The organism is Glaesserella australis, assembly GCF_003260095.1.
In the GTDB taxonomy this organism is placed as follows: Bacteria; Pseudomonadota; Gammaproteobacteria; order Enterobacterales; family Pasteurellaceae; genus Glaesserella; species Glaesserella australis.
This window is the reverse complement of record NZ_PTPX01000011.1, coordinates 1-56100: the sequence shown is the minus strand read 5'-3', so window position 1 is coordinate 56100 and position 56100 is coordinate 1. Positions and strand designations below refer to the sequence as shown.

Annotated in this window: 62 protein-coding genes and 3 tRNA genes (1 of these 65 only partly in view); 38 read left to right on the top strand and 27 right to left on the bottom strand. The window is 41.3% G+C overall.

The features are described from left to right. The 3 genes from ilvC to C5N92_RS05555 all read left to right on the top strand — a co-directional run. A protein-coding gene (gene ilvC, locus C5N92_RS05565) for a ketol-acid reductoisomerase (protein WP_111749862.1) crosses the window boundary here: on the top strand, positions 1-197 show its final stretch. It extends 1285 nt beyond the left edge of the window; the window shows 197 of its 1482 coding nt (coding positions 1286-1482); the start codon falls outside the window, past its left edge; it ends in the stop codon at positions 195-197. Between the two features lie 66 nt (positions 198-263). Then, positions 264-845: a hypothetical protein gene (locus C5N92_RS05560; RefSeq protein ID WP_111749861.1), complete on the top strand. Its 582-nt coding sequence runs from the start codon at positions 264-266 to the stop codon at positions 843-845. Then, a complete protein-coding gene (locus tag C5N92_RS05555; protein WP_238138464.1) occupies positions 793-2937 on the top strand; it encodes an autotransporter outer membrane beta-barrel domain-containing protein in 2145 nt (714 codons plus the stop codon). The genes C5N92_RS05560 and C5N92_RS05555 overlap by 53 nt, the downstream gene beginning before the upstream one ends. Before the next feature lie 128 nt (positions 2938-3065). Here the strand turns inward: C5N92_RS05555 and dsbA are convergent, their stop codons facing one another. Both dsbA and C5N92_RS05545 read right to left on the bottom strand, forming a co-directional pair. After that, positions 3066-3704 (bottom strand): thiol:disulfide interchange protein DsbA, encoded by a 639-nt coding sequence (dsbA, locus tag C5N92_RS05550; protein ID WP_111749860.1) that lies wholly within the window; start codon positions 3702-3704, stop codon positions 3066-3068. Between the two features lie 48 nt (positions 3705-3752). After that, the gene (locus C5N92_RS05545; protein WP_111749859.1) at positions 3753-4022 is read right to left on the bottom strand and encodes a YihD family protein; all 270 of its coding nucleotides are present in this window, start codon (positions 4020-4022) and stop codon (positions 3753-3755) included. Between the two features lie 84 nt (positions 4023-4106). Between C5N92_RS05545 and mobA the strand changes: the two genes are divergently transcribed. Next, positions 4107-5210, top strand: coding sequence for a molybdenum cofactor guanylyltransferase MobA (gene mobA, locus C5N92_RS05540; RefSeq protein ID WP_111749858.1), 1104 nt, complete (start codon positions 4107-4109; stop codon positions 5208-5210). A 27-nt stretch (positions 5211-5237) separates the two neighbouring features. Here mobA and C5N92_RS05535 read toward each other — a convergent pair whose 3' ends face one another. The 4 genes from C5N92_RS05535 to C5N92_RS05520 form a co-directional block, all read right to left on the bottom strand. Beyond that, on the bottom strand, positions 5238-7316 hold the full coding sequence (locus C5N92_RS05535; RefSeq protein ID WP_111749857.1) for a TonB-dependent siderophore receptor: 2079 nt from the start codon (positions 7314-7316) through the stop codon (positions 5238-5240). 201 nt (positions 7317-7517) lie between these two features. Continuing rightward, positions 7518-9482, bottom strand: a complete 1965-nt coding sequence (gene fhuB / locus C5N92_RS05530) for a Fe(3+)-hydroxamate ABC transporter permease FhuB (RefSeq protein ID WP_111749856.1) — start codon at positions 9480-9482, stop codon at positions 7518-7520. Then, a complete protein-coding gene (locus C5N92_RS05525) occupies positions 9476-10357 on the bottom strand; it encodes an iron-siderophore ABC transporter substrate-binding protein (protein WP_181015874.1) in 882 nt (293 codons plus the stop codon). The genes fhuB and C5N92_RS05525 overlap by 7 nt, the downstream gene beginning before the upstream one ends. Before the next feature lies 1 nt (position 10358). Next, positions 10359-11123: an ABC transporter ATP-binding protein gene (locus C5N92_RS05520; RefSeq protein WP_111749855.1), complete on the bottom strand. Its 765-nt coding sequence runs from the start codon at positions 11121-11123 to the stop codon at positions 10359-10361. 99 nt (positions 11124-11222) lie between these two features. Here C5N92_RS05520 and fhuF point away from each other — a divergent pair, with 99 nt between their 5' ends. Beyond that, a complete protein-coding gene (gene fhuF / locus C5N92_RS05515) occupies positions 11223-12011 on the top strand; it encodes a siderophore-iron reductase FhuF (RefSeq protein WP_111749854.1) in 789 nt (262 codons plus the stop codon). Here fhuF and C5N92_RS05510 read toward each other — a convergent pair. Further along, positions 12008-12496: a SprT family zinc-dependent metalloprotease gene (locus C5N92_RS05510; protein WP_111749853.1), complete on the bottom strand. Its 489-nt coding sequence runs from the start codon at positions 12494-12496 to the stop codon at positions 12008-12010. The genes fhuF and C5N92_RS05510 overlap by 4 nt on opposite strands. After that, positions 12496-13266, bottom strand: a complete 771-nt coding sequence (locus C5N92_RS05505; protein ID WP_111749852.1) for a ribonuclease T2 family protein — start codon at positions 13264-13266, stop codon at positions 12496-12498. Before C5N92_RS05505 ends, C5N92_RS05510 begins: the two co-directional genes overlap by 1 nt. 191 nt (positions 13267-13457) lie before the next feature. Here C5N92_RS05505 and cysK point away from each other — a divergent pair, with 191 nt between their 5' ends. Further along, positions 13458-14408 (top strand): cysteine synthase A, encoded by a 951-nt coding sequence (cysK, locus tag C5N92_RS05500; protein ID WP_111749851.1) that lies wholly within the window; start codon positions 13458-13460, stop codon positions 14406-14408. A gap of 82 nt (positions 14409-14490) precedes the next feature. On the opposite strand, the gene mscL is transcribed toward cysK, so the two are convergent. Further along, positions 14491-14892, bottom strand: a complete 402-nt coding sequence (gene mscL, locus C5N92_RS05495; protein WP_111749850.1) for a large-conductance mechanosensitive channel protein MscL — start codon at positions 14890-14892, stop codon at positions 14491-14493. Positions 14893-14996: 104 nt separating this feature from the next. After that, the gene (hemG, locus tag C5N92_RS05490; RefSeq protein ID WP_111749849.1) at positions 14997-15524 is read right to left on the bottom strand and encodes a menaquinone-dependent protoporphyrinogen IX dehydrogenase; all 528 of its coding nucleotides are present in this window, start codon (positions 15522-15524) and stop codon (positions 14997-14999) included. Positions 15525-15722: 198 nt separating this feature from the next. On the opposite strand from hemG, the gene aphA reads away from it, so the two are divergent. From aphA to ubiB, 4 genes are all read left to right on the top strand, one after another. Then, on the top strand, positions 15723-16454 hold the full coding sequence (aphA, locus tag C5N92_RS05485; RefSeq protein ID WP_111749848.1) for an acid phosphatase AphA: 732 nt from the start codon (positions 15723-15725) through the stop codon (positions 16452-16454). 113 nt (positions 16455-16567) lie between these two features. Beyond that, positions 16568-17350, top strand: coding sequence for a bifunctional demethylmenaquinone methyltransferase/2-methoxy-6-polyprenyl-1,4-benzoquinol methylase UbiE (gene ubiE / locus C5N92_RS05480; protein WP_111749847.1), 783 nt, complete (start codon positions 16568-16570; stop codon positions 17348-17350). After that, entirely contained in the window at positions 17350-17973 is a 624-nt protein-coding gene (locus C5N92_RS05475) for a ubiquinone biosynthesis accessory factor UbiJ (RefSeq protein ID WP_111749846.1), read from the top strand. The genes ubiE and C5N92_RS05475 overlap by 1 nt, the downstream gene beginning before the upstream one ends. Then, complete coding sequence (gene ubiB, locus C5N92_RS05470) at positions 17973-19604, top strand: ubiquinone biosynthesis regulatory protein kinase UbiB (RefSeq protein WP_111749845.1); 1632 nt, start codon at positions 17973-17975, stop codon at positions 19602-19604. Before C5N92_RS05475 ends, ubiB begins: the two co-directional genes overlap by 1 nt. An 18-nt stretch (positions 19605-19622) precedes the next feature. Here the strand turns inward: ubiB and C5N92_RS05465 are convergent, their stop codons facing one another. From C5N92_RS05465 to oxyR, 3 genes are read right to left on the bottom strand one after another with little or no spacing between them, the layout of a single operon-like run. Further along, positions 19623-20138: a protein disulfide oxidoreductase gene (locus C5N92_RS05465; RefSeq protein WP_181015873.1), complete on the bottom strand. Its 516-nt coding sequence runs from the start codon at positions 20136-20138 to the stop codon at positions 19623-19625. Continuing rightward, complete coding sequence (gene fabR, locus C5N92_RS05460) at positions 20135-20764, bottom strand: HTH-type transcriptional repressor FabR (RefSeq protein WP_111749843.1); 630 nt, start codon at positions 20762-20764, stop codon at positions 20135-20137. The genes C5N92_RS05465 and fabR overlap by 4 nt, the downstream gene beginning before the upstream one ends. Then, positions 20761-21651, bottom strand: a complete 891-nt coding sequence (gene oxyR / locus C5N92_RS05455) for a DNA-binding transcriptional regulator OxyR (RefSeq protein ID WP_111749842.1) — start codon at positions 21649-21651, stop codon at positions 20761-20763. Before oxyR ends, fabR begins: the two co-directional genes overlap by 4 nt. An 87-nt stretch (positions 21652-21738) precedes the next feature. On the opposite strand from oxyR, the gene C5N92_RS05450 reads away from it, so the two are divergent. Next, the gene (locus tag C5N92_RS05450) at positions 21739-22473 is read left to right on the top strand and encodes a glutathione peroxidase (RefSeq protein WP_111749841.1); all 735 of its coding nucleotides are present in this window, start codon (positions 21739-21741) and stop codon (positions 22471-22473) included. A gap of 60 nt (positions 22474-22533) precedes the next feature. Here C5N92_RS05450 and C5N92_RS05445 read toward each other — a convergent pair whose 3' ends face one another. The 3 genes from C5N92_RS05445 to C5N92_RS05435 are packed head-to-tail and all read right to left on the bottom strand — an operon-like array spanning position 22534 to position 24772. Continuing rightward, positions 22534-23283: an amino acid ABC transporter ATP-binding protein gene (locus C5N92_RS05445; protein ID WP_111749840.1), complete on the bottom strand. Its 750-nt coding sequence runs from the start codon at positions 23281-23283 to the stop codon at positions 22534-22536. Next, positions 23284-24000 (bottom strand): amino acid ABC transporter permease, encoded by a 717-nt coding sequence (locus C5N92_RS05440; protein WP_111749839.1) that lies wholly within the window; start codon positions 23998-24000, stop codon positions 23284-23286. Then, positions 23990-24772 (bottom strand): amino acid ABC transporter substrate-binding protein, encoded by a 783-nt coding sequence (locus tag C5N92_RS05435; RefSeq protein WP_111749838.1) that lies wholly within the window; start codon positions 24770-24772, stop codon positions 23990-23992. The genes C5N92_RS05440 and C5N92_RS05435 overlap by 11 nt, the downstream gene beginning before the upstream one ends. A gap of 182 nt (positions 24773-24954) precedes the next feature. On the opposite strand from C5N92_RS05435, the gene C5N92_RS05430 reads away from it, so the two are divergent. Further along, on the top strand, positions 24955-25659 hold the full coding sequence (locus tag C5N92_RS05430; protein ID WP_111749837.1) for an AzlC family ABC transporter permease: 705 nt from the start codon (positions 24955-24957) through the stop codon (positions 25657-25659). Beyond that, positions 25646-25972, top strand: a complete 327-nt coding sequence (locus tag C5N92_RS05425) for an AzlD domain-containing protein (protein WP_111749836.1) — start codon at positions 25646-25648, stop codon at positions 25970-25972. The genes C5N92_RS05430 and C5N92_RS05425 overlap by 14 nt, the downstream gene beginning before the upstream one ends. 27 nt (positions 25973-25999) lie before the next feature. Here the strand turns inward: C5N92_RS05425 and C5N92_RS05420 are convergent, their stop codons facing one another. The 4 genes from C5N92_RS05420 to rppH form a co-directional block, all read right to left on the bottom strand. Further along, positions 26000-26677 (bottom strand): phosphoglycolate phosphatase, encoded by a 678-nt coding sequence (locus C5N92_RS05420; RefSeq protein ID WP_111749835.1) that lies wholly within the window; start codon positions 26675-26677, stop codon positions 26000-26002. 66 nt (positions 26678-26743) lie between these two features. Further along, positions 26744-27541, bottom strand: a complete 798-nt coding sequence (gene lgt / locus C5N92_RS05415) for a prolipoprotein diacylglyceryl transferase (RefSeq protein WP_111749834.1) — start codon at positions 27539-27541, stop codon at positions 26744-26746. A gap of 55 nt (positions 27542-27596) precedes the next feature. Next, positions 27597-28391 (bottom strand): sulfite exporter TauE/SafE family protein, encoded by a 795-nt coding sequence (locus C5N92_RS05410; protein WP_111749833.1) that lies wholly within the window; start codon positions 28389-28391, stop codon positions 27597-27599. Next, positions 28388-29038 carry an RNA pyrophosphohydrolase gene (rppH, locus tag C5N92_RS05405; protein ID WP_111749832.1) on the bottom strand — a complete coding sequence of 217 codons (651 nt, stop codon included), beginning with the start codon at positions 29036-29038 and terminating at the stop codon, positions 28388-28390. The genes C5N92_RS05410 and rppH overlap by 4 nt, the downstream gene beginning before the upstream one ends. Positions 29039-29618: 580 nt before the next feature. Between rppH and C5N92_RS05400 the strand changes: the two genes are divergently transcribed. Genes C5N92_RS05400 through qseC form a run of 3 tightly spaced genes read left to right on the top strand, consistent with a single transcriptional unit; the run spans position 29619 to position 32125 of the window. Then, positions 29619-30044, top strand: a complete 426-nt coding sequence (locus C5N92_RS05400) for a YgiW/YdeI family stress tolerance OB fold protein (RefSeq protein ID WP_111749831.1) — start codon at positions 29619-29621, stop codon at positions 30042-30044. 52 nt (positions 30045-30096) lie between these two features. Beyond that, entirely contained in the window at positions 30097-30768 is a 672-nt protein-coding gene (locus tag C5N92_RS05395; RefSeq protein ID WP_111749830.1) for a response regulator, read from the top strand. Beyond that, entirely contained in the window at positions 30755-32125 is a 1371-nt protein-coding gene (gene qseC, locus C5N92_RS05390) for a quorum sensing histidine kinase QseC (protein ID WP_111749829.1), read from the top strand. The genes C5N92_RS05395 and qseC overlap by 14 nt, the downstream gene beginning before the upstream one ends. 78 nt (positions 32126-32203) lie before the next feature. Here the strand turns inward: qseC and rph are convergent, their stop codons facing one another. After that, positions 32204-32920, bottom strand: coding sequence for a ribonuclease PH (gene rph / locus C5N92_RS05385; RefSeq protein ID WP_111749828.1), 717 nt, complete (start codon positions 32918-32920; stop codon positions 32204-32206). Between the two features lie 89 nt (positions 32921-33009). On the opposite strand from rph, the gene C5N92_RS05380 reads away from it, so the two are divergent. The 3 genes from C5N92_RS05380 to C5N92_RS05370 are packed head-to-tail and all read left to right on the top strand — an operon-like array spanning position 33010 to position 35676. Continuing rightward, the gene (locus C5N92_RS05380) at positions 33010-33873 is read left to right on the top strand and encodes a YicC/YloC family endoribonuclease (protein WP_111749827.1); all 864 of its coding nucleotides are present in this window, start codon (positions 33010-33012) and stop codon (positions 33871-33873) included. A 3-nt stretch (positions 33874-33876) separates the two neighbouring features. Continuing rightward, entirely contained in the window at positions 33877-34905 is a 1029-nt protein-coding gene (gene murB, locus C5N92_RS05375; RefSeq protein WP_111749826.1) for a UDP-N-acetylmuramate dehydrogenase, read from the top strand. 6 nt (positions 34906-34911) lie between these two features. Continuing rightward, on the top strand, positions 34912-35676 hold the full coding sequence (locus C5N92_RS05370; protein ID WP_111749825.1) for a biotin--[acetyl-CoA-carboxylase] ligase: 765 nt from the start codon (positions 34912-34914) through the stop codon (positions 35674-35676). A 34-nt stretch (positions 35677-35710) separates the two neighbouring features. Here C5N92_RS05370 and plsY read toward each other — a convergent pair whose 3' ends face one another. Then, positions 35711-36304 carry a glycerol-3-phosphate 1-O-acyltransferase PlsY gene (gene plsY / locus C5N92_RS05365; RefSeq protein WP_111749824.1) on the bottom strand — a complete coding sequence of 198 codons (594 nt, stop codon included), beginning with the start codon at positions 36302-36304 and terminating at the stop codon, positions 35711-35713. A gap of 76 nt (positions 36305-36380) precedes the next feature. Here plsY and folB point away from each other — a divergent pair, with 76 nt between their 5' ends. The 3 genes from folB to arcA all read left to right on the top strand — a co-directional run bounded on the left by folB (position 36381) and on the right by arcA (position 38588). Then, the gene (folB, locus tag C5N92_RS05360; protein WP_111749823.1) at positions 36381-36740 is read left to right on the top strand and encodes a dihydroneopterin aldolase; all 360 of its coding nucleotides are present in this window, start codon (positions 36381-36383) and stop codon (positions 36738-36740) included. Positions 36741-36806: 66 nt separating this feature from the next. After that, positions 36807-37700: a cytidine deaminase gene (gene cdd, locus C5N92_RS05355; protein ID WP_111749822.1), complete on the top strand. Its 894-nt coding sequence runs from the start codon at positions 36807-36809 to the stop codon at positions 37698-37700. Between the two features lie 168 nt (positions 37701-37868). After that, positions 37869-38588 carry a two-component system response regulator ArcA gene (arcA, locus tag C5N92_RS05350; RefSeq protein ID WP_111749821.1) on the top strand — a complete coding sequence of 240 codons (720 nt, stop codon included), beginning with the start codon at positions 37869-37871 and terminating at the stop codon, positions 38586-38588. A 101-nt stretch (positions 38589-38689) separates the two neighbouring features. On the opposite strand, the gene proS is transcribed toward arcA, so the two are convergent. Further along, positions 38690-40405 carry a proline--tRNA ligase gene (gene proS, locus C5N92_RS05345; RefSeq protein WP_111749820.1) on the bottom strand — a complete coding sequence of 572 codons (1716 nt, stop codon included), beginning with the start codon at positions 40403-40405 and terminating at the stop codon, positions 38690-38692. 345 nt (positions 40406-40750) lie between these two features. On the opposite strand from proS, the gene acpP reads away from it, so the two are divergent. From acpP to C5N92_RS05320, 5 genes are all read left to right on the top strand, one after another. Further along, a complete protein-coding gene (gene acpP, locus C5N92_RS05340) occupies positions 40751-40981 on the top strand; it encodes an acyl carrier protein (RefSeq protein WP_006249478.1) in 231 nt (76 codons plus the stop codon). Positions 40982-41115: 134 nt separating this feature from the next. Then, on the top strand, positions 41116-41433 hold the full coding sequence (gene metJ / locus C5N92_RS05335) for a met regulon transcriptional regulator MetJ (protein WP_111749819.1): 318 nt from the start codon (positions 41116-41118) through the stop codon (positions 41431-41433). A gap of 47 nt (positions 41434-41480) precedes the next feature. Beyond that, positions 41481-41720 carry a YhdT family protein gene (locus C5N92_RS05330; RefSeq protein WP_111749818.1) on the top strand — a complete coding sequence of 80 codons (240 nt, stop codon included), beginning with the start codon at positions 41481-41483 and terminating at the stop codon, positions 41718-41720. Then, positions 41710-43152 carry a sodium/pantothenate symporter gene (gene panF / locus C5N92_RS05325; RefSeq protein ID WP_111749817.1) on the top strand — a complete coding sequence of 481 codons (1443 nt, stop codon included), beginning with the start codon at positions 41710-41712 and terminating at the stop codon, positions 43150-43152. The genes C5N92_RS05330 and panF overlap by 11 nt, the downstream gene beginning before the upstream one ends. A 90-nt stretch (positions 43153-43242) precedes the next feature. Then, the gene (locus C5N92_RS05320) at positions 43243-43854 is read left to right on the top strand and encodes a ComEA family DNA-binding protein (RefSeq protein ID WP_111749816.1); all 612 of its coding nucleotides are present in this window, start codon (positions 43243-43245) and stop codon (positions 43852-43854) included. A gap of 35 nt (positions 43855-43889) precedes the next feature. On the opposite strand, the gene C5N92_RS05315 is transcribed toward C5N92_RS05320, so the two are convergent. From C5N92_RS05315 to hemL, 4 genes are all read right to left on the bottom strand, one after another. After that, positions 43890-44120 carry a zinc ribbon domain-containing protein gene (locus C5N92_RS05315; RefSeq protein ID WP_111749815.1) on the bottom strand — a complete coding sequence of 77 codons (231 nt, stop codon included), beginning with the start codon at positions 44118-44120 and terminating at the stop codon, positions 43890-43892. An 8-nt stretch (positions 44121-44128) separates the two neighbouring features. Then, positions 44129-44893 (bottom strand): 2-succinyl-6-hydroxy-2,4-cyclohexadiene-1-carboxylate synthase, encoded by a 765-nt coding sequence (gene menH, locus C5N92_RS05310; protein WP_111749814.1) that lies wholly within the window; start codon positions 44891-44893, stop codon positions 44129-44131. Next, positions 44893-46599 carry a 2-succinyl-5-enolpyruvyl-6-hydroxy-3-cyclohexene-1-carboxylic-acid synthase gene (gene menD / locus C5N92_RS05305; protein WP_111749876.1) on the bottom strand — a complete coding sequence of 569 codons (1707 nt, stop codon included), beginning with the start codon at positions 46597-46599 and terminating at the stop codon, positions 44893-44895. The genes menH and menD overlap by 1 nt, the downstream gene beginning before the upstream one ends. Positions 46600-46731: 132 nt before the next feature. Next, positions 46732-48015: a glutamate-1-semialdehyde 2,1-aminomutase gene (gene hemL / locus C5N92_RS05300; protein WP_111749813.1), complete on the bottom strand. Its 1284-nt coding sequence runs from the start codon at positions 48013-48015 to the stop codon at positions 46732-46734. A 147-nt stretch (positions 48016-48162) separates the two neighbouring features. Here hemL and wecA point away from each other — a divergent pair, with 147 nt between their 5' ends. The 11 genes from wecA (at position 48163) to C5N92_RS05245 (ending at position 56100) form a co-directional block, all read left to right on the top strand. Then, positions 48163-49236, top strand: coding sequence for a UDP-N-acetylglucosamine--undecaprenyl-phosphate N-acetylglucosaminephosphotransferase (gene wecA, locus C5N92_RS05295; protein WP_111749812.1), 1074 nt, complete (start codon positions 48163-48165; stop codon positions 49234-49236). Between the two features lie 5 nt (positions 49237-49241). After that, a complete protein-coding gene (locus C5N92_RS05290; protein WP_238138417.1) occupies positions 49242-50072 on the top strand; it encodes a transporter in 831 nt (276 codons plus the stop codon). Between the two features lie 88 nt (positions 50073-50160). Continuing rightward, entirely contained in the window at positions 50161-50838 is a 678-nt protein-coding gene (rffC, locus tag C5N92_RS05285) for a dTDP-4-amino-4,6-dideoxy-D-galactose acyltransferase (protein ID WP_238138418.1), read from the top strand. A gap of 5 nt (positions 50839-50843) precedes the next feature. Next, positions 50844-51986, top strand: a complete 1143-nt coding sequence (gene rffA / locus C5N92_RS05280; RefSeq protein ID WP_111749874.1) for a dTDP-4-amino-4,6-dideoxygalactose transaminase — start codon at positions 50844-50846, stop codon at positions 51984-51986. A 35-nt stretch (positions 51987-52021) separates the two neighbouring features. Beyond that, positions 52022-53080: a TDP-N-acetylfucosamine:lipid II N-acetylfucosaminyltransferase family protein gene (locus C5N92_RS05275; protein WP_111749810.1), complete on the top strand. Its 1059-nt coding sequence runs from the start codon at positions 52022-52024 to the stop codon at positions 53078-53080. A 55-nt stretch (positions 53081-53135) separates the two neighbouring features. Continuing rightward, entirely contained in the window at positions 53136-53606 is a 471-nt protein-coding gene (locus C5N92_RS05270) for a hypothetical protein (protein ID WP_111749809.1), read from the top strand. A 76-nt stretch (positions 53607-53682) separates the two neighbouring features. Continuing rightward, positions 53683-54963, top strand: coding sequence for a WzyE family oligosaccharide polymerase (locus C5N92_RS05265; RefSeq protein ID WP_111749808.1), 1281 nt, complete (start codon positions 53683-53685; stop codon positions 54961-54963). After that, positions 54956-55678 carry a lipopolysaccharide N-acetylmannosaminouronosyltransferase gene (gene wecG / locus C5N92_RS05260; RefSeq protein WP_111749807.1) on the top strand — a complete coding sequence of 241 codons (723 nt, stop codon included), beginning with the start codon at positions 54956-54958 and terminating at the stop codon, positions 55676-55678. The genes C5N92_RS05265 and wecG overlap by 8 nt, the downstream gene beginning before the upstream one ends. Before the next feature lie 137 nt (positions 55679-55815). Further along, a tRNA-Arg gene (locus tag C5N92_RS05255) sits at positions 55816-55892 on the top strand. A gap of 28 nt (positions 55893-55920) precedes the next feature. Then, positions 55921-55996: transfer RNA gene (locus C5N92_RS05250), tRNA-His, on the top strand. 27 nt (positions 55997-56023) lie between these two features. Next, positions 56024-56100: transfer RNA gene (locus tag C5N92_RS05245), tRNA-Pro, on the top strand.

Sequence of the window (56100 nt, the reverse complement as noted above, 5' to 3'; positions counted from 1 at the left end):
CAACACCAATTCTTGCGGAAAAATTAATCCCAATGTTGCAAAAAGGTGACTTAGGCGAACCAACCCCAACAGTGGAAATCGACAATGTTTACTTACGTGACATCAACGATGCGATTCGCAACCACCCAGTTGAGTTAATCGGTCAAGAATTACGTGGTTATATGACAGATATGAAACGTATTTCTGTTGGTGATTAATCATTTGATATAGAATAAAGCCTGCTACGAAAGTAGTGGGCTTTTGTGCATTTAAGGAGATGAAAAATGAAAAAATTCCCAATTAGCTTGATGACATCAAGTTTAATGCTTGCATTTTCAAATAGTTATGCTGCAGATATTGAACATACTTGTAATATTCAAACGGAATGTCATTATGGCTTGTACTATAAAGGATTCGTAAATCAATCAACAAATGAATCTCGTACGGAACGATACTGGATCTTAAATGGTGATACAAATAACCCGCTTGGTGCTTATGAAAATAATTTAAAAGTGATCCTTACGCCAAAGCATTATCAAAATATAGCAGCAACAGAATCTGCTGATAGCTTTAATGGGTCTTATACAAATGTTATTTCCATCTCAAATGATGCTCGTTTCAATCCTATTACTGATCAATTCTCAGAAGAAACACTGAATAATGCTCATATCATAATCCCAACGGGTACAACAGCAACTTTATCAAAGGTGTCAGGTAATGGCAGTATTTTAAGCCTTTCAAATGCGAGTGCAATTATCGAAAAAGGAGTTAAATTTACTTTAGAACCGAGCTTTGAAGAAGATAACCAAATTGATGACGTCTCTTTTTTTCTCAGAGGCAATTCGAGCCTATGGAAAATACTCTAATATAACAACGTCTGCAGATATTATTGTCAATGCAAGGGAAGGTACAGGTATTGAAATAGATGACAAAGCACAATTAACGGCTAATGATCATTCCATTACACTCAATGGTATGGAGTCAGAAGGTATTAGTGTTGATGATGGATCACAAGCTATTCTCAATAACGTGAGTATTTCTGGTAATAATTATACTCAGGTAGGCATTGATATAAGTGACTCAAGTTCTTATGCTCAACTAAATAATAGTTCTATTTCTTTAACTAATAATAATTTAACTTCAGGTATCAATTTATATAGCGGTAAAGCTGAAGTGAATGATAGTAAAATTGAAGCCCAATATGCTATTACAGCGGATGTATTCGGTTATACAGATCGTTCTATAACAGGTAATCACAATGTTATTAATATTACAAATAGCACATTTTTAGGTCGCGATGCTCTACTTTCAGTCAATCCAGATACGGATGAAAACCATGATGTAAATCAGCTAATGGCACATAGCACAACATTAAATGTAGAAGATAGTAATCTTTATGGAGCAGTCAGAACAAACACTTATTCCGACGATATTCAAACACCAGAATGGTTTAAAAATAATGTATCAATGACATTAAAAAATAGCCAATGGACAATCAACAATAACAGCGAAGTTGACCTTCTTGCGTTATCTAAATCGAATGTTACTTTTGAATCATCAAGCTCAAGTTTCAAAACACTAGTAATCAACGATCTTGTCGGAAATGCGAACTTCACTTTAAACACTGATCTCGCCAACCAACAATCAGACAAAATCGTAGTAAAAGGCTCTGATAGCGGTTCATTTGGTTTAAATATTAACGATTCAGGCAATGAACCCAATGCGGAAAACGGCAAAGTCACCTTAGTTGAAACCGCAACAGGTACGGCACAATTTGCCCTTTTAGGCAAAGAGTATGTGGACGCAGGGGCTTACCGTTATCGCTTAAACCAAGAAGGCAATAACTGGGTGCTTTCTAATAAAGCAGGTGAACCATCTAAAACAACCACCCAACCCGAAACACCAACGGAACAACCAAAACCTGTTGAACCAACAACGCCTACTACACCTATTCAACCTACTGCACCAATAACACCAGCCCCAGTTCAACCAACTGAACCTACACCAGTAACGCCAGTACAGCCTGTTACACCAGTAGTTCCTGTTGCACCGACTACCCCAACATCTCCAGATAATCCTACAACAGAAGTTGTGTTGAGTGAAAAATCTAACGCCCTTGTTTCTCTCCGTCAGGCACAATTAGCTTTAGTAGAAAGCCATCTTGAAGGCTTACATCAACGTTTAGGCGAACTGAAAAATGGCGAAAAAGGCAATGTTTGGGTACGTAACGTTAATTCACGCAATGAGTTTGATGCCACTCGTACTGCAAGTAACTCACACTCATCAGGCTTTGAGCAAGATGTTCATACCGTTCAGCTCGGTGCGGATGTGGCGGTAACAGACAGCGTGCGTGTCGGTGGATTCGTGGGTAATGCTCGCTCTGATGTGAACTTTAACGGCGAATATGGCTCAGGCAAAGTGAAAACACAATCAGTCGGTCTTTACGGCACTTACCTTGCAGATAACGGTTTCTATTGGGATAACGTAGCGAAATATGAATACGTGAAATCCGAATCAGCAAGCACAGGCAAACGTAAATACAACGCTTATACCCTTTCGACTGAAATTGGGCGGATTCATCAACTCGGTCAAGGCTGGACAGTAACACCACAAATTCAAGCGGCTTGGACAAGACTATCAAGCCTAAGCGATGAAGAACGCTTATCGGCATTAACTGCACGAGCTGGCGTGCGTGTAGCGAAAGCGATTGAATTTGATGGTTGGAAACTTCAACCTTACGCAGAAGTGAACGGCATCACCACACAAACAAATGACAACAAGGTTCGAGTTAATCAATATGCTTTTGATGTCGCAGAGAGCAAAGGTCGCATCCAAACTGCCCTTGGTATCAATGCAAGTGTAGGTAATCACCGCTTTGGTGTGGAAGGATCTGTGACAAATGGCAAATACTTAGATCAGCCATATAAAGTGCAAGCGGTTTATCGTTATAGTTGGTAACAATACAAGCGGTACGTTTGGTAAATTTTTTTACAAATGTGACCGCTTGTAATAGCGTTTCAAACATATAGAAAAAGTGCAGTAAACTGACTGCACTTTTTGTTTAAAGAAAATATAGGCAAAAGAGATTATTTCTTCACTAAGAACAATACGGCATCAATATAACGTTGCACAAATTCATTGGTTGAAGATGAATCTGAAAAACCTTCTGAGTTAATTTGGTATTGCTCATTTACAAAGAATGCAGGCACGCCACGCACCTTAAATTCTTCTGCAGCCTGAGTTTGTTTTGCCACTAAACCATTCACAGCAAAGCTGTTGATACCGTTATCAAATTGCTCGGCGGTAATGCCATTAGCTAAGAAGATAGCACGAATATCATCCATTGATTTGATCGCGTCTTTTTGAGCAGCTTCAAATAATGGCGTTTTAACTTTGTCTTCTATACCTAATGCCATGGCAAGAGCCCAACCACGCGTTAACTCTGCAGATTGACGACCTAAGAAATCCACATGGTACTGTTTTAAAACGGCACCTTCAGGTAAACCCGCTTTAATTTTGCTTGGGATCTTGTAAGTTAATTCAAAATCGTAGCAGTGTGGGCAATAGAATGAGAAAAATTCTAAGACTTCTTTTTGCGCAGATGGTACCTGGCGAACTTCAGTATATTCCTTATTTGCTACTGGATCTTGTGCCATGGCGCTTGAGTTGAATGCACAAAGTGCAGAAAGGGCGATAAACACAGTTTTTAATGCAAATTTTTTCATAAATTCCTCAAATATAAAAAGTCGATAAAATCTCATGTTGAGACAACATTAATCGTTTAAAATTCCACGCGCACGTAATAAAGCGGTTTTAAAATCTTCTTCGTAATCTTTTTTAATACCAGGGATGACTTCGGTTTTATCTTTTCCACGCATTTTTAATTGATAAATTAACACTTCATCACGCAGAGCATCTAAGTCATTCGGTTTACCCACTTCTTCAGCTAATTTGTGTAATAAATCTAATAGGTGAAGATCAGGCTCTTTACGCCAATGTTCACCTAATAGCTCTAACACTTCATCTAGACGTTTGCATTTCATAGAAAATCCTTAAAAAAAGTTGGAAAAAACTAGGCGGAATCATATACTTTTAGAGTTCATTTTGCAAAAACAAGGGGAAAATAAATGCAGTTTGATGAGATCCAAGGGGTAATTTTAGCAGGCGGACTTGCTCGTCGTTTAAATGGTGTACAAAAGGGGCTACAGCCCTTATGGAATAAGCCGTTAATCAGCCACATTTTAGAGCGACTCTCCCCACAAATTTGCAAAATTTGGCTTAATGTGAACCGCTTGCATGATGTTTATCAGCAACAATACCCTGATCTTCCACAATACTCAGATCGTCTTGAAGGTTTTCAAGGTGCATTAAGTGGCATCTTGTCTGGCTTTGAGCAGATTGAGAGCGACTATCTGCTGTTCGTGCCGTGCGATACCCCTTTTCTGCCCGATAACCTTGTCGCAAAGCTCCATACCGCATTACGCATTAACGACGCTCAAATTGCCTATGCCCACGACGGCGAACGCCCCCACCCGACCGTCGCTTTAATTCACCGCTCCGTTGTGCCTGCATTACAAGATTATCTTCATTCAGGGGAGCGTCGCCTGTTTCACTTTTTCCAATCGCAAAAAAGTGTCGCGGTCGATTTTTCAGAACAAAAACAGGCATTTAAAAATTTTAATACCCCAGCAGACTTTGCTCTCCCCCCGCTTGCGGGGGGAGATGTCCGCAGGACAGAGTGGGGGATCCCGTTACTGGCAATCACAGGCTACAGCGGCACGGGCAAAACGACTTTGCTCGAAAAACTTATTCCCGCCTTAAATCAACGGCAAATCAAAGTAGGCTTGATCAAACATTCTCATCACAATGTGGATGTAGATAAACAGGGAAAAGATAGCCACCGCCTACGTTTAGCAGGGGCAAATCCGACAATGGTTGTTTGTGATCAGCGCTGGGCGATGATGGTTGAAACCAGCTCACTTGCGGCTTTTGAAAGGTTGGTAAAACAGATGGAAACAGAGCAAGTCGATCTGATTTTGGTCGAAGGCTTTAAACACGAACAGCTTCCGAAAATCCAGCTACACCGTCAAGGGATCGAAAAACCGCTCCCCGAGTTAGATGAATTTACCATTGCTACGGCAACAGATTATCCGTTAGCCAGAGAAAATCGTTTGGATATTAATGATGTTGAGCAGATTGCGGAGTTTGTGGTGGGGTATTTGAAAAAATAGAGAAGGGCGGAATTTCCGCCCTTGGTTTTAGAATTTATAGCTCACTTGTGCGTTAATATTACGTCCTGCACCGTAGTAGCAGTAGTAATCACACGCAGCCACATAGCGACGATCACCTACATTTTCTACATTCACTTGAGCACTCCAGTTTTGGTTGAAATCGTAGCGTGCCATTAAGTCCACGACAGTAGTTGATGGAACTTGAGCATGAGAGTAAGGATTATACGTATCATCTTTTGTTGCTACGCTATGTCCAACATAACGAATTCCTGCTCCAAGCGTTAAACCGTTGAGCATTCCTTGGTCAAAACGATAAGCTGTTTTGGCTGCAAAGGTTGCTGTTGGGATATATTGACGACGAACTTTACCCGATGCGGTATCGGTTTCTGCTTTTAGATAAGTATAAGCTAATGTCGTACTCCAGTTAGGTGTAATATTAACATCTGCTTGAACTTCAATTCCTTTACGGCGAACGAGATCATCTTGGGTTGATACGCCACTTTGGTTTATCTTTAATGCACCTTTATCTTTTGCTCTAAAGCCTGCGATAGTAATAACACCATCTAACCAAGTTGGTAAATATTTAACACCCACTTCATATTGACGAGTTGTGTTTGGTTCATAGAGTGTTTCATTACCACTAATTCCAACTGGGATGCTAAATGATTCGCTATATGCGACATATGGATTAAGACCAAAAGGTGCTTCATACATCAATGAACCAGAATATGATGTATGATTTTGTTTTACACTTTGAGTACTGGTATATTCATCTTGTTTTGCACGATCGTGACGGACACCTAAACCTAACACCACTTTATCTGCAAAACGGCTTTGGTTTTGTAAATAGAAGCCTAATTGACGTGCTTTAATTGTTCTATGAGTTGCACCTGATAAATCTTGTACCTGACCGTAGCCTACACTTGGATTGAAAATATTAGAACCTGTTGTTCTACCAAAACCCATTCCATCATACATTGTATCAACTTTATTATGACGGTAGTTTGTACCTACCACTAAAGTATTTTTTAACCAATCATTTTGGTAATTCCAAGTAAGGTGGTTATCTAAAGCGTGAGAAATAGCCTTACCATCATTGAAGATTAAACCACGAGCAACAGAATAATCTGATGCTACTGAAGAAAAGGCGTAGCTTCCACGATGGTAATTATCTGCGTGGCTATAACGGTAACTTGAAGAAAGTTGTAACCCATTTGCAAAATCGTGATTAAGTTCATAACCAATACTGTATTGACGATTGCGTTCTTTATCATTTACAGGGTCGCCTAAGTTAGTTGAACGATCAATATAGCCATTTGGTGTAGGTACTAAAGTGCCGTATGCAGGTAAGAAATTATTACTCGGCACACCTTTATCCTGCTGATAATTCGTTAAAACTGTTAAACGAGTACGGTCTGAAATATCCCACTCAAATGATGGCGCAATATAAAGGGTTTCGTTTTTGGTGTTATCCCATTGACCATCTTTACCGCCATAAGAAGTGACTAAGCGATAGCGTAGGGTTTCTGCATTATTCATTGCTCCGGTGTAATCTGCCGCAAAGCCATATTGGGTATTGTTGCCGATATTGAGCTTAAATTCGCCTTTGCCAATTTGATCTTTATGTGGGCGTTTGCTGACATAGTTAATTAAACCACCTGACTGTGCCGCACCAAAGGTCATCGCGTCCGCACCTTTGGTAATTTCAACGGCTTCTAAACCAAACGTGTTTACATAAGGTGTAAAGAACCCGTAACTAAATGTTGGCAGGCCATCTACCGCTTGGGTTACTTCTGCGCCACGCACACGGAACCAGTTAGTATTGCTATCTTCGCCGAAAACTTGGTTAGTAAAACCAGCTTGATAACGTCCGATTTCATCGGCTTTAGTGATATTTTGTTTATCAAGCTCTTCACGACTTACCGCCACTGCCGATTTGGCTTGATGCACAGGCACTTCGCCCATACGGTACATAGAACCGCCAACGACACTAATCTCATCTAATGTCGCTGTTTCTGTGTTAGCAGGCTGATTTGCCATTGCATTACTTGCAATGGCAAGTAGTACTACTTGGGAAATGGTTGAATACACGAAAGTTTTTTTCATTTTTAAGTCCTTAAGTTAATAGAATTATTCAGTTCCCCCCTTTGAAAAAGGGGGGCTAGGGGGGATTTTTAATCGCCTTGTGTCAACATTTGCATTTTAAAATCCCCCTTAATCCCCCTTTTTCAAAGGGGGAAATATCTTTTCTTGGCTTCATTTGTAGAGTGGGTCTTGACCCACCCTACATAGAACCTGACAAGACGTTTAAACCCTTCTCACCATCAGCAAGAAGTAAGTTCCCCCAATCAGCGTTGCTACTAAACCCGCTGGCACTTCATAAGGGAACAACATTTGCCTGCCGAGCCAGTCGGCAAACACCATAATCAAACCGCCCAACAGGGCAGAGATTAAAATCTGTGATTTAGCACGATGCACACCTAAAAAACGGGAGATATGTGGCACTAACAAGCCGATAAAGCTCAGCGGTCCAATAATCAAGGTTGCTAACGCTGTGAGCAATGCGGTAAATAAAATCAAAATCCAACGGGTGCGTTTGAGATTTAGCCCTAACGCTTGGGCAACTGGGGCTTGTAACGCCAACAGTTCAAGCCAACGGCTAAACAGCAAGCTCAACGCAAGTAATACAAGGCTGCCACAGAAAAACGGCACAGCAAGATCGACGGTGATTTGTTGGGTTGAGCCTGATGTCCATGCAATCAGTTGATTGGCTCTTGGGTCGCCACTGGCAATCGCCATTCGTTGTAAGGTGTCGAATAGTGCCGATAGGCTAATCCCCGTGAGCAACACTTTTTCAGGCAACATTCCGTTGCGTTGGTTTATGGCGGTAAGAACCAACAAGGCGATTAACGCCCCTGCAATGCCTGCTAACCAAAACAGGCTGGTTTGAGCCGTTGATGAAAGAAACAGCACCGCCAAAATCCCCATTGATGTGCCTGACGACACGCCGAGCAGTTCAGGGCTTGCCATTGGGTTTAGGGCCAAACGTTGCAACAACACGCCAGCTACCGCCAACAAAATCCCGACCGCAAGGGCGGTTAAAATGCGTGGGTAACGCAGTTCTACAAGCGGTGCGTAAAAGTCGTTAAATTCCAACAAGATCCAACCGCTTGCACTTCTGCCTAAACTCAACGCCAGCCATAACACCAACAACAGAGCCACGATCAACAGCCATAAAGTCGGCAAGCGGAAACGGCGAGTCACGGCTGGGGATTGTTCGGTCAAACGTCCTGTATTCGCTAGCGATCTAAACATCAACCAAAGCAACAATGGCGTACCGAGTAGAGCGGTAACGGCTCCCGTTGGCAAATTGATCCCTTTAAAATGGGCAAGCAGTTGCAACAGCAGATCTGTTAGAGCAAGCAACAACGCCCCACAAGCAAAGGACGCAAGCAGTTGCCATTTCAACATTCGCACGCCAAGCTGACGGACAGTAGTCGCCGATGCCAAGCCGATAAAGCCCAACATTCCCACACAACTCACCACCGCTGAAATCAAATAAGCACTGATTAACACACCAAGAAAGCGTAAGCGGTTTACAGGCACACCAAGACTTTGGGCATTGCTGTCGTTGAGCGATAAGATCGTCAGCGGACGGAGCAACATTGCAATAATTCCACCACAAATCACCGCTTGTATCGCCAAAAAATGCGTATCTCGCCAACTCTCTTGAGTGAGCGATCCTGCCCCCCATTGTGCCAAGCCCCGAGCTTCTTCAGGGTAAAACAACATCATCAAGGCGGAAAACGAGCCAAAATAGAGATTGACCACCAAACCTGCCAAAATCAGCAACAACGGCGACATTGTTTTTCGCATTGCCAGCGTCAGCACGAGTAACAAACTCAAACCTGCCCCCAGCAACGCAATGGCACTTGCGCTAATCTCTAACCAGTTCGGCACAAAAATCGCCGTGATAAACAACGCAAACTGCGAGCCTGCACTGATCCCAAGCGTGTTATCGGACGCAAGGGGATTTGCCATCACTTGTTGCAACAGCAAACTTGCCAAGCCCAACATTCCGCCAGCCAGTAACGCAACGGCAATGCGTGGCAAGGTGTAACTTTGAATAAGCAAAATATCGAGCTGTTCACTTGGTTGGAACAGGCTGAATAGGGCTTGATTTTCAGGCAGTTGCAAGCCGAGCAACCACGCCGTTAGCCCAACCACACTACCTGCCAGTAACATAAACAACATCAACGGACGAGCTACCATTTTTCGCCCCCGTTGAGTAAGCCGTTCGCCAATACTTCCGCAAAGCGTTGAGCAGACGGAATTGCCCCGAATGTCCACACTTCAGGCAAAATCAGCGGATCTTTCGCCATTGTCAATTTTTGCCATAAGGTGTTGTGTTGTAAGGCGGAAGCGATATTAGACGGATAAGGTTTCACCACAATAAAACGGCTGTTTTGTGGCAGTTTCGCCAGTTGGGTAACTTCAATCACTTGAAAACCCCAATAGTTGTGATCCCCTTGCCAGCCGTTGCGAAAACCGAGTTGCGACAACACCGCACCAAAAGGGCTGTTTTCCGCATAAATGCGTAAATGGCGAGTGTCGATAAACTGCACCAACAGCACAGGACGGTCGGTAAATGGGGCAACAAGCGGTCGGATTTCAGCGATTTTTTGCAAATAATGGTTTACTAATTGTGTGGCTTTTTCAGGCTTGCCAACGATTTTTGCAATTTGCTGAGTGGCATCCATAACGTTCTGCCAAGCGTTGCCTTCCTTATAAAAATCCACTAAATGCACTTTGCCAAACTTTTCTAATACGGGTGAAGTTTGTGCATAAAAAGATGAATTGATAAATACCAAAGGCTGTGCATCAAGTTGCTTGGAAAGCGACCAAAGTTGTTCAGGGTTCGGCTGTAGACGAATACCAAGATCGAGCGTATTTTCAGGTAATTTAGGCTCAGAGACCCAAATTTGATAATTGACCGCATCACCAACAGCTCGTGGTTGTTCACCAAGGGCAATCAGCGTTTCTGCGACTGTCCAGTCGAGTGTGGCAAAGCCTTTTTGTTGCTCCCCAGCTAAAAGTGGATTTGCAAAAAAGAGAGAGAAAATGACCGCTTGTAATTTTTTCATCATACTAATAAAAACTCACCGGCCTATTGGTTTCAGGGTGGTTAATCACATTCAGCTCAATCCCATAAATCGCTTTAAGAGACGGCGTGTTGATGATTTGTTGTGAATTGCCTTCGGCGAGCAGTTTGCCGCTGTGCAGGGCAACGAGATGATCGCAATAACGAGACGCAAGATTGATGTCGTGGATCACGATAATTACGCCTAAATTCAGCTCTCGACTGAGCTTGTGGATAAGCTCCATTACTTCTACTTGATGTGCAATATCTAACGCCGCAAGGGGTTCGTCTAGCAGTAAAAATTGACTTTGTTGAGCCAACAACATCGCCAGCCAAATACGAGAGCGTTCGCCGCCCGAAAGCACATCGACCAACTGATCGGCGAATTTTTCCGTGTGGGTGAGATGCAAAGCACGCTCTATCGCCTGTTTGTCTTGTTCCGTTTGACGACCAAACAGCCCATTCCACGCATAGCGCCCCATTGCAATCAGCTCTTTGGCGGTGAGATTGGTGGCTTGTGGCAGATGCTGCGGAAGATAAGCGACACGTTTAGCAAACTCACGGTTTGACCACGTGGCAAGCGGTTGATTATCGAAAAGAATTTCACCCGATGAAATCGGCTGTTGTTTGGCAAGCAGTTTAATCAGCGTTGATTTGCCCGAGCCGTTATGCCCAATCAAGCCGTAAACCTTTCCTTGTTCAAATTGCACCGAAATCGGCTGTAGTAAAGTCCGATTTGGAATAGCAAAACTTGCCTGTTTAACCAAAAACATAAAAATCCGAGTGAAGTGTAAAGTTCTAAAATAATGTCGCCATTCTAATTAGCAATTATTATCATTAAAATAGTTTTTACATTTCTTTATCATTACACAATGAACTTACTCTTCAATTGTTTGGAATTAAATCAATTACGCCAAAATTTGTTTTCAGATAGGTTAAAACATTGTCGAAATTTGCTCACTTTTGTGGAAAAGCCAGACAAAATTTCTAATGCGATGTTTTTCCAACAACTCTATCATTCTGCATTGCCAGCGAGTTTTTCAGCGGTGTTAGCCGAACCGCAAAAAGCTACGTTGTCGATGTGGCAACGCTATTGGCTCAACGGTTTTATTATGCACTGGGTTTGGCTACTGCATAAATATCACCTACACCTTGTGCTAAGTGAGCAAGGTACGGCGTTAGACTTAACCACAAGCGGTAAGATCCGTGGCTTTTTAGTCAATTTGAGCTACACCCCCGTTCGCCAAGCCAAAACAAACGCAGAAAAACTGAAAGCCTATCAACAACTTAAACAGTTTCTGTCGCCGATTTTTAATCGTCTCACCGCCGTGAGCCGTTTAAACGAAGCGGTTTTTTGGCATAACTGTGCTAATTTGATTGAATTTAGCCTAAAAGAGCTTGAAGCGGACGGCGTAGAGATCAACGAAACCTACCGCCAACTGTTGTTAGAAAAGAAATGGAACGACTATGAATGGTCGCCCTTTTACAATACAGTGGAATATATCCCCTTCCCCGATCTGCCTTTCCCCCAGCCCGTGCGACTGCGAAAAGTCTGTTGCCACGCCCATTTGGACAGCAAAAATGATTACTGTGGCAACTGCCCAAAATTGAAAAAGATCTCGAAAGAAGAATTGGCAGAGTTAGTTAGAAAATGGGGTTAATCGCAAGGCTGTAATACCTGCTTACACTTTCTACAAATATAACTACGCCCATTTTTAACAATCGCATTGTGGCGACGTAAAGAGAGTTGGTGGGTTTGGCAGCCACAGCGGTAGGCAAATTGTTGCCCGACCACATTTGTTGTATCAAAGCAGTGATAAGTTTCGGCAGGGACGCCAAGCACCTGCTCCATCATCATTTTCCACTCTTTGCCGTGGGCTTGGACTCGCCCGAATTGGTGATAGACCAAAAGATGTGCGAGTTCGTGCGGAACGACTTGCGAAACAAATTCTGCGCCATTTTCTTGTAATAAGATTGGGTTAAGCCTAATTTCATTTTGTTGCAAATAGGCAACGCCTGCTTTTTGCCCCCGAACCGTATAAACCACCGTAGGTTCAGGAAAACGGGTTTGGAAATAGTCATTTGCCTTTTCCAAATCCCGTTTTAATTGGCGTTGAACTTGCATTTTTAGCTCACGAAGGGACATTAACGTGGGCAATCCATCACATTCCAGCTTTTATCGTAGCAGATATAAAGCTCATTTTTACTTGCGCCCAAATAGGCATCTTTAAGCTGTGGGTTAAATTTTTTCATCCACGCAAACAGCTCTTTACGAGAAAGCTCTTGCCCCGGTAAGTTTAAACTGCGAAAGAGCTGTTTCTGTTTAGCGAAATAATCTTCGGCACTGTTGAAAGCACAAGCCCCGTGTTTTTCCCATTGCCCTTGTAACAAACTTGCCCCGGGGGATTCAGGCATATATTGTTTAATCAAGCTTTCAGGCAATTTAGGCAAGTCACCTTGGCAGAAGCGTGGGTGATCAGAGGCATCTCTTGCCGTTGCCGATTGTGGCCATAAACCGTGAATCACCCAACCAAGCTGTGCGGCTTGATTACATTGAAAAGCAAGGTGTTGTGGAATTTCACCGTTATTTTTATTGCGTTGGTTTTCACAAAAACTTGGTGACCACGAGAGCGCAAGCATATAGTAATCCACAGACGCATTTTTATTCTGTCCGAGATTATCTCTTGCCATATTGGTATCGTAGTTGCCTAATTGACTAGGTACATCCACCTTTGTTGTTGGCTGTGCCGTTGTGTTATTCGGCTCTGACGATTTTGTGATAGCAGGCTTACTTTCGCTTTCTTTGCTTGCTTTTTGTTCGTTGTTAAACCAAGTCACCACGGCAAAAATACCAATGACAACTAGTGCAATAAGCTGTTGAATTGTTCTGTTTTTTGGGTTCTTTGAAGGTTTCATATTGTTTTAGTTGAGAAAAAAGTAGCGATATTTTAAATGAACTCAAATACAAGCGGTATGATTTTGGCAAAAATTTGCAAATATATTCTTTTTAGTTATATCAAATGCATTTCTTGTCGTTAACTTTCTATAAAAAATTGCTATGCTTGGCTCACTTTTAACGACTAACCAAACGAAGAAGGACAAACACGATGACTATCTATGCAGACAATTCAGAAACGATTGGCAATACTCCCCTTGTACGTTTAAAAAATTTCGGACAAAACGGCAATTTGCTAGTGAAAGTCGAATCTCGTAACCCAAGTTTTAGTGTCAAATGCCGTATCGGTGCGAATATGGTATGGCAAGCAGAAAAAGATGGCATCTTAACCAAAGACAAAGAGATCGTCGATGCCACCAGTGGTAATACAGGGATTGCTTTGGCGTATGTTGCTGCAGCGCGTGGTTATAAATTAACGCTCACTATGCCTGAAACAATGAGCATTGAACGCCGTCGTCTACTCCGTGGTTTAGGCGCAACTTTAGTATTAACGGAAGGCGCAAAAGGAATGAAAGGCGCGATTGCGAAGGCAGAAGAAATTATTGCCAGCGATCCAAATCGCTACATTATGCTTAAACAGTTTGAGAACCCAGCAAACCCAGCGATTCACCAACAAACCACAGGTCCAGAAATTTGGAATGCAACAGAAGGCAATATTGATGTGTTCGTGGCAGGTGTTGGCACAGGTGGAACCATTACAGGGGTAAGCCGTTATATCAAACAAGATAAAGGCAAACAAATTATCAGCGTTGCTGTTGAGCCAGCGGAATCGCCAGTGATCACCCAAACATTAAAGGGTGAAGAAGTAAAACCAGGCCCACACAAAATCCAAGGGATCGGCGCAGGCTTTATTCCAAAAAATTTAGATCTTAGCTTGATTGATCGTGTTGAACAGGTCGATAGCGAAACTGCAATTGCTACGGCTCGTCGTTTACTTTCAGAAGAAGGTATTTTAGTTGGGATTTCTTCGGGGGCTGCGGTGGCTGCTGCAGACCGTCTTGCAAAATTACCTGAGTTTGCGGATAAAACGATTGTCGCTATTTTACCATCTGCATCAGAGCGTTATTTAAGTACGCTATTATTTGAAGGGATTGAAGCGTAATAGATGTCCCCTTTGTCCCGTGGTGATATGGGGCTTTTTATCATTAAAAAACGGCATCATTGATGCCGTTTTTTCTTAGAGATTATTTATTTTTCAATAAATCACGGATTTCCGTTAATAATTTTTCTTCCGCTGTAGGCTCTGGTGCTTTTTCTGGCTCTGGCGCAGGGGCTTTTTTAAGGTTATTGATAATTTTCACCATTGCAAATACTGCCATTGCAATAATTAAGAAATCAAAGACGTTTTGGATAAATGCACCGTATTTTAATGTAACTGCTTCTGCACCATCTTGTGCTTCTTTTAATACGATAGCTAAATCTTTAAAATCAACGCCGCCGATTAATAAGCCGATTGGTGGCATTACAACATCGCTTACTAAAGATGACACGATTTTACCAAATGCACCACCGATGATCACACCGACAGCCAAATCAACTACATTGCCTTTTACCGCAAATTCACGGAACTCTTTTAAGATACTCATTTGTTTTCCTTAAAATAAAAAGATGGAATATAAAAATAACAAGCCACCCAAATGAGTGGCTTGTTGAGATTATAAACGGATTATCATAAAAGTTTGTAACATTTTTAACTTAATTTACGAATATTCTCGGCAAATCGGCTCACTTTCTGCCAATCGGTATATTCATACTCTTTGCTGGTATCCGTGTCGCCTTTGGTAATAAACATAATAAAGCGGATCATAACACGGTCGAAAAAAGTATAACGTGGATAGAATAACGCCCCTGCAATCACTTCGACTAAATTAGGTTGCCACTGAATGCGAGAGAGCAGTTTACGGGTATAAACATTGCTTTCTGGCGTATTGCGGTTGGCCTTACGAGCGGTCAGATTGACACTGAAAAATGCTGATTTTTTCTGATTTAACAACCCATAATGTTGCCTAATAAACTGTTCTAAAATCGGATCAAAATGCCCATAGCGAATAGACGCACCGATCACAATGCGATCATATTGAGCCAACTGTTCTGCGGACGGCTGTGGCTGTTCTCGTAATGAAATCAAGACCGTTTCACCGTCTAATTCGGTAGCGATCTTTTCCGCAATTTTTTTGGTTTGACCATCACGGGTTAAATAGAGAATGGCGGTTTTCATTTTAGGGTTTCCTTAATTAGGGGATAAACGGCTGTAACGTAACCTATTTTACCGTTTAATACATTAAAAAACTCAAGAAATTTGTGATTTATCAATAATGAGAACGTTCTATTTTGATTCAAATAAGAATGAAAATTAAAATCTTAGATGAGCCTTGCTCAAATTTATTTCATTACTAACTAAATGAGGAATAACCATATGAAATCAAAATTTTTACATAATGTCGTGACATTATTAGTCACATCAGTTGTAGCATTCTCTGTACAAGCTGCACCTAAAGAGAAAGTTCCTTATACTCAAGCAGGTTTTAATACCCGTTTAGCAGAACAACAGCAAGCTCCTATTCACTGGGTTTCTATTGAACAAATTAAGGAGAGTTTGAAAGACAAAGCACCGATGAATGTCAGTTTTGATATTGATGATACTGTGCTAGCAAGTAGTGGCTGTTTCTATTATGGGAAACAGAAATATTCACCAAATGATTATAGCTATCTTAAAAACCAAGACTTTTGGGATGAAATCAATGCGGGTTGTGATAAATATTCTATTCCAAAACAGGTCGCTCAAGATCTAATTAATATGCATCAAGAACGTGGCGATCAAATTTTCTTTATTACAGGACGTACTGCAGGTAAAGATGACCAAGTCACACCATTGTTAGAGAAAACCTTTGGTGTAAAAAATATGCAGCCAGTGAATTTTATGGGTGGACACGGTCAAGATAAACTAAAAACAAAATATAATAAAGCAGCAGGTATCTTAAAACATAATATTCAGCTCCATTATGGTGATAGTGATGATGATATTCTTGCTGCTAAAGAAGCTGGAATTCGTGGTATTCGTGTACTTCGTACCACAAGCTCTACTTATACTCCATTTCCACAAGCGGGTGGATATGGAGAAGAAGTCATCATTAATTCTAGCTATTAGGTAATTAAGGGAAGACCGATTCATAGGAATCGGTCTTTTTTGCAAAATTTTAAGGAAATCTCACCGCTTTTTTGATATGTTACGCCTAATTTTTTCTAATGAGATTGCAGACAATGAACGATATTCAATCTTCCCTATCTTCTCAATCAGCACAGCCTGAAACTACCCATTTTGGCTTTAAAACCGTTGCCAAAGAAGAGAAACAGCAACTGGTCGCCAACGTCTTTCACAGTGTGGCAGGCAAATACGATTTGATGAACGACTTACTCTCTTTTGGTATTCACCGTGTTTGGAAGCGTTTTACTATTGATTGCAGCGGCGTGCGAAAAGGGCAGAAAGTGCTGGATTTAGCAGGGGGAACGGGCGATTTTACCGCTAAATTCTCTCGCATTGTCGGTGAAATGGGCGAAGTGGTGCTTGCGGATATTAACAGCTCAATGTTGGAAGTCGGGCGTGAGAAATTGCGGAATCTCGGCGTGGTTGGCAATGTTAATTATGTGCAAGCGAATGCCGAATGTCTGCCTTTTGCCGATAATACTTTTGACTGCATTGTGATTAGTTTTGGCTTGCGAAATGTGACCGATAAAGACAAGGCGTTACGTTCGATGTTCCGTGTGTTGAAGCCAGGCGGTCGCCTGTTGGTGTTGGAATTTTCCAAACCGATTATCGACCCGATTAGCCAACTTTATAATTTCTATTCGTTCAACATTTTGCCAAAAGTGGGCGAAGTGGTGGTCAATGATGCGGACAGCTATCGCTATCTTGCCGAGTCAATCCGTATGCACCCAAAACAAGACGAATTAAAGGCAATGATGCAAAATGCAGGCTTTGAGAATGTCGGCTATTACAATTTGAGTGCAGGGATTGTGGCGTTACATCGTGGGTATAAATTCTAATGAACAGCGTATTGCAACAGTTGATGTTACCGCAGTTTGCTCTCGGGGCGGTTGAAACAGCGTTTAACGGCTTGATTGAACGCTCAAGCCAAACATTGCCGATCTTACGCAAACTGGCAGGGAAAATCCTTAAAATTCAGCTAAATCAGCCGAATTTGACGTTTTTTGTGATCTTCAGCGACAAGCGTACCGACTGGCTAGGCAGTTACGAGGGCGAAGCCGATTGTGCTGTCAGCCTTGATGCCACCGCCTTGCCAACCCTTGCCGATAAAAGCCGATTAAGTGAACTGATTAACAATAAAACCCTTGTGCTGACAGGGGATATTCAGGTGTTACAACACTTTTCGCAACTGCTTGATGAGCTTGAAAAAGATCCTGCAGAATTGCTTTCTCGTTTTGTCGGCGATGTGCCAGCTCAAGCCACCACCGATTTTGCCAAAGGCATTTTTACCAAACTGAAAAATCAATTTGTGCAAAACAGCCAACACCTTGTCGATAATCTCACCACCGAACGCCCTGTGCTTGTTCACCGCTTGCAACTGGTGGATTTTTACGATCAAGTGCAAGAGTTGGAGCAACAAGCGGTCAAATTAGAGCAGAAATTTGCGAAGTTGGGGATTTAATGAACATCAAAAACCTACGCCGTCTTTATCATATTATTCACACCTTTTTACGCTATGGCATTGATGAGGTGATCCCCGAGATTCCGCTAACACGTGGCGTGCGTTTGGGGCGGAAATCTCTGTTTTGGGTGAAAAATCAGTACCCGAATGAGCCATTTGGCGTGCGGTTACGCTTGGCGTTACAAGAGCTAGGTCCTGTTTGGATTAAGTTGGGGCAGATGCTCTCGACCCGTCGTGATCTGTTTGAGCCTGAACTTGCCGATCAGTTGGCTCTCTTGCAGGACTCGGTGGAGGCATTTGACGGTAAAATCGCTCGTCAGTTGATTGAACAAGCCTTAGGCGACAAGCTTGAAATGTGGTTTGATGAGTTTGATGAAACGGCATTGGCATCAGCGTCTATCGCTCAAGTGCATACGGCAAAATTCAACCAAAACCAACCGCTTGCAGGTAAGGAAGTAGTGTTGAAAGTGATCCGCCCTGATATTGAACAGGTGATCAACGATGATCTTGAGCTGATGTACCGTTTGGCGAGTTGGATCCCTCGCTTGAACAAAGAGGGCAGACGGCTACGTCCTGTGGAAGTGGTGCGAGAGTACGAAAAAACGCTGTTGGACGAACTTGATCTTCGCAAAGAAATGGCAAATGCAATCCGCTTGCGACATAATTTTGAGAACAGCGAAATGCTCTATGTGCCTGAAATGTATCAGGATTTTTGCCACAAAAACGTGATTGTAATGGAGCGGATTTACGGTATTCCTGTGGCAAATGTTGATGAACTTAAAGCCAACGGCACAGATATGAAACTGCTTGCCGAGCGTGGTGTGCAGGTGTTTTTCACGCAGGTATTTCGTGATAGCTTTTTCCACGCCGATATGCACCCCGGCAACATTTTCGTGAACCCGAATCACCCTGAAAATCCGCAGTATATCGGCATTGATTGTGGCATTGTCGGCACGCTAAATAAGAACGACAAACGCTATCTTGCCGAAAGTTTTGTGGCGTTTTTCAATCGGGATTACCGCCGAGTTGCCTTGATGCACGTGGAATCGGGCTGGACACCAGCGGATACCGATATTGATGCTTTTGAAGAAGCCTTTCGTGAAGTCTGTGAGCCGATTTTTGCGAAGCCTTTATCGGAAATTTCTTTCGGGCAGGTTTTGCTTAACCTGTTTAGTGTCGCCCGTGAATTTAATATGGAAGTGCAACCGCAGTTGGTCTTGTTGCAGAAAACCTTGCTCTACATTGAGGGATTAGGCAGACAGGTTTATCCACAGTTGGATTTGTGGCAAACGGCAAAACCGTTTTTGCAAGATTGGCTGAATGAACAAGTGGGTTTTAAAGCGATGTGGCGAGATCTCAAACAGAAAGCCCCGCAATTTAGAGAGCATTTTGCCGAATTTCCCGAAGCGATGTTTCAAGCCTTGCAACAGCAGAAACAGATTAACTTCCGCTTAAACGAAATTAATCAAAGCCTAAAAGCACAAAGCAACAATAAAGGCGTTGCCCATTTAGCGATTTTAGGTATCGCAATCGCAGGCACTTTTTGGAAATTTGAAGCCTTACCGTTGTGGGTGAGTGTGCCGTTGTTGGTGGTGGAGTTTGGATTATTAGTCAAAATGTGGTGGAGATAACAAAAAAATGGGCGAGAATTATCTCGCCCATTCTGTTAACCATAACCGGATTTTTATGCCCCAATAGGTTGAAAATCCCGTGGTATGACTTATCATTTTTCCATCTTTCACAATAATAAAAGTCGGGGTAGCTTGAATATCCCAACTCTTTGAGAATTCCCCCGCTGGGTCATTTATTGTTGGAAATTGATATCTATTTTCCTGCAGATATTTTTTTACTTCTTCATCTGTGCCTGATTTTAATGCGACGCCTAGAATCCCATGTCCTTCTTGAGCTAATTTATCCACTGCAGGTGAACTAAACTCACAGAATTTGCACCAACTTCCCCAAAAATAAAGTAATAAAGGCTTTTGATGACTTAATTGAGCAATCACTTTTGGTTGCTGATTAATATCATAAAGGACCTGCTCGGCAAACTGTTCAGGGGCAGTCGGTTTACGATACCAATCCATCACAACACTTAAAATGATAAAAAGGCTGCCGAAAAGTAAAATGTTTTTAATAAAGCGAGTTAGTAGACTTTGCTTTTTCATAATATGTCTCTGTGCGAATTCACATAAGAGCTTGCACCACGAGCGAGCATTCTAAGTTGCATGACGACACGTTGTTTTAATTTTTCTCTCTCTTGCGTATTCATATCTAAAGCATGAGAACCTGCGGTAAAAACCAACGTCACTAAACCTTCTGATTGAATGTAAGCTAACTCTCGACTTATTTGTTGATCTTTTAATTGAATATATTCTGCAAGTTCTGCCACAAAATGTTGAATTTCCCTTGATGCAGCAGTACGAAATGCTTGGGAAGTGCCTGAGCTTTCACGTAATAATAAGCGGAACATATTTGGGCGTTCTTCAATAAATTCAAAGAACGTATCAACAGAAATGACAACCACGCTCCCACCTTTTTCGAGACGTTTACGTGCTTGTCGCATTAGTTGACGTAAGATTAGCCCTGATTCATCAACCATCGCTAATCCAAGCTCATCCATATCTTTAAAATGACGATAAAAAGAGGTTGGGGCAATTCCAGCTTCTCTTGCGACTTCTCGTAAACTCAAATTAGAAAAGCTTTTTTCTGCGGTTAATTGATTAAAAGCCGCATCAACTAACGCTCGGCGAGTTTTCTCTTTTTGAACTGCTCTGACGCCAACAACACTCATCTTTTTTGTTCCATTAGTTGCTTAATTTCTTTCGCTAAACGTTCATAGCGCAAACGCAGTGGAGAACCTGGGCGATAAATCAATCCAATAGCACGATAAGGTTCAGGCTCACTAAAATGTAAATAAGTTAGCTTATCGTTACTCGCAGCGTTAGCTGCGAGTTCAGGTATAAATGCAATCCCAACATTAGCACTAACCATATTGCGTAACGTTTCTAGGCTGCTTGCTTTAAAATGCGTATTTTCGATAGCTCCACTTGAAAAACAGTAATCCATCACCTGAGTTCTTAAACAATGACCTGCATCAAGCATTAACATTTCTTTATCACGTAATTGGGAGAGAGAAATCGTCTCTTCTTTTGCCCATTCATGTTCATTAGAAACTGCTAATAACATTTTTTCATGGAAAATAGGTACTTCAATAAAAGGTTGGCTATTTTTATCAAAGGCTAAAATACCACAGTCTAATTGACCTGATTCGAGCTGTTCAACTAATGCAGCGGTTTGTAGTTCATAGATATACAACTCAAGATCTGGAAATAGCGATTTAAAATAAGGCAAAATAATCGGGGACAAATAAGGACCTAAGGTTGGAATAATCCCAATATGCAATGGTCCAGACATGTCACGTCCTTGATTGCTTGCCATTTCTTTAAGGATCTTTACTTCTCGTAGAATAATTTTAGCTTGCTCAACAAGTGTTAAGCCAGCTTGAGTAAATAAGACTTTACGGCTAGTTCTTTCTAATAAAATGGTACCTAATTCATCTTCTAATTTACGAATTTGACCACTCAGAGTAGGTTGGCTGACATTGCAGGCATCTGCTGCTTTCCTAAAATGTTTAAAGTCCGCAAGGGCAATTAAATATTCTAAATCCCGAATGTTCATATTTTTCCCCTATCAATATAATAGGCTAGATTATGTCACATTTATATGTAAAATAGCGAGTCTTTAAAACAGATATAGGAGAAAATAATGTCTTTAAAAGATATGACTGGACAAAAAGTTCCAAGTGTCACCTTTAAAACCCGTCAAGGCGATGCTTGGGTTGATGTAACAACCGATGAGTTATTCAGTAATAAAACTGTTATTGTATTCTCTTTACCAGGTGCATTTACCCCAACATGTTCTTCAACTCACTTACCACGCTATAATGAACTAGCAAAAGAATTCTATGCCTTAGGTGTAGATGAAATCGTGTGTGTATCAGTTAACGATACCTTTGTTATGAATGCGTGGAAAGCAGATCAAGAGTCTGAAAATGTTACTGTTATTCCAGATGGTAATGGCGAATTTACTGAAGGTATGGGAATGCTTGTGGGTAAAGAAGATCTTGGTTTTGGTAAACGTTCATGGCGTTATTCTATGCTTGTGAAAAACGGCGTAGTAGAAAAAATGTTTATTGAGCCACAAGAGCCAGGTGACCCATTCAAAGTATCTGATGCAGACACAATGATCAAATACTTAAACCCAAATTGGTCAGCAAAACCATCGGTGGCAATTATCACTAAACCAGGCTGTTCATTCTGCGCTAAAGCAAAAGCACTTTTAACAGAAAAAGGCTTCGCTTTTGAAGAGATCGTACTTGGTCGTGATGCAAGTACAACATCTGTACGCGCAATTACAGGTCGCACAACGGCACCACAAGTATTCATCGGTGGACAACACATCGGTGGAAGTGACGATTTAGAAGCTTATTTTGCTAAATAAGACGAGTCACATTCGCAAAAAATAGTAAAAAACCGACCGCTTATGGTCGGTTTTTTGATATTAGTCGACACGAATTTGGTGTAAGAACCGTTTTGTCCGTTCATGCTGTGGATTACTAAAAAGCTGTTTTGGAGAACCTTGTTCAACAATCTCTCCACCATCCATTACCACCACAATATCCGCCACATCTAACGCAAACTTGATTTCGTGGGTGACGACAACCATTGTCCAGCCTTCGTTTGCCAGTTCTTTCATTGTGTTTAACACATCTTGGACTAGCTCTGGGTCAAGGGCGGAGGTTGGTTCATCAAACAACATCAATTCAGGCTGAATGGCTAAGGCTCTTGCAATGCCGACACGCTGTTGCTGCCCCCCTGAAAGTTGGAAAGGGTAGAGATCGACTTTATCGGCAAGCCCGACTTTCGCAAGCAACGCAAGGGCTTCGGCTTTGGCTTGCTCAGGCTTTTTGCCTTGTACAAACACAGGGCCTTCCATTACGTTTTCCAACGCCGTTTTGTGTGGAAACAGGTTGTAGTTTTGGAACACCATACCTGATTTACGGCGTAGGGTTAAAATCTCTTTTTTCGCCGACTTTGAAGCAAAATCAATCTGTAACGGTGCGTCATTATCAAAGGTAATGGTGCCTTGCTCTGGCATTTCAAGGGCGTTTAAACAACGTAGGAAAGTGGTTTTGCCTGAGCCGGACGGCCCTAAAATCACCACCACTTGCCCTTTCTGAATATCAAGATCAATCCCACGCAAAATAGGATTATCGCCAAAGGTTTTATGAATGTTTCGTACTTTAATCATTTATTTTGCCACATATCGATCAAAACGTTTTTCTAAGCGTGCTTGAATAAAGAACAGCACCCAACAGAAACACCAGTAAATCAAGCCAGCTTCAATATAGACTGGCAAGAAGTCGTAAGACATATTTGCCACCTGCTGAGCCACACGGAACATTTCCGTTACCGTCACCACAGACGCAAGGGAAGTATCTTTGAACAAGCCGATAAAGGTATTGCTCAACGGCGGTACTGCAACACGAAAGGCTTGTGGAGCAATGATACGGCGGAATGTTTGCATATAGGTCATACCGATAGTATAACCTGCTTCCCATTGCCCTTTCGGTACAGAAAGAATTGCCGCCCGAATGGTTTCTGACGCATAAGCTCCGATATTTAAGGAAAAGCCGATAATCGCCGCAGGGATTGGATCGATAAAAATGTTAAGAGCAGGCAAGCCGTAGAAGACGATACAGATCTGCACCAACATCGGCGTACCCCGAATAATCGAGATATAGCCTTTAACAAACCACAGTAACAAGCGGTGAAAAACGCTATTGACCGGCGTAACTCGCACCAACGCCACGCCAACCGCAATCATCATACCGATAATAAAAGAGGCAATAGCGAGCGGAATAGAAACTAAAAAGGCCGCTTGTACCATCGGCCAAAAGCCATTTATGACCAGCTCAACTCGAGCTTCGGTCATAAATGGCAGAGAGAGAAGAAAATTATTTAACACTGATATCTTTACCAAAGAATTGTTCACCTAATTTCTTAAGTGTACCGTCTTTTTTCAATTCTTCAACAGCTTGGCTAATTTTTGCTAGGGCTTCTTGGTTGCCTTTGTTCACAATAAAACCAGCGCCAACTTTATCTGTCGCTTCCCACACTGGTTTTAAGCCTGAATTTGGGTTTTTCTTCAAGTAATCTAACAACGCAAGGGAGTCGTTAAAGGTTACGTCTGCACGTTTTTGTTGAATTAACAATAATGCTTGAGCCATACCATCAACCGCCACGATTTCCGCCCCATTCTTCTGAGCTAATTCACCGTAGTTAGAACTTAAAGTTTGAGCGGCTCTTAAGCCTTTCACATCTTCTGCTTTACTTACACGGGTTTCATCTTGACGAGCCAATAACATTGCCCCAGACCAGCTGTACTCTGCGGATTTATCAAAAGTCGCTTGACGCTCTGGCGTGGTTAAGCCCACTTGATTTGCCACGATGTCAAAACGCTCCCCTTTTAAACCTGCCAACATTGCGTCCCATTGGGTCTCTTTGAAATCGACTTTCACACCTAATTTTTCTGCAACAGCACGGGTAACTTCCACATCGTAACCTGTTAATTTACCGCTTGCATCGTGGTAAGTGAATGGGGCATAAGTCCCTTCTGTACCAACGGTAATGGTGCCTTTGCTGTTGATACGATCTAATAAGCTCTCTTTAGCAAATGCGGTAGAAGAAGTTGCCACAGCCGCAATCGAAAGTGCAATCACTGATAATTTTCTAAACATAATAAGTTCCTTTTGATAGGTAAATTTGATTGACTGCAAATTTAAGGGCAAATCTGACCGCTTGCAAATAACCAAATGGCATATTAAACAACCAAAAGTTTGGTTCTATAAAAACATCTTGATTTCATTGCAAATTCAGTCTCTCTTTGTATAATCAATTCTTTTTTACTCTTTGAGGTTCTATGTCATTTAACTCGGAAAACAGTTGGAAAAGTGCATTAAAACTCACTATGCCGATTTTTATGGGATACCTTGCGGCTGGGATTGCTTACGGAATGTTAGCCACTAATGCTGGAATGCCCGCATGGTTTACGGTGATTATGTGTTTTACCGTTTTTTCAGGCACAGCACAGTATGCCGCTATTCCCTTTTTTGTTTCAGGGGCAGGATTGGTCTCGGTATTTTTAAGTACACTGTTGATGAGTCTCCGCTTTATTTTCTATACCCTGAATATGCATCAATCATTGCCAAAAGGAAAATTAAGTCGCTTCTTTACGCTAAGTTATTTAACCGATGAAAATTTTGGTGTATTAACGACATTGTCTCCTGAAACTCGCCAAGCGATGATGTTGAAAATTAGTCTTTTAGGGATGTTTTATTGGACATTTGCAACGATTATCGGCATTTTATTGGGAGATTCTGTATCACAATATATTCCTAATTTAGACTTTGCTTTACCTTGTCTTTTTGCGATTTTAGCCTATGAACAATATCGTAGCCAAAAGCAGTGGAAACCGATTTTTATCGCCCTTATTGGCTTTTTACTCGCAGGGCAAATCACTCAAACAAGCGTATTACTTGTTGCCATTGTTATTGCGATTGTGATTGTTGCGTTACTACCACAATCATTTACAGAGAAGAAGGGAGAACAAAATGGAAACGCTTGATATTATTTATATGCTCATTGCGTTGGTGCTTGGTACCCAACTTTGTCGTTTTATTCCGCTATTTTTACCAAAATCAGTGCTATCTTCGCCGATTTTGCAAAAATTAAATAAAATGTTACCGCTTGTTATTATGACATTATTGGTGCTGACCAGTTTAAGTTTACCTAAGGAGAACGAAGGCTATACACTCTTTTTAGCACAAGTCATTGCCCTTATTTTAGTGATCGTGAGTTATAAAGGATTTAAAAATATTTTACTTAGTGTGGGATTGGGAATTTTGAGTTTGAATGGTTTACTGTGGGTATTAAGTTAGAAAGGTTGGCAGATGCCAACCTTTATTTTATGCATTTTTTACAATCGCCAAAATATCCGCAAAATCATCACACACATAGTCAGGCTCCGACTCGCTAATTGGAATGTTGTAGTTATATCCATAAGTTAAACCCACACTTTCACAGCCTGCCGCTTTTGCTGCCAATATATCGTTTTTAGAATCGCCAACGAATAACATTTCGTGCGGATACAAACCAAATTTACCACAGAGATAATAGAGCGGTGCAGGGTGTGGTTTAATCGTAGGGAGTGATTGCCCACCAAGTGCTTCAGAGAAAAGGTGATCAATGCCAAAAGCTTTTAAAACAGGTAAAACGTGTTTTGTCGGTTTGTTAGTTACCACCGCTAAAATATAACCGTCTGCTTTTAAGGCTTCTAATGTTGATTTTACATTCGGGTAGAGTTGGCTGATATTGCACACATTCTCACCGTAAAAATACCCAAAACGACGTTTAATTTGAGCGAGTTCTTCTTCACTAAATTCGTTTGCTTTGCCTGTCCATTCTATTCCTTTCGCAAACAACACATCTGCACCATTGCCAATCCACGTCAGCACAAGTTCTTCAGGGGCTTGTGGTAATCCCGCTTCTGCAAAAGCAGAGTTGAGTGATAATGCCAAATCAGGCAAGCTATTGACCAAAGTGCCATCAAGATCAAAACCAATTAATTTAAATGTCTTTGCCATTTTTCTCTCCTTAAAATACAAGCGGTGAGAATTTGCAAATTTTTTGCCGAATCTCACCGCTTGTGGTTATCTGTTTTTTTGAAGTTTATATGCCACTAACATAATCACGATGCCCCCAATAATCATTGGCATAGAGAGCAGTTGCCCACGGGTGATTAAGTCTGCGGCGGTATTGACGCTCGGGTCGAACTCTCGGAAGTACTCGACAATAAAACGAAATACGCCATAGCCAAGCAGGAACAAGCCTGCGACAGAGCCTGTTGGGCGTGGTTTACGGATAAACCAATTCAGTATTAGAAATAGCACTAAACCTTCTAACACGGCTTCGTAAAGTTGAGATGGGTGACGTGGTAAATAGCCACCGTTTGGGAACATAATTGCCCACGGCACATCGGTCACTCTCCCCCAAAGTTCATCATTAATGAAATTGCCGATACGCCCTAAGCCTAAACCGAACGGAATAAGCGGAGCGATAAAATCTGCCGTTTGCCAAAAGCTACGGTTTTGACGACGAGAAGTCCAAAGCATTGCGACAATCACACCGATTAAACCGCCGTGGAACGACATTCCCCCTTCCCAAATGCGAAAGAGATAAATAGGATCAGCAAGAAAACGGTCGAAACTATAAAAGAAAACATCGCCGATTCGTCCACCTAACACCACGCCCCAGAAACCGTTAAAAAGCAGTTGATCGACTTGCTCGGTTGTCCATATGCCATTGGAATTTTTCGCCCGTTTTGTGCCTAACCAATAGGCAAAACCGAATCCCAACAGATACATAATGCCATACCAGTGAAGTGAGACGGGGCCTAGTTTTAACGCAATAGGGTCAATATTAGGAAAAGCTAAAAATTGTTCGTTCATAAATCCTCAAATAAAAATAGCTAACAAGCGGTCTGATTTAGACAAAATTTTGCCATTATTTCAAAAACATATTGATCCCAACAAACATCAGGAATATCGCAAACGCTCGTTTTAAAATAGGTACAGGTAATTTATTGGCGGCACTTGCCCCTAATTTTGAGGTAAATACAGATGCCATAGTAATGCCCAATAATGCGGGCAGATAAACATAGCCCAGTGAATATTCAGGGAGATTTGGTTGATTCCAACCACTCAGAATAAAGCTAATGGTAGCGGCTAAACCTAATAATCCGCCACAAAAAGAAGAGCTACCAATCGCTTTTTTAAGTTCAATACCACGGCTATTTAAAAATGGCACAATAAATGCACCACCTGCGATGCCCGCCACACTGGATAACGCCCCAATAATTCCCCCTGCAATAATGGTAGATTGCACGGTCAATGGCTTAGGAGCTTGTTGTTTGGGCTTTAATGCTAAGAACATTTTGATCGAATTGTATAACACTAAAATCGCAAAGAGTTTGGTCAAGACGGATTTTGGGAAATCGCTGACAATCAAGCCTGAAATAAAGACCGAAACCATCAATGCGGGCGCAAAATATTTTAGTAACGACCATTCTACATTACCCAATTTATGCTGACGCTGTGCCGCAGAAAAGGTTGTTAGAACAATGGTTGAAAATGATGTTCCTAGTGCTATTGACATCAGTAGTTCGTCTGACACACCTAATTTAGGTAAGAGATAAACGAGTGTGGGTACGATAATCATACCACCTCCGATCCCAAATAAACCCGCAAGAAAGCCAGCGATTGCGCCAAGCACAAGAAAGGCGATAAACATTTCGATCATGATTTTTTTCCTTTAAAAGTGCGATAAGGTTTGCGAAATTCACGTTTAGGTTGATGAAAATCTCGCCTTTCGCTCTTTGTCTCTTTGGCGTCTCTCGGTTCTCTTTGTTCTTTAGTCACAGCAACATCACGCTGTTCTTCTCGCATTTTCTCGTGTTCTGATTTTTTCATTTCGCCCATTAATACTTGAGCAAACTCTTTCATCACCTTGCGATAAACATCTCGTTTAAAGGAAACCACTTGTCGCACAGGATACCAAAAGCTCACCCAACGCCAGCCATCAAATTCAGGTGTTTTACTGGCTTTTAGGTTAATTTTGCTTTCATCTGTAATCAGTTGTAGTAAGAACCAACGCTGTTTTTGCCCAATGCAGACTGGGTGTGTTTGCTCATTACGAACCAAACGTTTTGGCAATTTATATTTTAGCCAATACTTCGATGCCCAAAGTAATCGTACATCTTTTTTGGTTAAGCCGACTTCTTCATAAAGCTCACGGTACATTGCTGATTCAATGTTTTCATTCTCGTTAATTCCCCCTTGTGGAAATTGCCAAGAGTTCTGTCCAAACCGTTTTGCCCAGAGAACTTGTCCTTGCTTATTGCAGATGACGATACCAACATTCGGGCGGTAACCATCGAAATCGATCAATTTAGACCGCCTTATTTACAAAATTTTAAGATGGCAGAATTGTTTCATACTTCGGCGTTTAGAACAACCGCCAAGATACAACAAGCGGTCAGATTTAGGCATTTTTTTACAAACTGTAGATAAAGCTGTGGATAAGTTGAAAATAGATTGCGAAATCTCGTGGGATAACCTTGGAATAGACAAGATCTTATATGCGATCTTTTTTCTGAAAAGATCGAAGTGATACTGGCTAACTATACATTTACCTGTTCAATTTCTTGGCAAAAAAGAATAAGTCAGGCAAGTTTGGTTTGATTTCTTAAATTTTTCCACATTTCACATCGTTTTATCCCCATTGTCTGTGGATAAAAATGTGATAGATCGGAATAATGATCGTGTATAACTAAAAATAAGGTGTAGCGTCTATCTTTTTCTTTATTAAAAACAATAAGTTAGAATATTTTTGTTGCAGTGGAAAACGACTGTAGATTTTTTAATCTAAAAAATAATGTGGCTTAAGACTTTCTTAAGATTTATTTAGTTTAATAAGCGCCAACAAAGCAACATAGCTTTGATTTATAAACTTAACTTGGAGCAATTTATGAAAAAAGTAACATTAATCTCAACTTTAGTATTATCAACCTTAACCGCATCAGCATTTGCAAATAGCCAAAATGGTGGTTTTCAAGATCCTAATGCGCCACAACAAACAACCCAAGTAAAACAAAAGGGCGAGTTTAGACATGGCGGTTATATGAATAGCAATCAAGCGGTAAGTAAAGTAACGGAAGTTTCATCAATGAATGATGACCAATATGTTGTTTTACAAGGCAAAATTGTTAAACAAGTAGGGAAAGAAGATTTCTTATTCCGTGATGCAAGCGGTGAAATCAATGTTGAAATTGAACGCAAAGCGTGGGTAGGACAAGAAATCACCCCAAACAATGAAGTCAAACTTTATGGTGAAGTGGATAAATCTTGGAACAAAACAGACATCGAAGTTCACCGTGTAGAAAAATTAAATTAATGCGATAATACGAAGTGGCAGTGATGCCACTTTTTCTATTTGGGAGATCAAGATGCGAATTTTATTAATTGAAGACGATTCCTTAATTGGTGAAGGCTTGAAATTAGGGCTAAGTAAATCAGGTTTTAGCGTGGATTGGTTTACGGACGGTAAAACAGGCTTAGATGCCTTAAGCTCTGCGCCTTATGATGCCGTCGTGCTTGATCTCACCTTACCTAAAATGGACGGATTAGATGTCTTACAAAATTGGCGACGAGCCAATCAAGATGCACCTGTGTTGATCTTAACCGCACGAGATACCCTAGATGAACGTATTACGGGATTACAACGGGGAGCAGATGACTATCTCTGTAAACCTTTTGCCCTTGCCGAAGTGGTTGCCCGCTTACAAGCCTTGATTCGTCGACGCTATGGGCATACCAACCCGATTATTGAGCATAGTTTAGTCAAGTTTGACCCAAACCAGCGTAAAGTTTTCCTTAAAGATCAGGAAGTGACGTTGACTACACGAGAATACAATTTGCTTGAGCTATTTATGCTTAATCGAGATCGTGTACTCACTCGTTCGTCCATTGAAGAAAAACTCTATACATGGGACGACGAAGTCAATAGTAATGCCCTTGAAGTTCATATTTATAATTTACGCCAGAAGTTAGGCAAACAGTTTATTCGCACCGTTCACGGTGTCGGTTATGCCCTAGGAAAAAACGATGAAACTCATTAAAAATACCAGTTTACGTTTTCGTTTAATGCTGGTGATCTCTTGTTCTGCCGTCTTAATTTGGCTTATTTCAACAGCGGTTGCGTGGATACAAGTACGCCATGAAGTCAATAAAGTCTTTGATACTCAACAGATCTTATTTGCACAGCGCTTGGCGTCTTCTGATTTACGCACCTTATTAATGGAACGCAAACCGCCAAAAGCATATAACGGCGAATATCACAAAAAGCCCTTCAAAAAAGCGAAGTTTGATGATGATGCCTTAGCGTTTGCCATTTTTACTGCACAAGGCGAGATGGTACTCAGTGATGGCAATAATGGCGCACATTTCCCTTTTAAAAATATAAATGGCTTTTCAACATCGCCACTAAACCACGAAGATGATGATCCATGGCGTATTTTTTGGTTACCTATTGGTGATCGCTTCGTCGTCGCAGTTGGGCAAGAGCAAGACTATCGAGATGATCTCACTCAAGGCATGGTATTTAGCCAAATGTGGATCTGGTTTGCCAGTTTACCGCTTTTACTTGGTTTAATTGTTTGGGTGATTAATCGTGAATTACAATCGCTAAAACGTGTTGGCGAGCAAGTCAAACAGCGAGCCCCTGAAGATAACAGCCCGCTTTCAACCGATGTTCCGAAAGAAATTCTACCGTTGGTCAACAGCTTAAATCACTTTTTTGATAAAACATCGACCATGTTACTCAGAGAGCGCCGTTTTACTTCTGACGCTGCCCATGAATTGCGTAGCCCTTTAGCTGCCTTGAAAATTCAGACAGAAATTGCCCAGCTTGCAGGAGATGATAGCGCCTTGCGAGACAAAGCATTAGGAAACCTAACCCAAGGCATTAACCGAGCAACACAATTAATTGAGCAACTGCTTACACTCTCTCGTTTAGATAATCTGACAGAGTTAGAAGGTGTTGAACCTATTCATTGGGATAAACTTATTCCTTCACTGGTGGGTGAATTGTATTTCCATGCACAAAAACGGGATATGGAGATCGAGTTTGAACAAACAGGCATACCCGCAGTACAGCAAGGTCAACCACTGTTGCTCTCATTGATGTTACGCAATCTTATTGATAACGCTATTAAATATGGTCAGCCAAAGAGTAAGATTCGAGTGATATTAGAATCAAATCGAATCACTGTTGCAGATAATGGCGGAGGCGTAGATGAAGCAGATTTAGCCAAACTAGGACAGCGTTTTTACCGCCCAGCTGGACAAAATGAAAAAGGCAGTGGGCTTGGATTATCCATTGTTAAACGCATTGCCGAGCTTCATCACTATCAAGTGAAGATTGAAAATAGCGAGCTTGATGGTAAGAAAGGGTTAAAAACGACCATTCTTCTATAAGATTTCACTTACACAAGCGGTCAGATCCCATTCGTTTTTTGCAAAAAACAGAAGGGAACTGCCCGCTTGTCGTTTTGATTAACTTGCCAATGCCTCACGCTGTGCCGTAAACAACTGCTCAATGCCTTTATGAGCTAAATCAAGCAGTTGCAACAGTTCCATATGGCTAAATGGTTCGCCTTCGGCAGTGCCTTGCACTTCCACCAAACGACCGTCTTCGACCATCACCACATTCATATCCGTTTCGGCGTTGCTGTCTTCCACATACTCTAAATCGCAGACCGCTTGTCCATCGACAATGCCGACCGAAATCGCCGCAACCAACCCTTTCATCGGATTTTCTTTGAGCAGGCCATCAGCGATCAGCTTGTTAATTGCATCGTGTAGGGCAACGCAAGCCCCTGTGATTGATGCGGTGCGAGTGCCGCCATCGGCTTGAATAACATCGCAGTCCACCGTAATGGTGCGTTCGCCAAGGGCTTTTAAATCGACCACCGCACGCAAAGAGCGAGCGATCAATCGCTGAATTTCCATTGTACGACCGCTTTGTTTGCCTTTTGCCGCTTCACGTTGAGTACGGCTGTGAGTGGCTCTTGGCAACATTCCATATTCCGCCGTAACCCAACCTTGCTGTTGCCCTTTTAAAAAGCGTGGCACGGTTTCTTCAACAGTGGCATTACATAATACTTTGGTTTCGCCAAACTCCACCAGCACCGATCCTTCCGCATAGCGAGTGTAGTTTCGAGTGATTTTAACGGGGCGAGTTTGATCAACAGGACGATTATTTGGACGCATATTTATTCCTTTTTACGAAAAATTTCCCCTATTTTAGCAGAATAACAAGTACAATATGGCAAATTTTGTAACAAATAAGAGAGAGTACAATGATTTACAGTATGACCGCTTTTGCCCACCTTGAGCTGAAAAAAGAGTGGGGTAACGCTGTGTGGGAAATCCGCTCAGTGAATCAACGTTTTTTAGAAACCTATTTCCGCTTGCCTGAAGCGTTTCGCAATTTAGAGATGAATTTGCGTGAGCGTCTGCGTACCGCTTTAACTCGTGGCAAGGTGGAATGCAGTTTGCGAATTGAACTAAACACCAACCAAAACAATGGCTTAGCCTTAAATCAGGAGTATGCAAAACAGGTGATCAGCTCGCTACAATGGCTAAAAGAGACCGCTCAAGCGGGTGAAATTAATTTGGTGGATATTTTGCGTTTTCCGGGCGTTGTCGATAACCAAAACCAAGATCTCGACCAAATCAGCCAAGATCTTCTCGAAGGCTTTGAACAGATCCTAGCAGATTTTATCGCAATGCGTGGGCGTGAAGGAGCGAATTTGCACAGCCTTATTCAACAACGTTTAGATGCAATTGCAGATGAAGCAGCCAAAGTGCAAGCTCAAATGCCTAGCGTTTTACAGTGGCAAAAAGACCGCTTGCAACAACGTTTTGACGAACTCAATCTGCAACTTGACCCACAACGTTTAGAGCAAGAAATGGTGCTGTTGGCTCAAAAAGTCGATGTGGCGGAAGAGCTGGATCGCTTGCAACTGCACGTGAAAGAGACCACATCAATCCTGAAAAAAGGCGGGGCGGTAGGGCGTAAATTGGACTTTATGATGCAAGAGCTAAACCGTGAAGCCAATACCCTTGCGTCTAAATCGATCAACGCTGACATCACCAATTCTGCGGTGGAAATCAAAGTGTTGATTGAACAGATGCGTGAGCAAATTCAGAATTTGGAGTAAGTAATGAGTCAAACCCTTACCCCTTTTCACACCTTTCATTTGCCGGCAACGGCAGCGGCGATTGTGGAATTTACCACCGTTGAGCAACTGCTTAGGGAATGGCAAAAAGCCGACCAATCTAAACAGCCGATTTTGCTGTTAGGGCAAGGCTCGAATGTGCTTTTTTTAGCGGATTTCGCAGGCACGGTTTTGGTGAATAAACTCAAAGGTATTGAACATCGCCAAGATGATGAATTTCACTATTTGCACATTGCAGGCGGTGAAAATTGGCACGAATTAGTGCAGTGGACGCTGGCTCAAGGCATTGGCGGATTAGAAAATTTAGCCTTAATTCCTGGTGTGGCAGGCTCTGCCCCGATTCAGAACATCGGGGCTTACGGTGTGGAGTTTGAGCGTGTATGTGATTATGTGGATCTGCTGAATCTCAAAACAGGCGAACAGAGCCGTTTGAGCAAAGCGGAATGTCAATTCGGCTACCGTGAAAGCGTGTTTAAACATCAATACCGTGAGCATTATGCGATTGTGGCGGTGGGCTTGAAATTGGCAAAAGCGTGGCAACCCGTGCTGAATTACGGCTCACTGGCACAGTTCGATCCACAAACCGTTACGCCACAACAGATTTTCGATGAAGTTTGTGCCGTTCGCCGAGCTAAATTGCCGAATCCTGATGAATTTGGCAACGCAGGCAGTTTCTTCAAAAACCCCGTTGTGCCATTTGCAACATTCCAACAACTTCAGACCGCTTACCCGACCATTCCACACTATCCGCAAGCGGACGGTTCGGTCAAATTACCTGCAGGCTGGCTTATCGACCAAGCTCAACTCAAAGGTTTCCAACTTGGCGGAGCGGCGGTGCATACTCAGCAAGCCCTTGTGCTGATTAACAAAGTCAATGCGGTTGGAGCAGACGTGGTGGCATTGGCAAAAGAAGTCCGCCGCCAAGTGCGAGAAAAATTCGGCGTGGAACTTCACCCTGAAGTACGTTTTATCGGCGAAACGGGGGAAGTGGATAGTGAGTTAGTCACAAGGTAGCAGGCAATGAAGCTCAATCAAGCCGTTATCGCTCAAGCATTAACACAAGGGCAAGCCCTTGTGTTTGAAGAGATTGATTCCACCAACGAATATCTTTTGACTCACCACAAAACCCTACCGTCTGGCTCTTTATGTGTGGCGGAAATGCAAACGGCAGGACGTGGCAGACGTGGGCGGCAATGGTATTCGCCTGAAAGCCAAAATGTTTATTTTTCAATGCTATGGCATTATCCCACGGTTGAAATTCCGCAACTTTCGTCCTTAAGCCTTGTGGTTGCAGTGATTATTGCGGAAACCTTTCAAGCACTCAATGTGCCAAACATTCAGATCAAATGGCCGAACGACATTTACCATCAAGGCAAAAAAATGGGCGGGATTTTGATCGAAAGCCGTATGGACAAAAGCGGTATTTATTTAGTGATCGGCATTGGGTTGAATCTTGGTATGCAACAGGTTGATGAAAAGGTGGTCACCCAAGCGTGGAGCGATTTGTCCGACTATCAGCTAGATCGCTCGCAGTTAGTGGCAGAACTGGCTCAACGTTTACAAACGGCACTGTCAAGCTATCCTCAAACTGCTTTTGCCCCTTATATAGAGCGTTGGCAAACGTTCGATATTTTCCGTAATCAAGCGGTAAGATTGATCACGGAAAATGCAGAAATTCACGGCATTTCATTGGGGATCAATGAAAAGGGGGAACTGCTTTTACAACAAGGGGAAATTATCCGTTGTTTCTCGGTTGGAGAAATTTCGTTACGTTCTAGTTGTTAGGTATATCCGTTTAATCCCTAATAAAAGTACGAATTTATTTGTTATTTTTCCAAACTTTATCTTCTTGCCCGCGCCATAAACGTTGAATGTTATCGTGATGTCGATAAACCAACAAGCAACAAACTAAAGCGACTGGAAAGGTGAGTTCTGGCTTAAACCACCAAACATAAATAGGAACAACAAGGGCTGTAACGACAGCACTTAGGGATGAGTAGCCTGAAATTAAAAAAATCGCGAGCCATGTACCAACGGCTAAGCCTGAAATGGCATATCCCATTGGTATAATTGCTCCAAATGCAGTTGCGACACCTTTTCCACCTTGAAATTTAAAGAAAATTGGAAAAATATGTCCAAGACAAGCAGCTAGTGCTATAAAACCTATGATAGATATAGGAAGCTCAAGGTAAAACCCGATAGAAACTGGTAGCATTCCTTTTAACATGTCAGCGAGTAATACGCCTAATGCGGATAATTTTCCCCCAATACGTAACACATTGGTTGCCCCAGGATTATGTGAACCATGTTCGCGTGGGTCGGGTAAGCCTGCAAGTTGACAAAAAATAACTGCACTAGATATGGAGCCAAGTAAGTATGCTCCTAAAATGAGTATATAGGCGATAATGCTCATTTTTTCCCCTTATGTATAGCGATCTCTGTGCTATATTTTACAGCAACTTTCGAAAAGAAAAATAAGGAAAGATCCGATGACTGATAAAGTTTTTATTCATGAACTTACGACTTTTGCTTCAATCGGAGCATATGAGTGGGAGCATACGATTAAACAACGTCTTATTTTCAACATTGAAATGGCTTGGGATTTTAGTCAAGCGGTGGAAGGTGATGATGTTCAATATTGTTTAAATTATGCGGAAGTTTCACAAAAAATTATCGATTTTGTAGAGTCTACTCCATTCAAATTAGTTGAAACGGTAGCTTACCAAGTTGCTGATTTACTACAAAATGAATATGGGATTCAGTGGTTACGCATTGAATTACATAAACCGAAAGCGGTAGCTCAAGCATCCAGCGTTGGGGTGATTGTAGAAAGAACAGTGCGATCTTGATCAAAGTTAGAATTCTAATTTGTCGCTATAATAAAAAATAGAAAATTATTTAAAAAGGAGAAAATTATGTCAAGCATGATGGACATACAAGAGAGATTAATCCGATTGATGGGTGAAACAGAATCTCCAGTAGTAAGACGTGTGATAGAACAATTGGCTCTACAGCAATCAAAGGGCGTTATATCATCTCAATTAGTGACACAGTGGTGTAAAGAGTTTCAACTTTCTTCTATTGATCTTGCATTAAGCTGTTTACCTATAGCTGCTTGTTACGCTCGAGTACCAGTATCTAATTTTTATGTTGGTGCAATAGCGATAGGGAAATCAGGGAATTTTTATTTTGGAGCAAACCAAGAATTTGAGTGTGATGCTATACAGCAGACTGTTCATGCAGAGCAAAGTGCAGTATCTCATGCTTGGATTGCGGGAGAATCAGGATTAACAGATGTTGTAGTAAATTACACACCATGTGGTCACTGTCGCCAGTTTATGAATGAACTTAGTGGCGCGAGCCAGTTAAGAATTCACTTACCTCATAGCCAAAATAATTTACTGCATAGTTATCTACCTGATGCATTTGGACCAAAAGATCTTAATATTACGAATGTTCTTTTTGATCCACAGGATCATGGGTTTAATTTATCTGGAGATACTTTAGAACAAGCTGCCATTTCTGCAGCAAATCTATCTTATGCTCCTTATAGCCAAGCTGTAAGCGGTATTGCATTACAATGTGGTCCACACATTATCACGGGGCGTTATGCAGAAAATGCGGCATTTAATCCAAGTTTATTACCTTTACAATGTGCATTAAATTTCCGTCGGATGCAGGGATTAGAAGGTTTTAGCATCAATCGAATTGTGTTGGCGGAACGAAATGCAATTTTAAGCCACAAAGCAATGACAGAGTCTCTTGCTTGGCATCTATTTGAATTACAAGTAGAATACTTATCGCATTAACAAAAACTAAACAAACTAACTACAAATTCTACAAATAATTGTAAGTAATTTGATTAAAGCCAAGCAAATGTTAAATAGGCTATTCCGATGGACTTGGATGCCAAGTAGAATGACTCAATTTTTGTAACATTTGTTGTAGTAATTTATTGTGTCGAATAAGGTGATATAATGCAGAACCCACAAATTCTTATTGTTGAAGATGAAATTGTTACTCGTAATACATTAAAGAGTGTTTTTGAAGCTGAAGGATATGATGTATTTGAAGCAACAGATGGCAATGAAATGCATGCTATTTTAGATAATCAAACTATTCATCTTGTGATTATGGATATCAATTTGCCTGGGAAAAATGGTTTAATGCTTGCACGAGAGTTAAGAGAAAATACCAACATTGCGTTAATGTTCTTAACTGGTCGTGATAATGAAGTTGATAAGATTTTAGGGCTTGAAATTGGTGCAGATGATTATATTACTAAACCATTTAACCCAAGAGAGTTGACCATTCGTGCAAGAAATCTTTTGCAACGAACAATGGCAGAGAAAGATAAGCAAGCAAAAGAAGCATCGCTCTCAAGCGACAATTATTGTTTTAATGGATGGACTTTAGATGTTAATAGTCGTAGTTTGATTAATCCTGAAGGGCAACAAATTAAATTACCTCGCTCTGAATTTAGAGCGTTATTACATTTTTGTGAAAATCCAGGCAAGATCCAAACAAGAGAAGATCTTCTTAAACGAATGACTGGGCGCGAATTAAAACCACATGATAGAACAGTTGATGTCACTATTCGTCGCATTCGTAAACATTTTGAAGATCACCCAAATACGCCAGAAATTATTGTCACTATTCATGGTGAAGGTTATCGCTTTTGTGGGGAAATAGAATAATATAACAGCCAACTAAAACTATCCAAAACTTAGAAAAATCAATGTAAAAAGACCGCTTGTAATCACTTACAAGCGGTCTTTTTTAGCTAAAATTTTGCAAATTATGCCTTGATTTGCCCTTTTAAGAAATCCAACAACTGCTCTTTGGCAATCATCTGTTTCTCACCGGTACGGCGGTTTTTATATTCAATTTCGCCATTTTCAAGGTTTTTCTCACCGATCACGACCATATGTGGCACGCCGATTAATTCCATATCGGCAAACATCACACCCGGACGCTCTTTGCGATCATCAAAAATCACATCCACGCCTTGTGTGCGTAAGGTTTTATACAGATCTTCTGCAAACGCCTGAACGGTTTCAGATTTGTGCATATTCATCGGTACCACCGCCACGGTGAATGGTGCAATGGCGTCCGTTGGCCAAATAATGCCACGCTCATCGTGGTGCTGTTCAATCGCTGCTGCAACCACGCGGGTTACGCCGATACCGTAACAGCCCATAATCATCGTTTGTGGACGCCCATCTTCCCCTTGTACTGTCGCTTTCATCGCTTCTGAATACTTGGTACCTAATTGGAAAATATGCCCTACTTCAATCCCACGCTTGATAAGCAAGGTACCTTTGCCATCTGGGCTTGGATCGCCTTCGACCACATTACGCAAGTCCGCCACTTTCGGCAACGCTACATCACGCTCCCAGTTGATGTTGAAATAGTGTTTGCCATCAATGTTCGCCCCTGCACCGAAATCGCTCATCAACGCCACGCTTCTATCCACAATCACAGGGATCGGCATATTGACAGGTCCGAGCGAACCGACACCCGCCCCAATTTTCGCTTTGATTTCTGCTTCATCAGCAAAAGCAAACGGCTCTGCTACTTCTTCACATTTTACCGCTTTGATTTCATTGAGTTCGTGATCACCACGAATTACTAACGCAACTAAAGGCTGTTCTTCACTTGAACCTTTGACAATCAAAGTTTTCACCGTTTTTTCAATCGGTAAATTGAACTGCTCGACCAACTCGGCAATGGTTTTCGCATTTGGCGTATCGACTAACACCATCTCCGCAGTCGGAGCTTGACGTTCGCCCACGGCAATCGCTTCGGCAAGCTCAATGTTCGCCGCATAATCCGACTCCGTTGAAAAAACCACATCATCTTCACCGCTTTGAGCTAACACTTGGAACTCGTGGGACGCTGAACCGCCGATAGACCCTGTATCCGCCGCAACAGGACGGAAATCTAACCCTAAACGAGTGAAAATGTTGCTGTAGGTTTGGTGCATCACATCGTAGGTTTCTTGAAGCGACTCTTTGGTCGTGTGGAACGAGTAAGCGTCTTTCATCAAAAACTCACGCCCACGCATCACGCCAAAACGTGGACGCACTTCGTCACGGAATTTGGTTTGAATTTGATACAGATTTAACGGCAACTGCTTGTATGAACTCACTTCACGGCGAACCAAGTCGGTAATCACTTCTTCGTGAGTCGGGCCAAGCACAAACGGGCGGTCGCCACGATCTTTAAAACGCAATAATTCAGGGCCGTAATCTTCCCAACGCTCTGACTCAATCCAAAGATCTGCAGGTTGCACCACGGGCATTTCCACTTCCAATGCTCCGCTTTTATTCATCTCGTCACGAATAATGTTTTCCACTTTTTTCAACACACGCAACCCTGTCGGCAACCAGTTGTACATACCTGATGCAAGCGGTCGGATCATACCTGCACGCAACATTAACTGATGGCTCACCACTTGGGCATCGTTTGGGGTTTCCTTTAAGGTGGAAAAAAGATATTGACTTGTACGCATTTATTTATCCTGTTGGTATCAATCTATAAAACAAAATGGGCGGTATTTTAAATCAAAAAGCGGTGAGATCGGCAAAGAATTTTGCAAATCGCAAAAAAATCTTAGAATCTGACCGCTTGTTAGCAATAAATACCGATTCAATCAAAAATCCACTATGGATAATCCATAGCCATAATGGTAGAATAATTCCCGATTTTTCGCTAAGATTAGCGAAACTTAATAAAATCTAGGGTATAGGAAAATCTTCGCTGGTTTGACTTGTATTAAAAGGCTTGAATTTAGCAAATTTTCCTTTACACTATATCCACTCTCGCACTTAGCGAATTTACACATAGGAAACAAAAAATGAGCATTGAAGAACGCGTAAAAAAAATTATCGTTGATCAACTTGGTGCAAAAGCAGAAGACGTTAAACCAGAAGCTTCTTTCATCGAAGATTTAGGTGCAGACTCTCTTGACACTGTTGAGTTAGTGATGGCTTTAGAAGAAGAATTCGATATCGAAATTCCAGATGAAGAAGCAGAAAAAATCACTACTGTTCAATCTGCGATTGATTACGTTCAAAACAATCAATAATATTTATTCTCGAAATAGGCGGCTTTTATAGTCGCCTTTTTTATTGATTAGTGGCAAATCTAGACGTCTAGATTGCGAGAAGGCTCTGTTTTGATTAGAATACGTGCCACTGCATTGAATTAAAGGTAAAAACAATGGCAAATTGGAACGGTGAATATATTAGTCCCTATGCTGAACATGGCAAGAAAAGTGAGCAAGTAAAGAAAATTACGGTGTCTATTCCGATCAAAGTATTGGAGATTTTAACCAACGAGCGTACTCGTCGCCAAATCCGTAATCTTCGACATGCAACAAACAGTGAGTTATTGTGTGAAGCATTTCTTCATGCATTTACGGGACAACCTTTACCTACAGATGAAGATTTGATGAAAGAACGTCATGATGAGATCCCAGAAGAAGCAAAAATGAAAATGCGAGAGATGGGGATAGATCCTGACGAGTGGCAATATTAATTTCAACTTAGACCTCGCAAATGCGAGGTTTTGTTTTAAGGGCTAATATGAAAATTTCTCAACAGATTGTTAAAGAAGTCCGTTGGACATTATGGCTAACATTGTCATATGTACTTGGCTGGGTTGGCTTTGCTTATTTTTCTCCAGATGGCAGGGGATTATTAGGTTTCCCAATTTGGTTTGAACTTTCTTGTATTTATTTACCATTATTATTAATTTTAGTGACGACTGTTGTCGTGAAGTATGCTTTTAAAGAAATTGATTTAGAGAGTAAAAATGAATCTTGAGATGTTACTTCCTCTTATCGCTTATTTAGTTTTTGTTTTTGGCGTGGCGTATTATGCCTATCGCCAACGTACAAGCGGTAGTTTTTTGTCAGAATATTACGTAGGTGGACGCTCGATGTCTGGTTTTGTGTTAGCCATGACAACAGCAGCAACCTATGTTGGCGCAAGTAGTTTTATTGGTGGTCCTGGTGCAGCCTATAAATATGGTTTAGGCTGGGTATTATTAGCCATGATTCAAGTACCAGCGGTGTTACTTTCCTTAGGTGTTGTCGGTAAAAAATTAGCGATACTTGCTCGTCAAACCAAGAGTGTAACGATTAATGATATTTTGTTAGCTCGCTATCAAAATCGTTTTGTCGTTTGGATATCCAGTTTTGCGTTGTTGTTATCATTCTTTGCAATGATGACTGTTCAGTTTATTGGTGCAGGGCGTTTGCTTGAAACAACACTTGGCATATCTTATTCAACATCCATTCTTATTTTCGCAGTGACGGTAGGAATCTACACCTTTATTGGCGGGTTTAGGGCGGTTGTATTGACGGATACAGTTCAAGGGCTGGTGATGGTGTTGGGAACGCTCTTATTATTAGGGGGAGTCATTTATGCTACAGGCGGAATTGAACAGGCGATAAAGCAGCTAGAAATCATTAACCCACAATTAATTGAACCTTACGGTATTGATGAACGTCCTTTAGACTTTACGTTTATGACGTCATTTTGGGTATTGGTTTGTTTTGGTTTAATTGGTTTACCTCACCTTGCCGTTCGTAGTATGGCATATAAAGATAGCCGAGCCTTACATAGAGCATTAGTGATTGGTACTATCGTTGTGGCAATCTTAATGTTTGGCATGCATTTAGCTGGAACATTAGGTCGAGCGCTGTTACCTGATTTAAAAGTTGCCGATCAAGTTATTCCAACGCTTATGATGCAAGTATTACCGCCATTTGTTGCAGGTATTTTCTTGGCTGCGCCGATGGCTGCAATTATGTCGTCGATTGATTCGATGTTGATTCAATCTTCATCAACGCTCATCAAAGATCTCTATCTTGCGATTAGACCTAATGCGATAAGTGATGAAAGAAAAATTAAGTTTTTCTCCACCACTACAACCTTGGTGATCTGTATCTTATTAATTTTTGCCTCAATTAACCCGCCTGAAATGTTAATTTGGTTAAACCTGCTCTCATTAGGCGGATTAGAAGCGACTTTCTTATGGGTCATTATATTAGGACTCTTTTGGAAAAAAGCGAATGCGACAGGGGCATTATGTTCAATGATTGCGGGCTTAGGAAGCTATGTAGGATTGACTATTCTAGGTATCAAAATACTTAATTTCCATGTGATTGTGCCATCACTTTGTATTGGATTAATTGCCTTTTTATGTGGGAACTTATTGGGTGAGCGTCGCCAGAATAATGAGGATGTTTAAGCGTGTTTTTTGTATAAAAGGGAACTTCTCTTGATTTAGTTAGTCTGAGTGAATACTTTTTTACTTTGTTTATTTTTATAAGGGTTCTTTATGAAATCATTAAAATCACTACTTGCACTCGGAATCGTAATGGCTGTTTCTTCAACTTCATTTGCAGAAACGACAAATCCATTAACATCAGTAAAAGAGAGTGCAACACAAGCGGTCACTTCAGCGAAAACTTCTGCAAAATCAGCTGCAACAGATGCAGTAAGTTCAGTGAAAGAAAATGCGACAACTAAAGTTGCTTCAACAAAAGCATCAGCGACGAATGCAGTAAGTTCAGTGAAAGAAAATGCGACAGCAAAAGTTGCTTCAACAAAAATTTCGGCAACTAATGCGGTGAGTTCAGTGAAAGAAAATGCGACAACTAAAGTTGCTTCAACAAAAACTTCAGCGACTAATGCAGTAAGTTCAGCCAAAGAAAACGTAACATCAAAAGCAACTTCGACTAAAGCAGCTGCAACAACGGGTAAAGTGAATATCAATACCGCAGATGCTAAAACATTGCAAACACTAACTGGTATTGGTGAAGCGAAAGCAAAAGCGATTATTGATTACCGTAATAAGAATGGCAGTATTAAAGATATTTCTGAATTATCAAAAGTATCAGGTATTGGTGAAGCAACATTATCAAAAATCAAATCATCAATCAGCTTCTAAAATCGAAAACGGCTACGAAAGTAGCCGTTTTGCTTTTAAGCTTGCCATAAAGTTGCGATGATAAGCACTAAACTAAAAATAGCCAGCCAAATTAAATGGAGCTTCGCACTGCGTTTGTTAATCTCTTGGTTGTGTAATCGACGTTGCTCAAGTTTTTGCTTATAAACTTCTAAATCTTCTTCTTTAAATGAAAAGCCACAATTTGGGCAACTGATTGCACTTTCACTGATTTTTTTACGACATTCAGGGCAGCGGTGTAAAGCCATAGATTTTCCTAAGGTAAAATAAAGTTAACAAGATATTCCGCAAAGGCTTGCGGGTTTTCAATGTGGGCGTTATGCCCTGCATTTGGAATGAGATGATGGGCAAGCTGATGTTGCTCAACCATCTGGCGAAATTTTTGATCTCTTTCGCCAATGATAAACTTAATTGGAGATGCGCTATGTTTAATCTGTTTAGGTGCAAAGTAACTTTGTTTAGCAAGACTTGTAGCTTTAAGCATTTGGGCAAGCGACTTTCCGTCGTTATCTAGCCTTTTTTCAATGATGTCATGCCGTTTTGCAAAATTTAGGTCAGAAAAGACCGCTTGTTGATACCAATCTTTTAAGACGTTTCTCAATGGTTCCGTCGCAAAGCGTTCTGCCCATACGCAATCATTTTGCCAGCGAGCCTCTTTTTCTTTCTGTGTTGCTAAACCAATATTTGCCCCTTCAAGTAACACGCCTTTCAAATAAGGATTTGCAACATTTAACGCATAATCTAAGACAATTCTTCCCCCTAAGGAATAGCCAACAAGATAGAAGTTTTCTTCGCCAAGCTGTTGAAGTGTCGCATGAAATAGCGTTCTCATCTCGTCAAAATGATGGCAAGCAATATGAGAACTTTGGTGATGAAAGGGGAGATCGATAACAAGCGGTCGGATTTGCGGAAATTTTTGCAAATAGCCAATAACTTCCTGCCAATCGTGGCGAGAACCTAGAAACCCGTGGAGAAATACCACGGGGATACCAGAATCACTGTGCCATTGATGCGCTAACATTAGTCGATAGATGCTCGAGAGATCTGTTCAATGATGGATTTGTATAAGCTACTGCCTTCTTGGTCATTGACTTTGATTTCCACAATCGTCACGCCACGGCGAGCGTAGGCTTGTTTCAGTTTCGTACCTAAATCTGCCCAAGTGTAAGGACGTAGATATTCTAAACCAAACATAGTCGCAATTTGTGAAAATTCAAAATTGTGACTTAGGCGATAGAATTTCTCTTTAGCTTGTGCTTCAACTGGCAACATATCGAAAATTGCTCCACCATTGTTGTTGATCACAAACAAAATAGTTGGTTGAGTAATTTGGCGTAATAGCGCCACAGAATTGAGATCATGTAGCGTTGAAATATCGCCAATAACGGCTACCGTAGGCTGACCACTTCCTTTGGCAATGCCTGCCACTGTCGCAATTAAGCCATCAATACCGCTTGCTCCACGGTTGGTATAGATTGGATAGCTTTCAGGCAATTTACATAATGCATCGACCAAACGGACAAATAAGCTATTGCCTAAGAAAAGGTTGCCATTGGCAGGCAATACTCGCTCAATATGGTGAGCCAGTGATGCTTCATTTAGGTTTCCGCCGACTTGCTGTTCAATAAAGGTTTCACAAAATTGTGATAGCGCAAGCGGTTCAAGTAACCATGGTTTTTGACGCAATGGCGGATGCACACGGGTAAAATGGTGTGCTTTGGCAACAAAACGGGTTTGTGGGTGAGAATAGGTGTTCAAGTAATCGACTGATTCATCGACTAACCAAAATTCTCCTTTAAACGCAGATAAAAACTGATTGACTCGCTTGCTGACGATTTGTGTTCCAAATTGAATCACAATATCCGCTTGAAGTAAGCGTTGTTCAACGGTTTTGTTTGATAACCACACATCAGCATAAGGCAGAGATGCATCAATGCCAGATTGAACGTCACTGATTAGACACCAACCTAGCGTCTCCGCCCAAAGTTTTAACCCCATGCCTTGTTCAAGTGGTAACTTACCCACCACAATGACGCCACGTTTAGTACGCCAATAATCCCAATTTTCATGCATTAGCACATCTTTTTGAGTTGCCTGTTGGTCATACCATTTAACTTTAGGTTTATTTAACCAACTTAAAATAGGGGCAAACCACGGAGTTTGAGCGATTTCATCTTCGTCCGCTTCATATAACGGCTCTTCAAACGGTAGATTGAGATGCACAACACCGCCTTGTGTCGCTTGGACAGAGCAAGCATATTCCACTCTGCCTACCAACCAATTTGCGCTATATTGCGGACTTGGTTTCGGTAAGTTAAGGCTCACAGCTGGATAATCAGCAAAAATATGTGGTTGTTGGATAGCTTGATTTGCGCCACAATCAATCAGCTCTAATGGGCGATCTGCTGAGAGTACAATTAATTTATGATGAGAAATACTTGCTTCAATCACCGCAGGATAAAGGTTTGCCACCGCGGTACCGGATGTCACAATAATGGCAACAGGTTCATTGGTCGCTTTCGCTAACCCTAGCGCAAAAAAGCCTAAGCCACGCTCATCAAAATGCGTGTGACATTCCGCTTGGTTTTGCTTTTGTAAATGAACCGCTTCTAACGTTAATGGCGTAGAGCGTGAGCCGGGGGCAATACAAAAATGTTTTACGCCATAGCGAAGTAGGGCATTTAATACAACACGTGACCAAGAACGGTTAAAGGAGCTAGTATTTATCATTATTTGTCTCTTTTGCTGATAAAAAGTGGATTTCCAAGATTGTAGCAAAATTTGTAAAAAAGTAAGCGGATTTTACCGCTTGTACTGAGATTTTTCTGCAAGTACAAGCGTAAATGTTCCTTTGTAAGCTTATTTCATTTCTGCAAAGGCAAGATCTGCCATTTCTAGCGTATAAGCAATGTCTTCATCTGTGTGAGCTAACGACATAAAGCCTGCTTCAAAAGCAGACGGAGCAAGATAGACACCTTTTTCGAGCATTTTGTGGAAGAAGGTATTGAACGCTTTTACATCACATTTCATCACATCTTGATAGCTTTCAACTTTTGCCTGTTCAGTAAAGAACAAACCGAACATACCGCCCACATATTGCACGGTAAATGGAATGCCGTGCTTGTCTGCAAGGGCTTTGAAACCTTCCGCAAGGGTTTTGGTTTTCTCTGCAAGCAGTTGCTCATTACCTGCTTTAGACAGCTCGGTTAAACAAGCAAGACCTGCGGACATTGCAATCGGGTTGCCTGAAAGGGTTCCTGCTTGGTAAACAGGACCGGTTGGGGCGATAAATTCCATAATCTCTTTTTTACCGCCAAATGCACCCACAGGCATACCGCCACCGATGATTTTACCTAGTGTAGTTAAATCAGGTGTCACGCCGTAGTAACTTTGTGCGCCACCGAGTGCGACACGGAAGCCCGTCATCACTTCGTCAATAATAAATACCGTGCCATATTCAGTACAAAGTTCACGCAAGCCTTGTAAAAAGTTCGCCTTTGGTGGAATGCAGTTCATATTGCCTGCGACAGGTTCAATGATTAAACAGGCGATTTCGTTTGGATACTGCTCAAAGGCTTGTTTGACTGAGGCTAGATTGTTGTATTCACAAGTAATAGTATGTTTTGCGAAATCTTCAGGCACACCCGGCGAGCTTGGCTGACCTAACGTCAACGCCCCTGAACCAGCCTTAACTAAGAGCGAGTCGGAGTGACCGTGATAACAGCCCTCAAATTTAATGATTTTGTCACGTTTTGTGTAGCCACGAGCAAGGCGAATGGCAGACATTGTCGCTTCTGTACCAGAGCTGACCATACGCACCATTTCGATAGACGGCACTAACTTGCAAACCAGTTCCGCCAACTCAATTTCAATCGCTGTTGGTGCACCAAAACTTAACCCGTTCGGCACTGCTTTTAATACCGCATCAATGATCGTAGGGTGATTATGTCCCAATACCATCGGACCCCAAGAGCCAACATAATCAATGTAACGTTTGCCTTCGCTGTCGGTGATATAAGCCCCTTTTACACTTTCAATAAATACAGGCGTGCCACCCACACCTTTAAACGCACGCACAGGCGAGTTCACGCCGCCCGGGATCACTCGTTGTGCTTTTTCAAATAGAGATTGAGATGTTGTCATAAAAATCCTTAACGTATAAATGACGTAAATAAGCATTATTTTACTGTAAATTCTCGTTTCTGCGTGAAAAAAATTGAGTGTTTTAACGGTTATGCTATCCTAAGCAACATTTTGCATTATTCATCTTTTAAGGGATAAACCGAGTATATGTGGCTTACATTTATTGCTGTATTTTTGGTTTCTTTTGTATCACTTATCGTGATGCGTCCTGTTGCTGAAAAAATAGGTTTAGTCGATAAACCAAATTTCCGTAAACGTCACCAAGGCGTTATTCCTTTAATTGGGGGGATTGCGCTTTATTTAGGGAATCTTGCGTTTTATCTCTTAGAATGGGAACAAATGCGTTTGCCCGAACTCTATTTAACGGCATTGACAATCCTTTTGGTGATAGGGGTGTTAGATGACCGATTTGATATTAGTCCGTTTTTGCGAGCAGGTATTCAAGCCTGTTTAGCGGGGGCAATGATTTATAGCGGTTTATCTATTGAAAACCTAGGTCAGTTAATTGCGCCATTTAGCCTTGAGATTGGGGCTTTAGGGGTTGTATTAACGGTCTTTATTACCATTGGTGTGATCAATGCTTTTAATATGATTGATGGTATTGATGGTCTATTAGCAGGGCTTTCTTCGGTCAGTTTTGCGGGTTTAGGCACCTTGATGCTCCTTGATGAACAATACACGTTAGCGTATTGGTGCTTCGGTATTATCCTTGTTCTTCTCCCTTATGCGATGTTTAATCTCAGTCTTTTTGGGACGAAATGGAAAGTCTTTATGGGCGATTCAGGTAGTACGTTGATTGGTTTTACGATTATTTGGATCTTACTGTTAAGCACACAAGGGCAGGGACACCCTATCAGCCCAATTACAGGTTTATGGCTTATTGCTGTGCCGTTAATTGATATGGTGGCGGTCTTTTTCCGACGCTTGAAAAAAGGTAAAAGTCCGTTCAGACCTGACCGCTTGCATATTCACCATTTGATGATGAGAGCAGGTTTAACTTCTCGTCAAGCCCTTGCTGTTATTACTTTTGGCGCAGGCTTGTGTGCCACTTTTGGTGTCATTGGCGAAGCGTATTACTGGAACCAATGGGTGATGTTTGTGGCATTTGTCGCCCTATTTTTCTTATATTCTTATTCTATTGTTCATGCTTGGCGTATTACTCGTTTTGTCCGTCGTCATAAGCGCAGAGCAAGAAAAAAACAGATTACAATGCAGAGGTAATTTTAATGACAGAACAAATACAAAAAACAGGTTCAAGTGCAGGAAAATGGTTTTCTTCACTTTTGATTTTATTGCTATTGACTGTTCTAGGAGCTGGTGCGGGTTGGTTTAGTCCAACAGTTATTCAGCCTGTAAAATGGAAAGCTGAAGCTCAGTTTGAAGCGCCTAAAGTTGTTGATTTGGGGAATTATTATTCCTTATTAAGCACTTATAACTTATTAAAAGGTGAAACATCAGCAACGGCAACAGCAGATGCTGCTTTGACAAATTCGGTGTATCAAGAGTTTATACGCGATCTCAAATCGCCAGATGTTCTACAACAGTTTTTAATACAAAGCGAGAAGGTAAAAAAACAAGCATCGGATAAAAATCAACCTACTTCGCTTGTTGCACAAGAGATTGCTCGCCAATTTAAATTTGATGATACAGCAAATACGTTAAGCCTTACTTTACTTAATCCTGAAGAAGCATCTACATTATTAGCTGACTTTGTTATTTTTAGTACTATGAAAGCTCGCTCAACATTAAATAGTGAACTGATTGCCAAGTGGAAAATTCTATTCCAACAGACTAAACAGATGGCAGAAAGTAATTTAGGTGCGATTCAACAAGGTGCTCAAGTTGCTCAACAAGATTGGGCAGGAAAATTAAACTTGATGCGTTCTGTTAAACCATTAGATGATAGATTATTGCCGTTTCGCTATATTAAAGCACCGAGTGTACCTACAGTACCTGAAAAACCAGAGAATCAGTTACTATGGAGCGCAATTGGTGCAGGGATTGGCTTTTTCTTAGGCTTACTTATTGCACTTTTTATCCATAGAAAAAGAAATTAATTTTCGGAACCGAATCGCTTTAAAAACTCCTTTTGTGTAAAAACGATACATGATGGGAGTTTTTTTCTTAAAGACTTATTTTATGAAAATGGATATGAATATTTGGCTGTCCCATTTTTTTTGTCGCAAGATTGCAGAACTTACACCAAGTTGTGATCAATTAGACAATCTCGTCTTAACCGATTTCGATCTGGTTCAAGCCAAATTAGCGAGTACAGAAGTAGAGAAGATCTGCTTATTGCAACAGCAAGGCTTTCAGTTTGTGGAAGGTGAAATCCGTTTTGTGTGCGATCTTGCAAATTTTTCATCAGATATGACCGCTTGTCGTCCTGCTCGGCTTGATGATTTAGCTAAAATGGAAGGCTTTTCTCATCAATTTGCCCATACTCGCTTTCGTTCTCCATGGTTTTCAGCAAAAGAAAATCAACGTTTTTACCGTCAATGGTTTGAGAATGCCATAAAAGGCGAATTTGATGATATTTGTTTGGTGTGTGAAACAGAAAACGGAGACATTCAAGGGGCGATTAGTGTACGTCTATCAGGGAAAATAGCTCAAGTTGGGTTAATTGCGGTAGCAGAGCAGTGGCAAGGTCAAGGTATTGGCAAGCGCTTACTCTCTGCGGCAATGCGATGGGCGAAATCACAGCAAGCTGAAACACTTGAAATTGCTACACAATCAAGTAATCTGAAAGCGATTCGGCTATATCAATCGATCGGCGCAACGATTTGTGGCATCTATTATTGGTTTTATTGGCAAACGACATGAGCGAGATAACGATTCCTTTTAACCAACCTCCTGTTGTGGGTACAGAGTTGGCTTATCTGCAACAAGCAATCTCCAGTGGCAAGCTTTCGGGCGATGGCGAGTTTACACGTCGTTGTGAGCGCTGGTTTGAGCAGCGTTTCAATGCCCATCGAGTATTGCTTACTCCATCTTGCACTGCTGCGTTAGAAATGTCTGCCATTTTGCTAGATATTCAGGCGGGTGATGAAGTGATTATGTCAAGTTACACCTTTGTTTCAACGGCAAATGCTTTTGCACTACGTGGTGCTAAAATTGTGTTTGTCGATATTCGCCCTGATACAATGAATATGGATGAGCGTTTGATCGAGCAAGCCATTACACCTAGAACCAAGGTGATTGTGCCTGTGCATTATGCTGGTGTGGCGTGTGAAATGGATACCATCATGGCATTGGCAGAGAAGTATCGCTTATGGGTGGTGGAAGATGCTGCACAGGGCGTGAATGCGTTCTATAAAGGCAAGGCATTAGGGACTTTAGGACATATTGGCTGTTACAGTTTTCATGAAACTAAAAATATCAGCGCAGGGGGTGAAGGCGGGGCGATTGTGATTAATCAACCTGAATTGACTGTTCGAGCTGAAATCATTCGAGAAAAAGGCACGAATCGTCAACAATTTTTCCGTGGTGAAGTGGATAAATACAGTTGGCGAGATTTAGGCTCTAGTTATCTGATGTCTGAGCTACAAGCGGCGTATCTTTATGCGCAGTTAGAGCATATTGAAAAGATTCAGCAAAAACGCCAGAACATTTGGCAAACTTACTACAACGCCTTTTTACCTTTCGCAGAACAAGGTTTGATTGAGTTGCCGACGATTCCCTATGATTGTTCGCACAATGCGCATCTTTTTTACCTTAAATTTGCAGATCTCAAAACTCGTTCCGCATTTATCTCCCAAATGAAACAAGCGGGTATTTTAACGGTATTTCATTATGTTCCCCTACATTCAAGCCAAGCGGGAGAACGCTTTGGGCGATTTCATGGCGAAGATAAATGGACAACCAAAGAGAGTGAACGACTGGTGAGATTGCCACTGTTTTTTAATCTTGAAGATCAGGATAGAGAGAAAATTATTCATCTGACACAAGCCATTTTGCAAAAAATGCAATAAAGTGACCGCTTGTGATATCTATTTAAAGGGCAACTGTGAACCATATTTACCATCTTCTTAGCTCAAATATTCCCCACCATAATCGTACGGTGTTAGCCTTTTTCCAAAAGGAATTACTCACCACCTTGGCGGAGACACCTTGCTTTTATGTGGTGGGTGAGCCAAGTCTCGCCACAGAATTTCCATTGCTAAAGCTACATCTTTTTTCATCTCAGCGGGCATTGACTCAAGCAGTGATTGCAAAATTTAACGCAGAACCGACCGCTTGGTTTGTGTTACATGGGCAATTTAACGTCTCATTGTGGCTTGCGATGTTATGTGGTCGAGTACCGCCCCAACGCTGTACGTGGCATATTTGGGGCGCGGATCTGTATGAAGAGTCAAACTCGCTCAAATTTAGGCTTTTTTACCCATTACGTCGCTTGGTTCAGCATAAGATTGCGCAGATTTGGGCAACCCAAGGGGATTTAGTCTATGCACATCAAAAATTAAAGCGTGATCATTCGCAAGATCAGCGGCTCTATTTCCCAACCAAATTGCCATCTCATTTTCCTAAAAAGCAAACGTCTGACAGATTGACGATTTTGTTAGGGAACTCGGGCGATCCGAGTAATCGTCATTTAGCGGGATTGTCGTTAATCAAGCAACATTTTGGGGAAAATGTGAAAGTGTATGTGCCAATGGGCTATCCAGCGCAAAATCAAACCTATATCCATCAAGTTCAGCAACACGCAAAGACCTTATTTTCACAAGGGCAAGTAGAGATTTTGGCAAACAAACAACCTTTTGAAGCTTATGTTGATCTGCTTTCCCGTTGTGATTTAGCGTGCTTCTTGTTTGAACGTCAGCAAGGTATCGGCACGATTTGCCTACTCACTCAGCTACAGATTCCAGTAATCTTACATCGCCAAAACCCATTTTGTTTAGATATGGAAATGGCGGGTATTGATTTTCTTTATGCGGATCAGATTTCTCAAACGAGAGTACAGCAAGTTCAACAAAACTTATCTCAAGTAGATCTATCCCAAGTTGATTTTTTTCCACCCAACTATATGTCGCAATGGGTTCAGTGTTTATCTCAATTAAAAGGATGATTCTTATTAGGTTAGGTGTTAGACTTTAATCTCTTTTACTTCTTAAGGATATTTTATGAAACGTTTCCTAAGCTTCATTTTTACGACGATATTGGCAGTAAGTTTAGTTGCTTGTACAACCACCACAACGGATCCAGCTGTTGGAAAATCGGATTACCAAAAATACTTACAGTGGTTAGAAAATGTTGAATCGACAATGGATAATAAACTTGAAGTTGAATTCAGCAAAGCAGAACCTAAAAACCAATCAGAAGAAATTCATTTATTTAATAGTGTTATTGAAAAGTCATTTGATGATGCGGTAAGTAGTGGTAAAGCACTAGATTTACGTCATGAAGAAGTACGAAAACTACGCGATATGTCTGTAGAGATGTTAAATACTTATAAACAAGTGCTACCAGCCTATTTAATCCCAACTCCAGCTAATATACAAAAAGCAGAAGCACTACAACCTAAATTAGAACAACTTGTTAAAGATGGTGAAGCACTAATGGAAAAATTAGATGCGAAGTTTGGCACACAATAACGAACTCTCTGTTTAAGTTGATTTACAAGCGGTGCGATTTGAGTAAAAATTTGCACCGTTTTTTATTGGGGGAAATATGGCTGAACTGAGCGGTGTTGTTCTATGTTATCTTATGATGACTATCATCATGGGATACTTCTTATACCGCATTTATCAGCAACAATTTTTTTCTTTTCATCTCCTTTTCAGCGGGATCTATTTCATCACATTTTTTTTAGGTTTCCCTTTTTCTCTGATCCTATCGCTATATTTTGCACATCCATTGCCGAGTACAACCGAAATGTTGATAACATTTGCAACCGCTTTTATTAGTTATCTTTGGTATCTGCTTTGTTATCGACTTTGTGCGTTTAAGACTTCAGTAAGCAATGGACATACACTAAAACAAACTGAACTTGCAAAATTTCAAGCAAATCTGACCGCTTGTATTTTATGTTTGCTCGCATTTATTACGTTGGCGGTATTTATCTATTTAAATGACGGGTTACTGTTTTTCACACTAGAAAAATATAGCCAAATTTTTTCAAGCGAGATAAAAGGGATTCCCTTAAAACGCTTCTTCTACTTCTTTATTCCCGCATTGCTGATTTGGTTTTTACTGTCGCCAACGAAAAAACGATGGTGGCTATTTTTGATCGTTGGAATGGGATTTGGCGGACTAAGTTATCTGGCGGTAGGTGGAACACGAGCAAATATGGCTACCGTTTTCTTTTTATTCATCATTTTGGGCTTTTACTTTCGCTATATTTCATTGAAATGGATATTGATAACAGGGATTGGCGCTGTGGGAGTGATGTCTGTATTGGCGTTTATTCGCTATAACCTGAATTTACAGGGAATGGAAATTTTGCATACCTTGCTTTATTTAACGCGAGACACGTTTTCCCCTTGGCAAAATCTCAGTAAAATTCTCAGTACCGAGATTGATTTTTTAGGGCTGATGCCGATCGTCCGAGATTTTTATGTTTATATCCCCACATCGCTTTGGCAAGAGAGACCTGATATTGTATGGAATAGCGCCAACTATTTTACCAAGGTGCTTTTAGGAAATCAGTCAGGCTTGGCTATTTCGCCAACGCTATTAGGCTCCTTTTATATTATGGGGGGCTTCCCAATGATTATGCTTGGTATGGCGATTGTGGGTGGGTTAATACGTATGGCGGATTATTTTTTCGTATCTAGTCAAAATACTATCTTGGTTCAGAGCTTTTGTCTTGCCAATGTATTTAATTTAATCGTATTGGTAAGGGAAGGCATGGACGCTTTTGTTTCCCGTTTTTGCTTTTTTAGTATGATCTTTTTATGTGCTTATACGATGGCGTGGGTAATCAGTAAGATGAGAGTGAAAAATGGATAAAGTGGTTGTTGGCGGAGTAGAGCTGTTGGCAATGGAGAATCAACAGGCATTTGAATCTTATCTTTTACATAAAGGTGAAATAAGAACAGGAAAACTGATTGCCATTAATGCAGAAAAAGTGATTCTTCAGCAAGAAGATGACGAAATGAAAACCTTACTTGCAAATGCAGAGTATAAATATGCAGATGGTATTAGTGTTGTTTGTACTATTCGCCGTAAATATAAAAAATATGCAACACTTGAGCGAATTGCAGGGGCTGATTTATGGGAAGGGCTTATGCAGCGATTTGCAGAGAATGATTTGCCTGTCTTTTTAGTTGGAAGTTCTGCAGAAACGCTTAAAACAACAATAAGCAAGTTAGCCAAATGGAATGTGAATATTGTCGGAGTGCAAAATGGTTATTTCAAACCAGATGAAGAAATAGCTTTGATAGAAAAAATTAAAGCGAGTGGGGCAAAATTTGTTTCGGTTGCAATGGGATCGCCCAAACAGGAAAAATTTATGCAAAAAGCACAACAAATTTATCCTGATGCATTATATATGGGTGTAGGTGGAACTTATGATGTATTTGCGGGTAAGGTAAAACGTGCGCCAAAGTCATGGCAAAAACTGGGGTTGGAGTGGCTATATCGGATTTTACATGAACCAACACGTTGGCAAAGACAGCTAAGATTAGTGAAATATGCCTATTATCATTTAACAAAACAGCTATAAAACCACCATTTTTGATAATTAGTAAACGTTTTGAATAAATTAAGAGCATATAAGAAAATTTTTTTAAAAAAGTGCTAGACAAGAGAGAGTGAAATCACTAATATACGCCCCCGTTGCGACGCACTACTGAAAATAACGCGTTCGTAGCTCAGTTGGATAGAGCGTTGGCCTCCGGAGCCAAAGGTCGCAAGTTCGAATCTTGTCGAGCGCGCCAGGGGTAATGCAATATCATCAACACAATGGTGGCTATAGCTCAGTTGGTAGAGCCCTGGATTGTGATTCCAGTTGTCGTGGGTTCGAATCCCATTAGCCACCCCATTTAAATATATGCGATAGCATATCAGACGGCGAGTAGCGCAGCTTGGTAGCGCAACTGGTTTGGGACCAGTGGGTCGTAGGTTCAAATCCTATCTCGCCGACCA

Bases quoted from the DNA above. Each gene is read 5' to 3' on its own strand.
- C5N92_RS05560 (WP_111749861.1), top strand. From the start codon at position 264: ATGAAAAAATTCCCAATTAGCTTGATGACATCAAGTTTAATGCTTGCA.
- C5N92_RS05555 (WP_238138464.1), top strand. From the start codon at position 793: ATGACGTCTCTTTTTTTCTCAGAGGCAATTCGAGCCTATGGAAAATAC.
- dsbA (WP_111749860.1), bottom strand. From the start codon at position 3,704: ATGAAAAAATTTGCATTAAAAACTGTGTTTATCGCCCTTTCTGCACTT.
- C5N92_RS05545 (WP_111749859.1), bottom strand. From the start codon at position 4,022: ATGAAATGCAAACGTCTAGATGAAGTGTTAGAGCTATTAGGTGAACAT.
- mobA (WP_111749858.1), top strand. From the start codon at position 4,107: ATGCAGTTTGATGAGATCCAAGGGGTAATTTTAGCAGGCGGACTTGCT.
- C5N92_RS05535 (WP_111749857.1), bottom strand. From the start codon at position 7,316: ATGAAAAAAACTTTCGTGTATTCAACCATTTCCCAAGTAGTACTACTT.
- fhuB (WP_111749856.1), bottom strand. From the start codon at position 9,482: ATGGTAGCTCGTCCGTTGATGTTGTTTATGTTACTGGCAGGTAGTGTG.
- C5N92_RS05525 (WP_181015874.1), bottom strand. From the start codon at position 10,357: ATGATGAAAAAATTACAAGCGGTCATTTTCTCTCTCTTTTTTGCAAAT.
- C5N92_RS05520 (WP_111749855.1), bottom strand. From the start codon at position 11,123: ATGTTTTTGGTTAAACAGGCAAGTTTTGCTATTCCAAATCGGACTTTA.
- fhuF (WP_111749854.1), top strand. From the start codon at position 11,223: ATGAACTTACTCTTCAATTGTTTGGAATTAAATCAATTACGCCAAAAT.
- C5N92_RS05510 (WP_111749853.1), bottom strand. From the start codon at position 12,496: ATGTCCCTTCGTGAGCTAAAAATGCAAGTTCAACGCCAATTAAAACGG.
- C5N92_RS05505 (WP_111749852.1), bottom strand. From the start codon at position 13,266: ATGAAACCTTCAAAGAACCCAAAAAACAGAACAATTCAACAGCTTATT.
- cysK (WP_111749851.1), top strand. From the start codon at position 13,458: ATGACTATCTATGCAGACAATTCAGAAACGATTGGCAATACTCCCCTT.
- mscL (WP_111749850.1), bottom strand. From the start codon at position 14,892: ATGAGTATCTTAAAAGAGTTCCGTGAATTTGCGGTAAAAGGCAATGTA.
- hemG (WP_111749849.1), bottom strand. From the start codon at position 15,524: ATGAAAACCGCCATTCTCTATTTAACCCGTGATGGTCAAACCAAAAAA.
- aphA (WP_111749848.1), top strand. From the start codon at position 15,723: ATGAAATCAAAATTTTTACATAATGTCGTGACATTATTAGTCACATCA.
- ubiE (WP_111749847.1), top strand. From the start codon at position 16,568: ATGAACGATATTCAATCTTCCCTATCTTCTCAATCAGCACAGCCTGAA.
- C5N92_RS05475 (WP_111749846.1), top strand. From the start codon at position 17,350: ATGAACAGCGTATTGCAACAGTTGATGTTACCGCAGTTTGCTCTCGGG.
- ubiB (WP_111749845.1), top strand. From the start codon at position 17,973: ATGAACATCAAAAACCTACGCCGTCTTTATCATATTATTCACACCTTT.
- C5N92_RS05465 (WP_181015873.1), bottom strand. From the start codon at position 20,138: ATGAAAAAGCAAAGTCTACTAACTCGCTTTATTAAAAACATTTTACTT.
- fabR (WP_111749843.1), bottom strand. From the start codon at position 20,764: ATGAGTGTTGTTGGCGTCAGAGCAGTTCAAAAAGAGAAAACTCGCCGA.
- oxyR (WP_111749842.1), bottom strand. From the start codon at position 21,651: ATGAACATTCGGGATTTAGAATATTTAATTGCCCTTGCGGACTTTAAA.
- C5N92_RS05450 (WP_111749841.1), top strand. From the start codon at position 21,739: ATGTCTTTAAAAGATATGACTGGACAAAAAGTTCCAAGTGTCACCTTT.
- C5N92_RS05445 (WP_111749840.1), bottom strand. From the start codon at position 23,283: ATGATTAAAGTACGAAACATTCATAAAACCTTTGGCGATAATCCTATT.
- C5N92_RS05435 (WP_111749838.1), bottom strand. From the start codon at position 24,772: ATGTTTAGAAAATTATCAGTGATTGCACTTTCGATTGCGGCTGTGGCA.
- C5N92_RS05430 (WP_111749837.1), top strand. From the start codon at position 24,955: ATGTCATTTAACTCGGAAAACAGTTGGAAAAGTGCATTAAAACTCACT.
- C5N92_RS05425 (WP_111749836.1), top strand. From the start codon at position 25,646: ATGGAAACGCTTGATATTATTTATATGCTCATTGCGTTGGTGCTTGGT.
- C5N92_RS05420 (WP_111749835.1), bottom strand. From the start codon at position 26,677: ATGGCAAAGACATTTAAATTAATTGGTTTTGATCTTGATGGCACTTTG.
- lgt (WP_111749834.1), bottom strand. From the start codon at position 27,541: ATGAACGAACAATTTTTAGCTTTTCCTAATATTGACCCTATTGCGTTA.
- C5N92_RS05410 (WP_111749833.1), bottom strand. From the start codon at position 28,391: ATGATCGAAATGTTTATCGCCTTTCTTGTGCTTGGCGCAATCGCTGGC.
- C5N92_RS05400 (WP_111749831.1), top strand. From the start codon at position 29,619: ATGAAAAAAGTAACATTAATCTCAACTTTAGTATTATCAACCTTAACC.
- C5N92_RS05395 (WP_111749830.1), top strand. From the start codon at position 30,097: ATGCGAATTTTATTAATTGAAGACGATTCCTTAATTGGTGAAGGCTTG.
- qseC (WP_111749829.1), top strand. From the start codon at position 30,755: ATGAAACTCATTAAAAATACCAGTTTACGTTTTCGTTTAATGCTGGTG.
- rph (WP_111749828.1), bottom strand. From the start codon at position 32,920: ATGCGTCCAAATAATCGTCCTGTTGATCAAACTCGCCCCGTTAAAATC.
- C5N92_RS05380 (WP_111749827.1), top strand. From the start codon at position 33,010: ATGATTTACAGTATGACCGCTTTTGCCCACCTTGAGCTGAAAAAAGAG.
- murB (WP_111749826.1), top strand. From the start codon at position 33,877: ATGAGTCAAACCCTTACCCCTTTTCACACCTTTCATTTGCCGGCAACG.
- C5N92_RS05370 (WP_111749825.1), top strand. From the start codon at position 34,912: ATGAAGCTCAATCAAGCCGTTATCGCTCAAGCATTAACACAAGGGCAA.
- plsY (WP_111749824.1), bottom strand. From the start codon at position 36,304: ATGAGCATTATCGCCTATATACTCATTTTAGGAGCATACTTACTTGGC.
- folB (WP_111749823.1), top strand. From the start codon at position 36,381: ATGACTGATAAAGTTTTTATTCATGAACTTACGACTTTTGCTTCAATC.
- cdd (WP_111749822.1), top strand. From the start codon at position 36,807: ATGTCAAGCATGATGGACATACAAGAGAGATTAATCCGATTGATGGGT.
- arcA (WP_111749821.1), top strand. From the start codon at position 37,869: ATGCAGAACCCACAAATTCTTATTGTTGAAGATGAAATTGTTACTCGT.
- proS (WP_111749820.1), bottom strand. From the start codon at position 40,405: ATGCGTACAAGTCAATATCTTTTTTCCACCTTAAAGGAAACCCCAAAC.
- acpP (WP_006249478.1), top strand. From the start codon at position 40,751: ATGAGCATTGAAGAACGCGTAAAAAAAATTATCGTTGATCAACTTGGT.
- metJ (WP_111749819.1), top strand. From the start codon at position 41,116: ATGGCAAATTGGAACGGTGAATATATTAGTCCCTATGCTGAACATGGC.
- C5N92_RS05330 (WP_111749818.1), top strand. From the start codon at position 41,481: ATGAAAATTTCTCAACAGATTGTTAAAGAAGTCCGTTGGACATTATGG.
- panF (WP_111749817.1), top strand. From the start codon at position 41,710: ATGAATCTTGAGATGTTACTTCCTCTTATCGCTTATTTAGTTTTTGTT.
- C5N92_RS05320 (WP_111749816.1), top strand. From the start codon at position 43,243: ATGAAATCATTAAAATCACTACTTGCACTCGGAATCGTAATGGCTGTT.
- C5N92_RS05315 (WP_111749815.1), bottom strand. From the start codon at position 44,120: ATGGCTTTACACCGCTGCCCTGAATGTCGTAAAAAAATCAGTGAAAGT.
- menH (WP_111749814.1), bottom strand. From the start codon at position 44,893: ATGTTAGCGCATCAATGGCACAGTGATTCTGGTATCCCCGTGGTATTT.
- hemL (WP_111749813.1), bottom strand. From the start codon at position 48,015: ATGACAACATCTCAATCTCTATTTGAAAAAGCACAACGAGTGATCCCG.
- wecA (WP_111749812.1), top strand. From the start codon at position 48,163: ATGTGGCTTACATTTATTGCTGTATTTTTGGTTTCTTTTGTATCACTT.
- C5N92_RS05290 (WP_238138417.1), top strand. From the start codon at position 49,242: ATGACAGAACAAATACAAAAAACAGGTTCAAGTGCAGGAAAATGGTTT.
- rffC (WP_238138418.1), top strand. From the start codon at position 50,161: ATGGATATGAATATTTGGCTGTCCCATTTTTTTTGTCGCAAGATTGCA.
- C5N92_RS05270 (WP_111749809.1), top strand. From the start codon at position 53,136: ATGAAACGTTTCCTAAGCTTCATTTTTACGACGATATTGGCAGTAAGT.
- C5N92_RS05265 (WP_111749808.1), top strand. From the start codon at position 53,683: ATGGCTGAACTGAGCGGTGTTGTTCTATGTTATCTTATGATGACTATC.
- wecG (WP_111749807.1), top strand. From the start codon at position 54,956: ATGGATAAAGTGGTTGTTGGCGGAGTAGAGCTGTTGGCAATGGAGAAT.